Source organism: Pseudoduganella aquatica (assembly GCF_009857595.1).
Lineage (GTDB): Bacteria > Pseudomonadota > Gammaproteobacteria > Burkholderiales > Burkholderiaceae_D > Rugamonas > Rugamonas aquatica_A.
This window is the reverse complement of sequence record NZ_WWCU01000005.1, coordinates 111,920-168,254: the sequence shown is the minus strand read 5'-3', so window position 1 is coordinate 168,254 and position 56,335 is coordinate 111,920. Positions and strand designations below refer to the sequence as shown.

General features: G+C 64.0%; 53 protein-coding genes (2 of these 53 cut by a window edge). 40 read left to right on the top strand and 13 right to left on the bottom strand.

Annotation, left to right across the window (positions count from 1 at the left end):
- The 7 genes from GTP77_RS07110 to GTP77_RS07080 form a co-directional block, all read left to right on the top strand.
- Nucleotides 1–1,305 carry the 3' portion of a TldD/PmbA family protein gene (locus tag GTP77_RS07110; RefSeq protein ID WP_161071466.1) on the top strand. The gene continues 33 nt to the left of window position 1, outside the view, so only the last 1,305 of its 1,338 coding nucleotides appear in the window; its start codon lies off the left edge, out of view; it ends in the stop codon at nucleotides 1,303–1,305.
- Between the two features lie 108 nt (nucleotides 1,306–1,413).
- The gene (locus GTP77_RS07105; RefSeq protein ID WP_161071465.1) at nucleotides 1,414–2,034 is read left to right on the top strand and encodes a DUF4159 domain-containing protein; all 621 of its coding nucleotides are present in this window, start codon (nucleotides 1,414–1,416) and stop codon (nucleotides 2,032–2,034) included.
- A complete protein-coding gene (locus tag GTP77_RS07100; RefSeq protein WP_161071464.1) occupies nucleotides 2,031–3,029 on the top strand; it encodes an AAA family ATPase in 999 nt (332 codons plus the stop codon). The genes GTP77_RS07105 and GTP77_RS07100 overlap by 4 nt, the downstream gene beginning before the upstream one ends.
- Nucleotides 3,030–3,054: 25 nt before the next feature.
- A complete protein-coding gene (locus tag GTP77_RS07095) occupies nucleotides 3,055–3,975 on the top strand; it encodes a DUF58 domain-containing protein (protein ID WP_161071463.1) in 921 nt (306 codons plus the stop codon).
- Entirely contained in the window at nucleotides 3,972–5,039 is a 1,068-nt protein-coding gene (locus tag GTP77_RS07090; protein ID WP_161071462.1) for a BatA domain-containing protein, read from the top strand. Before GTP77_RS07095 ends, GTP77_RS07090 begins: the two co-directional genes overlap by 4 nt.
- The gene (locus GTP77_RS07085) at nucleotides 5,023–7,098 is read left to right on the top strand and encodes a DUF4175 domain-containing protein (RefSeq protein WP_161071461.1); all 2,076 of its coding nucleotides are present in this window, start codon (nucleotides 5,023–5,025) and stop codon (nucleotides 7,096–7,098) included. The genes GTP77_RS07090 and GTP77_RS07085 overlap by 17 nt, the downstream gene beginning before the upstream one ends.
- Nucleotides 7,095–8,786, top strand: a complete 1,692-nt coding sequence (locus GTP77_RS07080; protein WP_229202108.1) for a hypothetical protein — start codon at nucleotides 7,095–7,097, stop codon at nucleotides 8,784–8,786. Before GTP77_RS07085 ends, GTP77_RS07080 begins: the two co-directional genes overlap by 4 nt.
- A gap of 31 nt (nucleotides 8,787–8,817) precedes the next feature.
- On the opposite strand, the gene GTP77_RS07075 is transcribed toward GTP77_RS07080, so the two are convergent.
- Nucleotides 8,818–9,456 carry a pyridoxamine 5'-phosphate oxidase family protein gene (locus GTP77_RS07075; protein ID WP_161071460.1) on the bottom strand — a complete coding sequence of 213 codons (639 nt, stop codon included), beginning with the start codon at nucleotides 9,454–9,456 and terminating at the stop codon, nucleotides 8,818–8,820.
- A gap of 68 nt (nucleotides 9,457–9,524) precedes the next feature.
- On the opposite strand from GTP77_RS07075, the gene pdxR reads away from it, so the two are divergent.
- A complete protein-coding gene (pdxR, locus tag GTP77_RS07070) occupies nucleotides 9,525–11,111 on the top strand; it encodes a MocR-like pyridoxine biosynthesis transcription factor PdxR (RefSeq protein ID WP_161071459.1) in 1,587 nt (528 codons plus the stop codon).
- Between the two features lie 9 nt (nucleotides 11,112–11,120).
- Here the strand turns inward: pdxR and GTP77_RS07065 are convergent, their stop codons facing one another.
- From GTP77_RS07065 to GTP77_RS07030, 8 genes are all read right to left on the bottom strand, one after another.
- Nucleotides 11,121–13,568 carry a TonB-dependent receptor plug domain-containing protein gene (locus GTP77_RS07065; protein ID WP_161071458.1) on the bottom strand — a complete coding sequence of 816 codons (2,448 nt, stop codon included), beginning with the start codon at nucleotides 13,566–13,568 and terminating at the stop codon, nucleotides 11,121–11,123.
- Between the two features lie 220 nt (nucleotides 13,569–13,788).
- Nucleotides 13,789–14,559, bottom strand: coding sequence for a spermine/spermidine synthase domain-containing protein (locus GTP77_RS07060; protein ID WP_161071457.1), 771 nt, complete (start codon nucleotides 14,557–14,559; stop codon nucleotides 13,789–13,791).
- A 40-nt stretch (nucleotides 14,560–14,599) separates the two neighbouring features.
- Complete coding sequence (locus GTP77_RS07055) at nucleotides 14,600–15,943, bottom strand: sensor histidine kinase (protein ID WP_161071456.1); 1,344 nt, start codon at nucleotides 15,941–15,943, stop codon at nucleotides 14,600–14,602.
- Between the two features lie 19 nt (nucleotides 15,944–15,962).
- Nucleotides 15,963–17,321, bottom strand: a complete 1,359-nt coding sequence (locus GTP77_RS07050; protein WP_161071455.1) for a sigma-54-dependent transcriptional regulator — start codon at nucleotides 17,319–17,321, stop codon at nucleotides 15,963–15,965.
- Between the two features lie 33 nt (nucleotides 17,322–17,354).
- Nucleotides 17,355–18,590, bottom strand: a complete 1,236-nt coding sequence (locus GTP77_RS07045; protein WP_161071454.1) for an ABC transporter permease — start codon at nucleotides 18,588–18,590, stop codon at nucleotides 17,355–17,357.
- A 15-nt stretch (nucleotides 18,591–18,605) separates the two neighbouring features.
- Nucleotides 18,606–19,919, bottom strand: coding sequence for an ABC transporter permease (locus GTP77_RS07040; RefSeq protein WP_161071453.1), 1,314 nt, complete (start codon nucleotides 19,917–19,919; stop codon nucleotides 18,606–18,608).
- A 10-nt stretch (nucleotides 19,920–19,929) separates the two neighbouring features.
- A complete protein-coding gene (locus tag GTP77_RS07035) occupies nucleotides 19,930–20,625 on the bottom strand; it encodes an ABC transporter ATP-binding protein (protein ID WP_161071452.1) in 696 nt (231 codons plus the stop codon).
- Between the two features lie 29 nt (nucleotides 20,626–20,654).
- Nucleotides 20,655–21,923, bottom strand: a complete 1,269-nt coding sequence (locus tag GTP77_RS07030; RefSeq protein WP_161071451.1) for an efflux RND transporter periplasmic adaptor subunit — start codon at nucleotides 21,921–21,923, stop codon at nucleotides 20,655–20,657.
- A gap of 340 nt (nucleotides 21,924–22,263) precedes the next feature.
- Here GTP77_RS07030 and GTP77_RS07025 point away from each other — a divergent pair, with 340 nt between their 5' ends.
- The 5 genes from GTP77_RS07025 (at nucleotide 22,264) to GTP77_RS07005 (ending at nucleotide 29,801) form a co-directional block, all read left to right on the top strand.
- Entirely contained in the window at nucleotides 22,264–25,368 is a 3,105-nt protein-coding gene (locus GTP77_RS07025) for a TonB-dependent receptor (protein ID WP_161071450.1), read from the top strand.
- A 5-nt stretch (nucleotides 25,369–25,373) separates the two neighbouring features.
- The gene (locus GTP77_RS07020) at nucleotides 25,374–27,035 is read left to right on the top strand and encodes a GH35 family beta-galactosidase (protein ID WP_161071449.1); all 1,662 of its coding nucleotides are present in this window, start codon (nucleotides 25,374–25,376) and stop codon (nucleotides 27,033–27,035) included.
- Between the two features lie 66 nt (nucleotides 27,036–27,101).
- Nucleotides 27,102–28,667 (top strand): MutS-related protein, encoded by a 1,566-nt coding sequence (locus GTP77_RS07015; protein WP_161071448.1) that lies wholly within the window; start codon nucleotides 27,102–27,104, stop codon nucleotides 28,665–28,667.
- Between the two features lie 81 nt (nucleotides 28,668–28,748).
- Nucleotides 28,749–29,222: a helix-turn-helix domain-containing protein gene (locus tag GTP77_RS07010; protein WP_161071447.1), complete on the top strand. Its 474-nt coding sequence runs from the start codon at nucleotides 28,749–28,751 to the stop codon at nucleotides 29,220–29,222.
- Nucleotides 29,223–29,801: a PIN domain-containing protein gene (locus GTP77_RS07005; RefSeq protein WP_161071446.1), complete on the top strand. Its 579-nt coding sequence runs from the start codon at nucleotides 29,223–29,225 to the stop codon at nucleotides 29,799–29,801.
- 8 nt (nucleotides 29,802–29,809) lie between these two features.
- On the opposite strand, the gene GTP77_RS07000 is transcribed toward GTP77_RS07005, so the two are convergent.
- The 3 genes from GTP77_RS07000 to GTP77_RS06990 all read right to left on the bottom strand — a co-directional run bounded on the left by GTP77_RS07000 (nucleotide 29,810) and on the right by GTP77_RS06990 (nucleotide 34,024).
- Entirely contained in the window at nucleotides 29,810–30,988 is a 1,179-nt protein-coding gene (locus GTP77_RS07000; RefSeq protein ID WP_161071445.1) for an acetyltransferase domain-containing protein, read from the bottom strand.
- Nucleotides 30,989–31,022: 34 nt separating this feature from the next.
- A complete protein-coding gene (locus GTP77_RS06995) occupies nucleotides 31,023–32,981 on the bottom strand; it encodes a phosphoethanolamine transferase (protein WP_161071444.1) in 1,959 nt (652 codons plus the stop codon).
- Between the two features lie 62 nt (nucleotides 32,982–33,043).
- Complete coding sequence (locus tag GTP77_RS06990; RefSeq protein ID WP_161071443.1) at nucleotides 33,044–34,024, bottom strand: GlcNAc-transferase family protein; 981 nt, start codon at nucleotides 34,022–34,024, stop codon at nucleotides 33,044–33,046.
- Between the two features lie 255 nt (nucleotides 34,025–34,279).
- Between GTP77_RS06990 and rpsL the strand changes: the two genes are divergently transcribed.
- The 5 genes from rpsL (at nucleotide 34,280) to rpsJ (ending at nucleotide 39,238) form a co-directional block, all read left to right on the top strand.
- Complete coding sequence (rpsL, locus tag GTP77_RS06985; RefSeq protein ID WP_056392507.1) at nucleotides 34,280–34,663, top strand: 30S ribosomal protein S12; 384 nt, start codon at nucleotides 34,280–34,282, stop codon at nucleotides 34,661–34,663.
- Between the two features lie 137 nt (nucleotides 34,664–34,800).
- Nucleotides 34,801–35,271: a 30S ribosomal protein S7 gene (gene rpsG / locus GTP77_RS06980; protein WP_161071442.1), complete on the top strand. Its 471-nt coding sequence runs from the start codon at nucleotides 34,801–34,803 to the stop codon at nucleotides 35,269–35,271.
- A 111-nt stretch (nucleotides 35,272–35,382) separates the two neighbouring features.
- A complete protein-coding gene (gene fusA / locus GTP77_RS06975) occupies nucleotides 35,383–37,488 on the top strand; it encodes an elongation factor G (RefSeq protein ID WP_161071441.1) in 2,106 nt (701 codons plus the stop codon).
- A gap of 74 nt (nucleotides 37,489–37,562) precedes the next feature.
- Nucleotides 37,563–38,753 carry an elongation factor Tu gene (gene tuf / locus GTP77_RS06970; protein ID WP_161071440.1) on the top strand — a complete coding sequence of 397 codons (1,191 nt, stop codon included), beginning with the start codon at nucleotides 37,563–37,565 and terminating at the stop codon, nucleotides 38,751–38,753.
- A gap of 167 nt (nucleotides 38,754–38,920) precedes the next feature.
- Entirely contained in the window at nucleotides 38,921–39,238 is a 318-nt protein-coding gene (gene rpsJ / locus GTP77_RS06965; RefSeq protein WP_028101676.1) for a 30S ribosomal protein S10, read from the top strand.
- Between the two features lie 80 nt (nucleotides 39,239–39,318).
- Here the strand turns inward: rpsJ and GTP77_RS06960 are convergent, their stop codons facing one another.
- A complete protein-coding gene (locus tag GTP77_RS06960) occupies nucleotides 39,319–40,752 on the bottom strand; it encodes an aminotransferase-like domain-containing protein (RefSeq protein ID WP_161071439.1) in 1,434 nt (477 codons plus the stop codon).
- 176 nt (nucleotides 40,753–40,928) lie between these two features.
- Here GTP77_RS06960 and creB point away from each other — a divergent pair, with 176 nt between their 5' ends.
- The 22 genes from creB to rpsE form a co-directional block, all read left to right on the top strand.
- Nucleotides 40,929–41,648: a two-component system response regulator CreB gene (gene creB / locus GTP77_RS06955; RefSeq protein ID WP_161071438.1), complete on the top strand. Its 720-nt coding sequence runs from the start codon at nucleotides 40,929–40,931 to the stop codon at nucleotides 41,646–41,648.
- Nucleotides 41,645–43,096 (top strand): two-component system sensor histidine kinase CreC, encoded by a 1,452-nt coding sequence (gene creC / locus GTP77_RS06950; RefSeq protein WP_161071437.1) that lies wholly within the window; start codon nucleotides 41,645–41,647, stop codon nucleotides 43,094–43,096. Before creB ends, creC begins: the two co-directional genes overlap by 4 nt.
- Before the next feature lie 74 nt (nucleotides 43,097–43,170).
- The gene (creD, locus tag GTP77_RS06945; RefSeq protein ID WP_161071436.1) at nucleotides 43,171–44,574 is read left to right on the top strand and encodes a cell envelope integrity protein CreD; all 1,404 of its coding nucleotides are present in this window, start codon (nucleotides 43,171–43,173) and stop codon (nucleotides 44,572–44,574) included.
- Between the two features lie 468 nt (nucleotides 44,575–45,042).
- Nucleotides 45,043–47,901, top strand: a complete 2,859-nt coding sequence (locus tag GTP77_RS06940) for a TonB-dependent receptor domain-containing protein (protein WP_161071435.1) — start codon at nucleotides 45,043–45,045, stop codon at nucleotides 47,899–47,901.
- Nucleotides 47,902–48,115: 214 nt separating this feature from the next.
- Entirely contained in the window at nucleotides 48,116–48,772 is a 657-nt protein-coding gene (gene rplC, locus GTP77_RS06935; protein ID WP_056404304.1) for a 50S ribosomal protein L3, read from the top strand.
- A 3-nt stretch (nucleotides 48,773–48,775) separates the two neighbouring features.
- The gene (rplD, locus tag GTP77_RS06930) at nucleotides 48,776–49,396 is read left to right on the top strand and encodes a 50S ribosomal protein L4 (protein WP_056404301.1); all 621 of its coding nucleotides are present in this window, start codon (nucleotides 48,776–48,778) and stop codon (nucleotides 49,394–49,396) included.
- Nucleotides 49,393–49,710, top strand: coding sequence for a 50S ribosomal protein L23 (rplW, locus tag GTP77_RS06925; protein ID WP_161071434.1), 318 nt, complete (start codon nucleotides 49,393–49,395; stop codon nucleotides 49,708–49,710). Before rplD ends, rplW begins: the two co-directional genes overlap by 4 nt.
- Nucleotides 49,710–50,537: a 50S ribosomal protein L2 gene (gene rplB / locus GTP77_RS06920; RefSeq protein ID WP_056404299.1), complete on the top strand. Its 828-nt coding sequence runs from the start codon at nucleotides 49,710–49,712 to the stop codon at nucleotides 50,535–50,537. The genes rplW and rplB overlap by 1 nt, the downstream gene beginning before the upstream one ends.
- 9 nt (nucleotides 50,538–50,546) lie before the next feature.
- A complete protein-coding gene (gene rpsS / locus GTP77_RS06915; RefSeq protein WP_050409767.1) occupies nucleotides 50,547–50,822 on the top strand; it encodes a 30S ribosomal protein S19 in 276 nt (91 codons plus the stop codon).
- Nucleotides 50,819–51,151, top strand: a complete 333-nt coding sequence (gene rplV / locus GTP77_RS06910) for a 50S ribosomal protein L22 (RefSeq protein ID WP_177307311.1) — start codon at nucleotides 50,819–50,821, stop codon at nucleotides 51,149–51,151. Before rpsS ends, rplV begins: the two co-directional genes overlap by 4 nt.
- Nucleotides 51,152–51,160: 9 nt before the next feature.
- Nucleotides 51,161–51,979, top strand: a complete 819-nt coding sequence (rpsC, locus tag GTP77_RS06905) for a 30S ribosomal protein S3 (protein WP_057158346.1) — start codon at nucleotides 51,161–51,163, stop codon at nucleotides 51,977–51,979.
- 2 nt (nucleotides 51,980–51,981) lie between these two features.
- Nucleotides 51,982–52,401: a 50S ribosomal protein L16 gene (rplP, locus tag GTP77_RS06900; RefSeq protein WP_161071433.1), complete on the top strand. Its 420-nt coding sequence runs from the start codon at nucleotides 51,982–51,984 to the stop codon at nucleotides 52,399–52,401.
- A 12-nt stretch (nucleotides 52,402–52,413) separates the two neighbouring features.
- The gene (gene rpmC / locus GTP77_RS06895) at nucleotides 52,414–52,605 is read left to right on the top strand and encodes a 50S ribosomal protein L29 (RefSeq protein WP_161071432.1); all 192 of its coding nucleotides are present in this window, start codon (nucleotides 52,414–52,416) and stop codon (nucleotides 52,603–52,605) included.
- Nucleotides 52,602–52,874, top strand: a complete 273-nt coding sequence (gene rpsQ / locus GTP77_RS06890) for a 30S ribosomal protein S17 (RefSeq protein WP_056404288.1) — start codon at nucleotides 52,602–52,604, stop codon at nucleotides 52,872–52,874. The genes rpmC and rpsQ overlap by 4 nt, the downstream gene beginning before the upstream one ends.
- Nucleotides 52,875–53,125: 251 nt before the next feature.
- Nucleotides 53,126–53,494, top strand: coding sequence for a 50S ribosomal protein L14 (gene rplN / locus GTP77_RS06885; protein ID WP_050409761.1), 369 nt, complete (start codon nucleotides 53,126–53,128; stop codon nucleotides 53,492–53,494).
- A gap of 11 nt (nucleotides 53,495–53,505) precedes the next feature.
- Nucleotides 53,506–53,820 carry a 50S ribosomal protein L24 gene (rplX, locus tag GTP77_RS06880; protein ID WP_161071431.1) on the top strand — a complete coding sequence of 105 codons (315 nt, stop codon included), beginning with the start codon at nucleotides 53,506–53,508 and terminating at the stop codon, nucleotides 53,818–53,820.
- Nucleotides 53,821–53,826: 6 nt separating this feature from the next.
- The gene (rplE, locus tag GTP77_RS06875; RefSeq protein ID WP_161071430.1) at nucleotides 53,827–54,366 is read left to right on the top strand and encodes a 50S ribosomal protein L5; all 540 of its coding nucleotides are present in this window, start codon (nucleotides 53,827–53,829) and stop codon (nucleotides 54,364–54,366) included.
- Nucleotides 54,367–54,372: 6 nt separating this feature from the next.
- Complete coding sequence (gene rpsN / locus GTP77_RS06870) at nucleotides 54,373–54,678, top strand: 30S ribosomal protein S14 (protein ID WP_056404282.1); 306 nt, start codon at nucleotides 54,373–54,375, stop codon at nucleotides 54,676–54,678.
- A gap of 14 nt (nucleotides 54,679–54,692) precedes the next feature.
- A complete protein-coding gene (gene rpsH, locus GTP77_RS06865; RefSeq protein WP_161071429.1) occupies nucleotides 54,693–55,088 on the top strand; it encodes a 30S ribosomal protein S8 in 396 nt (131 codons plus the stop codon).
- A gap of 9 nt (nucleotides 55,089–55,097) precedes the next feature.
- Nucleotides 55,098–55,631: a 50S ribosomal protein L6 gene (rplF, locus tag GTP77_RS06860; RefSeq protein ID WP_161071428.1), complete on the top strand. Its 534-nt coding sequence runs from the start codon at nucleotides 55,098–55,100 to the stop codon at nucleotides 55,629–55,631.
- Nucleotides 55,632–55,644: 13 nt separating this feature from the next.
- Nucleotides 55,645–56,007, top strand: a complete 363-nt coding sequence (gene rplR, locus GTP77_RS06855; RefSeq protein ID WP_028833785.1) for a 50S ribosomal protein L18 — start codon at nucleotides 55,645–55,647, stop codon at nucleotides 56,005–56,007.
- A 10-nt stretch (nucleotides 56,008–56,017) separates the two neighbouring features.
- Nucleotides 56,018–56,335, top strand: partial view of a 30S ribosomal protein S5 gene (gene rpsE, locus GTP77_RS06850; RefSeq protein WP_049817602.1) — the 5' portion only. 201 nt of this gene lie beyond the right edge of the window; the window shows 318 of its 519 coding nt (coding positions 1–318); it begins with the start codon at nucleotides 56,018–56,020; the stop codon falls past the right edge of the window.

Here is a 56,335-nt window from a genome sequence, read left to right as displayed (position 1 = left end):
GTTTGCGACAAGACCATCGCCTACTCCAAGGCCGATGAGTGCCAGGTGAGCCTGAGCGGCAACCGCACCGGCAATATCCGCTACGCCAACAACGCCGTCTCCACCGCCGGCCTGACCGAAGACACGCAGCTCAACGTCAGCGTGGCCTTCGGCAAGCGCGTGGGCACCGTCACCATCAACGAGTTCGATGACAAGTCGCTGGAACGCGCCGTGCGCCGCGCCGAGGAAGTGGCGCGCCTGGCGCCGGAGAATCCGGAGTTCCTGTCCGCCGTGGGGCCGCAGCAGTACAAGGCCACGCCGACCTGGAACAAGCGCACCGCCGACATCGATCCGGAGTACCGCGCCGAAGTGGCGTTCCGCAGCATCGAAGCGGCGCGCAAGGCCAAGCTGCAGGCGGCCGGCTTCTTCGACGACCGCACGGCCTTCTCTGCGCACGCCAACTCCAAGGGCGTGTTCGGCTACCAGGAGCTGACCAATCTCGGCTTCACCGTCACCACCCGCACCGAAGACGGTCGCGGTTCCGGCTGGGCCAAGCGCTACGCCAACGACGCCGGCAAGTTCGACGCGCTGGAAGCGTCCAACATCGCCATCGAAAAAGCGGCGCGCTCGGTGGACGCCAAGGCGCTGGAGCCGGGCCGCTACACCGTGATCCTGGAGCCGGACGCAACCTCCGACATGCTGAGTTTCATGTTCGGCGCGCTGGACGCGCGCCAGGCGGACGAGGGCCGCAGCTACCTGTCGAAAAAGGGCGGCGGCAACCGCGTGGGCGAGAAGCTGTACGACGAACAGGTCAACGTCTGGGCCGACCCGTGGAATCCGGAAGTGCCGGTGCTGCCGTGGGACGGTTCGTCCATGCTGGCGCGCGAACGCGCGGACATCATCAAGAACGGCGTGGTGGCGGGCCTGGACTACACGCGCTTCTGGGCGCAGAAGCAGGGCAAGCGCGCCATCGGCCGCCACGGCAACATCATCATGTCCGGCGGCAGCAAGAGCACCGCGGAACTGATCGCCAGCACCAAGAAGGGGGTGCTGGTGACGCGCACCTGGTACATCCGCATGGTGGACCCACAGTCGCAGCTGCTGACGGGCCTTACCCGCGACGGCACTTTCTACATCGAGAACGGCAAGATCAAGCATCCGATCAAGAACTTCCGCTTCAACGAAAGTCCGGTCGCCATGCTCAACAACATCGAAGAACTGGGCAAGCCCACCGTGGTGGGCGGCGTCAACGCCGGGTTCCAGATGCTGCTGCCGGCCATGAAGGTGCGCGACTTCAACTTCACATCCTTGTCCGATGCTGTCTAAGCGCTTGGCGGGTTACGCTGCGCTAACCCGCCCTACGGCCCGCCGAGCATGCGTAGGGCGGGTTAGGCGTAGCCGTAACCCGCCAGGCGCCGCCAGGGACCTTTGAGCATGGCCAGCTTCGACTTCTACTTCACCCGCCTGACTTACGAGTCCGGCGACTGGGACGTGGACATCCGCATGCCGAGCAACGTGCTCAACTCGCTGGTCGAATACACGACCCTGCGGGTTGACCCCGTCGAACGCATCGTGGCGCTGTCCGACCCCCGCATGCTCGAAGCGCCGTTCTGCTACCTGGCCGGACACAAGCTGGTGCAGTTCACCCCCGCCGAGCGCAAGAACTTCGAGCGCTATGTGCGGGGTGGTGGTTTCGTCTTCGTGGACGATTGCAACCACGATATCGACGGCCTGTTCGCCAAGTCCTTCGAAGCCGAACTGGCCAGGATGTTCGGTCCGAAGGCGCTGCACAAGATCCCGAACAACCATCCGGTGTATTCGAGCTTCTTCAAATTCGACGGCCCGCCCAACACCAGCGTGGAGCTGAACGGCTGGGGCGACGACCTGGTGCACGACTACCTGAAGGCCATCGAGTTCGGCGGCCGGGTGCGGGTCTTATACAGCAACAAGGACTACGGCTGCGAGTGGGACTACGACTTCCGCAACAAGCGCTGGCTGGTGGTGGACAACACCCGCTTCGCGGTCAACATAATTCAGTACGCATTGGGAGCATGACAGTGTCTGTGCAGTGGAATGAAAATGAAATCGGCGACCTGACCGCCAAGGTGGGCGCCCTCAAGGCCAGCATGTCGAAAGTGATCATCGGCCAGCAGGACGTGATCGATTCGCTGGTGATCTGCCTGCTGGGCGGTGGCCACGCGCTGGTGGAAGGCGTGCCGGGGCTGGGCAAGACGCTGCTGGTGAAGTCGCTGTCGCAGGCCACCGACATGGAGTTCCGCCGCGTGCAGTTCACGCCGGACCTGATGCCGTCCGATATCGTCGGCACCGAGATCCTGGAGGAGGAACACGCCACCGGCAAGCGCGAGTTCCGCTTCCAGCAAGGTCCGGTGTTTACGCAGGTGCTGCTGGCCGACGAGATCAACCGCGCGCCGCCGAAGACGCAGTCCGCGCTGCTCGAAGCCATGCAGGAGCGCTCCGTCACCTTCGCCGGCCAGACCCACAAGCTGCCCAAGCCTTTCTTCGTGCTGGCCACGCAGAACCCCATCGAGCAGGCGGGTACTTATCCGCTGCCGGAAGCGCAGCTGGACCGCTTCCTGCTGCGCATCGACGTCGGCTATCCGACCGAGGCGGAGGAGGTGGCCATGGTGTCCGCCACCACGCACGCAGGCCTGGCGGACGCGCAGCCCGTGATGGACGTGGCCACGCTGCTGCGCCTGCAGCAGCTGGTGCGCGACATTGAAATCGGCGACCACCTGCTGCTGTACGCAACGCGCCTGGTGCGCGCCACGCGGCCCAGGGAAAGCACTGTGGCGGCGGTGCGCAAGCACGTGGGCTGGGGCGCGGGGCCGCGCGCGGGACAGGCGCTGGTGCTGGCCTCCAAGGCGCGCGCACTGATGCACAACCGCCTGGCCGTGACGCGCGAAGACATTGCAGCCATGCTGCTGCCCGTATTGGCGCACCGCGTGCTGCGCAACTTCGAAGCGGAAGCGGACGGCATCGCCATCGCCGACATCCTGGCTGCGCTGCGCAACGACATCCGCCCGGACTGACCCACACGCTGATGCTGGATTCCTGATGCTGGATTCTCCTGCGCTGCTGGCGCACACCAACGACCTGGACCTGGTCATCCGCCACGTGCTGGCGGGGCTGGGCCACGGCATCCACGCGGGCCGCGAGCGCGGCGCGGGCGTGGAGTTCTCCGAGTACCGGGCTTACGCGCCGGGCGACGAGTGGCGCCGCGTGGACTGGAAGCTGCTGGCGCGCGCGGACCGCTACTACGTGCGCGAAGCGGAGCGCGACAGCCACGTCGCCACCTGGCTCTGGCTGGACGCCACCGCGTCCATGTCCGAGCCGAGCCGCCAGGTGCCGAAGGTGGACAAGCTGCGCTTCGCCGCCACGGTGCTGGGCTGCATCGCCGCCGTCGCGCAGCGGCAGGGGGACGCCTTCGGGCTGGTGGTCTGCACCGACGGCCGCACCGAATTCACGCCCGCCTCGCGCGGTCCGCGCCAGTTGCAGCGCGTGCTGGCGCAGTTGTCCAAGGCCCGGCCGCAAGGCGCGCTGCCGGACGCGGCCGCGCTCAAATCCAGCCTGCATTTCGCGCGCGCGCCCAGCCTCGTTTTCGCTGCCAGCGATTGCCTGGAATGGCCGTCGCCATTGTCCGAAGCGCTGCTGCGCTTGCGCCATATGCAGCACGACGTGCGCCTGCTGGCCGTGCGCACCCAGGCCGAAGTGGACGCCAGCTTCAACCCCGGTTCCGGCTACCGCGACCTGGAAGGCGGCATGCCGCCATCGGACGCCAACGCCGCAGGCCTGCATATGCTGACGGAATCGGGCCGCGCCGCGTACCGCGCCGCGCTGGAAGCGCACTTTGCCGGTGTTGGCGCGGCATGCCGCCAGCACGACATCCCTTATTACGAAGCACGCGTTGAGCAGCCGCTGACCGCGGTGCTGCGCGGCTGGCTGCAACTGGCGTCGCCGCGAGCGAGGGCACGATGATCTCCAGCGCACTCGCCCTGTGGTGGCTCGCCTTGCCCGTGCTGCTGCTGCCCATCTGGTGGCATCGCCAGAAGCGCCAGCGCGTCAAATCCGAGCCGCTGGCAACAGCCCGCTTCCTGCCCGCCGCCCCGCCGCAGACCGCGCGCATCTGGCGCTGGGAAGACCTGATACTGCTGGCGTTGCGCTGCCTGCTGCTGGCCGCCCTGATCGCCTGGCTCGCCGCCACCACCATGCCGTGGCGCGGAGACACCGTCTTCATCTCGCCCGCGCTGGCGGCCCGTGCCGACGCCCGGGCGCCGGCGTGGATCAAGCAGCAAATCGCCACCGCCGGCCTGAGCGCCGCGCCGCAAATTCCGCTGCCGCCGGATGCCCTGCAATGGCTGCAAGCGAACGAAAGCGAATGGCGCCCCGGCGCGCGCATGCTGGTCCTGGCCGAATCCATCCCCATGCCCTCCCAGCTCCCGCCACTGGCCCACGCCGTGGACATCCGCCTACTGCCCGCCGCCACGTCCACGGCCTCCGCGCCGCGCACGCAGCGCAGCGTTGTCGTAGCCGCGCCAGTGGAGCGCCTGGCCGCCTGGCGCGCGATGTTCGCGGCCTTCGAGGCAGCCGACGGCAGCCGCTACCTGATTGAAGACAAACCCAGCTCCGAAACAGAGCTGATCGTGTGGGACTCGCAGGCCGCGCCGCCGCCCGGCTGGCACGCGCCATTGTGGTGGCTGCCGCCATCCGCCAGGCCGGCCGCACTCGGCGCCACCGATGCCGCGAGCCCGCCGCTCGCCATCAACGGCCTGCAGCTGCAGATCGCCAGCAGCCCGCAAGGCCGCTTGTGGACCTCCGCCGCCATGCCCCCGCAAACCGCCGACGCCGCCCGCGCCCTCTACGAAACCTGGCAGTCGCTTGCCCAGCCTGTCCAGCCATACCCCATGCCCGCGATGCAGCTCGCCCCGCGCCGCAATTCGCCCTTGGCCATGCCCAACACGCCGCCCGCTGCCTGGCTTGCCTACCTGCTGTTGGCCCTGTTTGCCCTTGAACGCCTGATGACCCATGTCCGCCGACGCTGACTTCCGCTCCACCGTGCTGCGCCGATTGTGGCGCGCCATCCTGCTGCGCCGCGCACCGCTGTGGGCCGCCGCGCTGCTGCCGCTGCTGGCGCTGATGCTGTTCGCACTGCTGCGGCCAGCTCCGCTTTCCGCCGTAACGAAAGCCGCCACCATCCTGCTGCCGGCCGCGTGGCTGATTTGGTTCGCTCTCGACCTGCGCGCCCTGCAGCGCCGCGTCCGCGCCGAATGGGCGCGCTGGCTGGACGCCGCCGTGCCTGCGCTGGAAGACAGCAGCACCCTGCTCGCCACCGAACCCGCCACCCCGGTGGCCCGCCTCCAGCGCAACCGCCTGCAAGCCCGCCTGCTCGAGGTGCTGCGCGAGGAAGACTACCGCGCCATCGCCCGCACCCGCATCCGCTTCACGCTCCTGCCCATCATTGCCAGCCTGCTGTGCGCCGCGTCGGCCTACGCCTGGCAGCAAACCCGGAGCGTTCCCGCAAGCACAGGCGGCAAATCCGCCAGCCAGTCCCAACCAGCCGCCCCCGGCGAAATCGTCCTGCGCGTCACCCCGCCCGCATACACCAAAGCCGCCGCCTTCGAATCCGGTGCCGCCGACATCCAGGTTCCGCAGCACAGCCAGGTGCAATGGTGCTACAAGCGCAGCGGCGAGCCGCCCGCCACCCTGGAACTGAGCGACGGCCAGACGCTTGCGTTAACGAAGGACTGCGCCAGCTGGACCGCCACCGAATCCATCTTCTGGCGCGTGCGCGGCGGAGCAGGCAGCCGCCACAATATCCGCGTCACCATAGACCAGGCGCCGCAAGTGGCGATCACCGCACCCGCCGAAGCGATCCAGATCCTGCCTGCCGGTACGCAGTCCGTGCAGTTGTCCGTCTCGGCGCGCGACGACTACGGCATCGTGCGCGCCAGCCTGCACTTGACGCTGGCGCGCGGCAGCGGCGAGAACATCCGTTTCAGCGACCGCGAAATGCCGCTGCCTCAATCGCCGGATCCGCGCACGCGCAACTGGCAGAAGAACTGGCCGCTTGCAGAACTGGGCATGGAGCCTGGCGACGAGCTGTACTTCTTCGTCCGCGCAACGGACAATGCCCCCGGCCAGCCGCACACCGTGCAGACGCCAACCTACACGCTGCGCCTGCCCGGGCCGCAAACCGAAAGCCTGGATTCCTCCGCACTGCCTACCCTGGTCAAGCCGGAGAGCTTGCGCAGCCAGCGCCAGATCATTATCGACACCGAGCAGCTGGTGGCCGACATGCCTCGCCTGAACGCCGCCACGCTGCGCGAACGCAGCGAGTCCATCGCAGGCGACCAGTCGGCCCTGCGCTTGCGCTACGGCCAGTTCCTGGGCGAGGAATCCACCCTGTTCGGCGACGAGCATGGACACGACGAAGGCCATCAGGCAGGCCACGCTGAAGGTACAGGCGGTTTCAAGGACGGCAGCATGGCCAGCATCGTCGCCGAGTTTGGCCACAAGCACGACGAAACGGACAACGCCACCATCTTCGATCCCAAGACCAAGGAAGTGCTGCGCCGCGCGCTCAAGGCCATGTGGGACTCCGAGAAGCAGCTGCGCGCCATGTTGCCCAAGGCGGCGCTGGCGCCGGAGTACAAGGCGCTGGACGCCATCAAGGAACTGCAGCAGGCCGAGCGCGTTTATCTGCACCGTACCGCCTTTGTGCCGCCCGCCATCAAGGAAGAAAAGCGCCTGACCGGCGACGTGGTCGGCGCGCAAAGCTACAAGCGCGCGCAGGGCGCGGCGGACGACAAGGTACCGCAGGATGTGCGCGAGCTGGTGCAAGCGCTGGCCGGCAACGGAGCGTTGCCCGCCTTGTGGAGCAAGAGTGCGCGCAGCATCATCGCCGAACGCATCGGAGGCGACGAACAGAAGCTGGCTGCGCAGCGCGCCGTGCAGGATGTGGCGGACGGCTGCACCAGCTGCCGCGCCGTGCTGCGTGCCTACCTGCGCGCCACGCTCACCGAAGCGGCCGTGGTGCTGCAGGCGAAACCGCAGTCCGACAGTAAATTCCGCCAGGCCTGGCGCAGCAAGGAGCAGCCATGATGGCAACCATGGAAATGTTCGGCATCGCCTTCAGCTTCGGCGCAGCCAGCGGTGGAGTGCTGCTGGCCGGGCTGTTCAGCGCTGCGCTGTATGTGCGCAGGGACCAGGCGCTCAACGCTCTTCTGGCATTGCTGGCCGCACTGGCGCTGGCCGCCATGCTGGCCTCCCCAATGCAGCCTGCCGCCCGCGCCGGCGAAATCGCCATCGCAACCGGTGCGCCTTCCGCGCCTGCGGGCGACGCCCAGGCGCGCGCGCTGCTCGCCGTGCCGCAGTCCGGATCGATCGCGCTGACCGGCCATGGCTTGCGTGCCGCACAGTGGGACGACCTGCCAGCGCGCCCACTGCGCTGGACTGCGCCGCAGGGCGATCTGCTGCGCCTCGAATTCCCCCGCACGCTGCCGCTCGGCCGCAGCTTCATCCTCTCCGCGCGCCACACCGGCGCGCAATCCGGCTGGCGCCTGCAACTGCTCGCCGAGAACGGACAAGTGCTGGCAGAGTCGTCCCAAGCCGCTAAACCGCCCAGCCAGTCCGCCGCGCTCTCGCTGACCTGGCAACCGCCGCTGGCCGAACAGATGCTGCTGCAGGCCCGCCTGCTCGACGCGGCCGGGAAGACCGTCGCACAAGGCCCCGTGCCGCTGCAAGTCACGCCGCCGGTCCCGCTGCAAATCATCGGCCGCTTCGGCGCTCCCTCGTTCGACGCGCGCGCGCTGAACCAGCTCCTGTCCGACAGCGGCGCCTTGCTGGACTGGCAGACCACTCTGGGTAAAGGCCTGAGCCGCAGCGAATCCGCGCGCGCCGACCTGGCCGAGCCCAACGGGCAAGTGGTCGATGCGGCCTGGTTTGAATCCCTGTCCGCCCCCGCGCGCACCGCGCTGCTGGCGCAAACAGGGCAGGGCGTTCCGCTGCTTATCCTGGGTGGCAACGCGTCCAGCGCCGCGATCTGGCAGCGGGACCTGGCGCTGCGCCTCGTGCCCCAAAACCCGACCACGGAAAAGGAAGATGTCCGCCAGTTCAGCGTGAACAGCGAACAGCTCGCCATGCCGCCTGCCTCCCTCAATCCTGCATCCCAGCCGGGCGAAGGCTGGAGTGCCGTAGCTGTCGATGGCAAAGGCCAGCACTGGCTGTGGCAGCGCGAATGGAAGAAAGGCAGCATTGCTTGGGTAGGCGTATCGGACTGGCACCGCTACGCCATCTCGTCGCCCGCCGCGCTCGGCCAGTGGTGGCAAGCGCTGTTCGACAAGGCCGCCGCCGGCGCCACGCAGAAGCTCGCTTGGCAGCAGCCGGACCCGATGCCCGTGGCAGGCTTGCGCACCGAGATCTGCGTCCAGGGCGCCGAGGCTGGAAGCAGCTTGCACATTGATGGACAGGCCGGCCTAGCCGTGCAGCCAGGCCTGGTGTGGCAAGCGCGTCGTGCCCAAGCCGAAATGGTGTGCGCCGCATTCCTGCCGCAGCAAGCCGGCTGGCTCACGCTGCGCAGCGGCGCGTCCGAACACCGCGTCTACATCTATGCCGCCAGCGACTGGCCGCAATGGCAGCAAGCCTTGCGCCAGGACGCCACTGCCCGCTATGCCGCGCGCTCTCCTGAAGCGGTAGCTGCAAGCAGCCCGCGCGCGCCATTCCCGTCATGGCCCTTCGCGCTGATTTGCGCGGCCGCCATGCTCGCCCTCTGGCAGCGCGAGCGCCGCTGATCGTGGGCGTGTGCCCGGCTCCGATCGCCGCCTAGGGCTTCCCCTGCCACTGCTGGATGTAGCCGGGTGTTTCGCCGGCGCCCTCGGCGGGAGCGGGAGCGGCACGCACGCGCTGCAGCGGCAGCACGCCGGTCCAGGTGTCGATGGCCATGTCCTCGGCGTCATCCTGCGGGCCGCCCGCGCGTACCTTGCACGCCGCCTCGTCCAGCGCAATGCGCATTACTGTGGTGGCGGCGTATTCCTTGTCGCTGCCGCCGCGCACCTGCGCCTGCCGGCCCGGCAGTAGCTGCTCCATGAACGCCTCCATTGCGCCGCGTTTGGCGTCTCCCTCCACGATCTCGAACTGGCCGTACACCATCGCAGAACGGTAGTTCATCGAATGGTTGAAGGCCGAACGCGCCATGACCAGGCCGTCCACATGCGTGATGGTGACGCAGGCTTCGCTTTCCGCCAGCCGCTTGAGCATGCGGCTGCCGTTCGAACCGTGGATGTACAAATGGCCGCCTTCGCGCCAGCATGCGGTGGGGATGCAATGTGGGCCACTCTCGTCGGTGAAGGCGATGTGGCATACGTAGGCGTCATCGATGATGGCGTACAGCGTGGCGCTGTCATAGGCGGCGTTGGTGGGGATGCGGCGCACCCGCGTGCGTGGGGATGGATGTGTTTTCATGTGGTGCAATATAATCAATGTCTGGCTCTGTAAAAAGATCCAGAACGTTAGAATATTTTGGAGCCACGATGGACTATGCCTTGCTTGTTTCCTCCTTCACGCAGCGCCACTCCGGGCAAGGCTGGCCGCGCCAGCGCATGCTGCACGAATGCCTGCGCGCTGCGATACGCGACGGCACGCTGGCCGCCGGCACGCGCCTGGTGGCCACGCGCACGCTGGCGGCGGAGCTAGGCATGGCGCGCAACACGGTTCTCTACGCCTACGAGCAGCTGGCATGCGAAGGCTACGCAGTAAGTGACCGGCGCGGCACGGTCGTGGCGCCGGTGGCGGCAGCCATCGCTTCCGCTGGCGCTTCCGCCGCCGCAAGCGTCGCCGCTGTCGCTGCCGCACACGCTGCCACGCGCGCACAAGCGCAGCAGCCGTTCGGGGAGCCTCACCACAGCCTGTCGCGCCGCGCGCGCAATCTGCGCGAGGTGGGCGGCCCGGCCCACCAAATGGGCGCCTTCGTGCCCGGCGTGCCGGCGCTGGACGCCTTTCCCGCCGCGCACTGGCGTCGCCTGCTGGACCGCGTGTGGCGCGGCCTCAATCCCGCCCAGCTGAACTACGGCGACCCGGCCGGCGAGGAAGCGCTGCGCAGCGCCATTGCAGACCATCTGCGCGCCTCGCGCGGCGTGCTGTGCGGCGCCAGCCAGGTTTTCATCACCGACGGCACGCAGAGCAGCCTGGACCTGTGCGCGCGCGCCTGCGCGGACGAAGGCGACACAGTCTGGATCGAGCACCCCGGCTACCTCGGCGCGCTGGCCGCCTTCCGTGGCGCGGGCCTGAAAGTGGAGGGCATCGCCGTGGATGAAGACGGCATAGCGCCCACGCCGCAGGACTGGCGCCAGCGCCCGCCGCGCCTGATCTACACCACGCCTTCGCACCAGTATCCAGTGGGCGGCGTGCTGGCTTTGGAGCGCAGGCTGGCGCTGATCGCCGGCGCGCGCGCCGCAGGCGCATTGATTATCGAGGACGACTACGACAGCGAGTTCCGCCACGACGGCCCGCCGCTGGCCGCCATGCAGGGCCTGGCGCCGGACGCGCCGGTGCTCTACCTGGGCACCTTCAGCAAGACCATGTTCCCAGCTCTGCGCATCGGCTTCCTGGTGGCGCCGCAAGGCCTGGCCGAACCACTGGCCGCCATGCGCGCGCAGTCGGCCGCGCGCGGACGCGTGGCCGAGCAGCTGGCGCTGGCGGAGTTCCTGCGCAGCGGCCAGTTCGCACTGCACCTGCGCCGCATGCGCCGCCTGTACCGCCAGCGGCGCGACGTGCTGGTGGCCTCTCTGCGCCAGCATATGGGAACGATTGCGGAAGTGCACGGCGCATCCGCCGGCATGCACCTGGCGCTGCGCTTCACGGTTCCTGCGCTGGACGACACCGCGATCAGCGCGCGGCTGGCGCAGGAAGGCATCGTCGCCCACGCGCTCAGCATGCATGCGACCTGCGAACGCACCCAGGCCTGGCATGGCCTCATGCTGGGCTATGCGCAGATTCCTGCGGACTTGATGGAGGGATTTGTGCGGCGGCTGGCGGCGGTGGTCCACCTGGCCGCCTATGAGGCGAAACTACCTGAGGCGCGCCCGCCGCGCGTGGCAACGCGCAAGCGGGCGGCTTAGTGGTGTGGCTTAGAACACCGTATCAAACTTCACGTACATCGAACGGCCGTTCACGCCGAACGGGCAGGTCTCCCAGCAGTACTTGAAGCCCAGTTTCGGGAAGTCGCCGCCGTTTTTCCATTCGGACGGATAGGTGTCGAACAGATTGTTCACGCCCACCGACACGCTGGTCTTCTTGCTGAAGTTGTAGCGGCCGCTCGCGTCCACGATCCACTTCGCGTCCCAGGTCTGCAGCGGGCTGAAACCTTCGCCCTGCACTTCGCCGTAGTAGTTGGCGCGGGTGTTCACGTTCCACTGGCCCAGCGTGTAGTCCGCTGCCACCACATGGTGCTTGCGTGGCTGGCCGCGTTCGATCAGCGTCACCTGCGCCTGGTTGAACAGCTGCGCGCCGCTCAGCAGGCTCGAAGGCGAATGGCGCTTCGTCACTTCGGTCTTGTTGAAGCCCAGCTGGCCGGACAGCACCAGGGTGGACGCGTCGAACCTGGTGGTGTGGTCGGCTACGATGTCCAGGCCCTGGGTCTTGGTGTCGACCGCGTTGGTGAAGAACTGCGCCTGGCCTACCTTCAGCGGGTTCAGCACGTTGGCGATAGGACCGCCGCCGGCTTCAGGCGATATCTCGCTCGAGAACACGATGCGGTCCTTGATCTTGATCTGGTACACGTCCGCCGTCAGCGACATGTTCTTGGCCGGGCGCAGCACCATGCCGATGGACGCGTTGCGCGAGGTTTCTTCCTTCAGCGGCTTGATGCCCAGCGCGGTGGTCACGGCGCTGCCTTCGCGCGCGGTCAGGGTCTCGGTCAGCTGGCCGGCCGAGTTCAGGTTGGTCGACACGGAGCTGTAGAACTTCTGCTGCACGCCCGGCGCGCGGAAGCCGGACGACACGCTGCCGCGCAGGCCGAATTCCTTGCTCGGATCCCAGCGCGCGCTGAACTTGCCGGTGGTGGTGCTGCCGAAGTCGGAGTACTTCTCGTAGCGCACCGCGCCGGCCAGCAGCAGCTCCTTGAATGGACGGTATTCGCTGTCCAGGAACAGGGCGATGTTGTGGCGGCCTTCATCCACGGCGGTGGCCGGGGTGTAGCCGGGGAAGCCCTGCGTGCCGGATGCCGCCACGCCGCCGGTCTGGTCCTTGATCACGATGGCCGGATTGTTGGTGCGGCCGTACTGGTAGGACACCGGATCGCCCGCGACGATCTGGTAGTTGTCCTGGCGGTACTCAAAGCCGGTGGCCACGAAGATCTCTTCGCCGCCCAGTTTGACCGGACCTTTGATGTCGGCGTTGAAGGTGGTCTGGTTGAATTTCAGCTTGCCGGTGTCGGCTTCAAACGGCGACTGCGCGTAGATGCCGCCACCCGGTTTCGGCTCGAACCAGTAGGAGATGTTGATGGTTTCCTTTTCGTGGAAATCCAGTTCGCTCATGCCGTGGTTGATGCTGACGTCGGCCTTCCAGTCGTTGGCCAGGTCGCGGCGGTAGCCGAAGGCAAAGGAGCCGTCTTTCACGGTGGTGCGGATATTCGGCAGGAACCCTTCCGGATACACGGACGGCACGTTGCGGCCGTCGCCCTTGGAGCGGTAGAAGCCGGACGAATCGCCCTTGCGCTTGGAGAAGCCGCCGAAGGCGTAGAACTCGCTCGATTTGTCGATCGGCAGGGCCGCGTTCCACCATGCGTAGGCGTCTTTGGCGTCGCTGTCGCCGATGCGCTGGGTCACGCGCGGCGGGTTCACGCGCAGCGAATCGACGCCGGCGCGGTTGGTTTCCTCGCGTTTGCGCGCTTCCACCGACAGGTTGATAAAGCCGCCGTTCTCGCCCAGCGCCCAGCCGCGGTTCACGCTGCCGGAGATCATGTCGCCGTCGCCTTCCTTGGTGGTGCCGACCTGGCCGCTCACGGCGGTCTCGTTCACGTTCGACTTCAGCACGATGTTGATCACGCCGGCGATGGCGTCCGAGCCGTATTGGGCGGCGGCGCCGTCGCGCAGCACTTCGATGTGGTGGATGGCCGACAGCGGAATGGCGTTGATGTCGGTACCGGCCGAACCGCGTCCGATGGTCTGCTGCACGTTCACCAGCGCCTGCTGGTGGCGGCGCTTGCCGTTCACCAGGACCAGCAGCTGGTCAGGGCCGAGCGAGCGCAGGGTGGCCGGACGAATAATGTCCGTACCGTCGCTGATGAAGGTGGTCGAGAAGTTGAACGACGGGTCCAGCGTCTGCAGCAGCTTGCCCAGCTCCAGCGGGCCGGCCGACTGCATGTCCTTCATGTTGATCAGGCCTACCGGCGAGGACGTGTCCAGCGCGGTCTTGGCGGTCGAGCGCGAACCCAGCACGACCACGGTCTGCTCTTCGCCCTGCGGCGCGGCGGCGGTCTGTGCGTAAGCCTGGGAGGCGGCCAGCAGGACGGCGCTGGCGAGGAGGGTGCGTTTGAAGCGGAAAGGCGAAGCCTGGCGTGCTGCAATCTTCTTCATGTAAGGTCCATTCTCTCTCGTTATAGTGGCTCGGAAAGCGGGGTAAGCTTCCGGCAGTGCGAAAATACTAACGCGCACAATTGAGCGGACCAAGAGTTAATGCACACCAGATGCATTCTTTTAGTGCATTTGTTGTAAAAACGAATAATCTTTATTAAATTGCGTGATTTCTCCAGAGTAATATCGTAAGGTAGTCCTTTGGACGCCGATTATTGCGGCCTTATTGTTGATCCAACATCCATCCCTTCAGTCCGTCCACCCACGCCTTGGCGCGCAGGTTCAGGCGGTTCTTGATCGCGCCCGCGCGTTCGTACAGCACGCTGAAGTCGATCTGCGGCGACTGCTTGAACGCAATCACGACGATATTCGCGTCATGCACCTCGGGCAGCCACACCACCGCATCGAACACCAGCTCCATGGCCTGCAGGTTCTTGTCGTAGTTGCTGAACTCGCCGAACACATTGGTGGTCATGATGCCGTTAGGGCTCAGGCAGTCGAAGCAGGCCTGGTAGAACTCCGGCGTATCGAGCACCGGGCCGCGCGCCTCCTCGTCGTACAGGTCCACCTGCAGGATATCGACGGCGCCGTGGTTGGCCGGGTCCATCACGAAATCGAGCGCGTTCATTTCCACCACGTTCAGGCGGCCGTCGTTGTCGGGCAGGCCGAACAGCGCGCGGCAGATCGCGATCACGTTGGGATTGAGCTCCACGGCGGTCACCCTGGCGTCCGGGAAGCGCTGGTAGCAGAACTTGGTCAGCGCAGCGCTGCCCAGGCCCAGCTGGACGATATGGCGCGGCTGGTCGTGGAACAGCATCCACATCATCATCATCTGCACATATTCCAGCTCGATGGCGTCCGGCTTGGCGATGCGCATGGCGCCCTGCACCCAGGAGGTGCCCAGGTGCAGCGAGCGTACGCCCTGGAATTCGGTGATGGTGGCCGGCGGATGGCCGGGCTGGTCGTAGCGGGCGGAAGTGGGAAGCGATTTCATCCTGCTAGTTTACCAGCCGCCACGGCCGCGCGCCGCAGGCTCAGGCGCAGCTCGCTTGCAGCGGCAGGATCAGCGTCACGGTAAGGCCGCCGCCGTCGCGGTTGGCGAGCGTGATGCGGCCGCCGTGCGCTTCGGCGATCTCGCGCGCCAGCGCCAGGCCCAGGCCGGTGCCGCTGCGCTTGGTGGAGTAGAAGGGCACCAGCGCGTTGGCCAGCACGGCGTCGCTCATGCCGGGGCCGCGGTCCTGTACTTCGATGCGCACCAGCCCTTGCACGCGCCGCACCGCCAGGCTCACGCCGTCCGCCGGCGAGCCGGATTCGTGCGCGTTTTTCAGCAGGTTCAAAAGCGCCTGCTCCATTTGAGCGCCGTCGAAACAGGCGCCGTCCGGCGGCGCTTCGCCCAGCAGCGTGAACTCGGCCTGGTCCTTGAGCTGGGCAATGAAGGCGGGCCACTGGTGCTCTTCCAGGCGCGGCGTGGGCAGCTTGGCGAAGCGGGCGTAGCCGAGGATAAAGCTTTCCAGGTGGCGCGTGCGCTCTTCGATGGTGGCGAGGATTTGCGGCAGGCGCTCGGTCTGGCCGCGCCGCACCAGCTCGGCGCCGGAGTGGGCCAGCGAGGTCAGCGGGGCGAGCGAGTTGTTCAGCTCGTGGCTGATGACGCGGATGACTTTTTTCCAGGTCTGCACTTCCTGCCGCCGCAGCTCCAGCGTCAGCTGGCGCAGCAGCAGCAGTTCGTGCTTGCGGCCGTTCAGGTTGAAGCTGCGCCTGGCCAGGTGGTAGACCTCTTCGTCTTCGGCCTCGCCGGTGGTGAACAGGCCGTCGCCGCCGCGCGCCATGGCGTCCACCAGGGCCGGCGCGGCCTGGGCCAGGATGGCGTCCAGGCGGTGGCCTTCCAGGCGGCGGCCCTGGTGCAGCAGCTGGCGCGCGGCCAGGTTGGCGTAGACGATGGGGCCGCCGTCGCTGACCAGCAGCATGGCCACCGGCGTGTTCTGCACCATGGTGTCGAGCAGCAGTTCGCGCTGCACCAGGCCGAGGCGCTGTTCGCGCAGCACCTGGCCCAGCGCATTGTGCGCGCCCACCAGGTCGCTCAGTTCGTCGTTCTGCGGCCAGTGCAGGCTGAAGGAGAAGTCGCCGTCCTGGTAGCTGGTGACGGTGCCCGTCAGCGCGCGGAACAGCGACAGCATGTGCTCGAGCTGGGCGCGGATGGTGATGATGGCGATGGGGATGACCGCCAGCAGGCAGATGCCGACCACCAGCGTGGGCTGGTCGGGCAGCAGCCGCGTCAGCGCCAGCGCGATCAGGATGCCGAGGGTAAGCAGCGTGCCCACCAGCGCGGACCAGCGCGTGAGCAGGGACAGGCGTATGCCCAGGTCGCGTTTTCCGCTCATTGTCCGCCCATGGCGCGCGTCATGCGCGCGCGATGCCGAGCCGCTCCATGCGGCGGTACAGCGCCTGGCGCGACAGGCCCAGCTCGGCGGCGGCCTGCGCCACCACGCCGTGCGCGCGCCGCAGCGCCTGCGAGATGGCGTCGCGGTCCGGCTCGGCGTCTGCCGTGGATGCTGCGGACAGCGCCGGGGAGGGCGCGGCGGCGGCGGGCAGGCCCAGGTCGGTGACCTTGATGACGTCGCCGCTCGCCAGCAGGCAGGCGCGCTGCATCACGTTCTTCAGCTCGCGCACATTGCCGGGCCAGCCGTGCGCCTGCAGCGCCGCCTGCGCGTGCGCGTCCAGCGTCTTGCGTCCGTCCAGGAAGTGCAGGGCCAGCGGCAGGATGTCGGCCGGGCGGGCCGCCAGCGGCGGCAGGTTCAGTTCGATCACGTTCAGGCGGTAGAACAGGTCTTCGCGGAAGGTGCCGGCCCGTATCATCGCCTGCAGGTCGGCATTGGTGGCGCTGACCACGCGCACCCGCACCTGCCGCTCGCGGTTCGATCCCAGCCGCTCGAAGCGGCCGGTTTCCAGCACACGCAGCAGCTTCATCTGCCCGGCCAGCGGCAGGTTGCCTATCTCGTCCAGGAACAGCGTGCCGCCGTCGGCCGCTTCAAATTTCCCCTCGCGCGCCTTGGAGGCGCCGGTGTAGGCGCCGGCGTCCGCGCCGAACAGCTCGGCCTCGATCAGCTCGGCCGGCAGGGCGCCGCAGTTGAGCACAACGAAGGGGCCGTCGCGCACGGCTGAATTGGCCTGGATGATTTCCGCGATGCGTTCCTTGCCGCTGCCGTTCGGTCCGCTGATCAGCACCGGCACGTCCGAGCGCGCCACCTGGCAGGCCAGGTGGATCACGCGTTCGGTGGCCGGGTCCTGCCACACCATGCCGCGCAGATCGTGCTTCTCCAGGTCGCGCCGCTGCCGCAGCTCGCTCTGCATGCGCTGCGACAGGGCGCGGTTGGCCTGGCCCAGCTCGATCAGATTGGTGACGGTGGCAATCAGGCGGTTGTCGTCCCAGGGCTTGGCCAGGTAGTCGGCGGCGCCGGCCTTGATCAGGTCGACGGCGGCGTTCAGATGGGTCCAGGCCGTGAGCAGGATGACCGGCAGGTCGGGGTGGCGCGCGCGGATGGCGCGGAACAGCGCCACGCCTTCCTCGCCGGAGGTGGTGTCGGCGGTGAAGTTCATGTCCTGGATCACCAGGTCGATGGCGGCGCTGCGCTGTTCCAGCAGGGCCAGGCCGGCCTCGGGCGAGGCCGCGCGCAGCGCGTCGATGTCGTGCAGCGAAAACAGGACTTCGAGCGCGACGGCGATGGCGGCGTTGTCGTCGATTATCAGTACGGTAGGCATGCCGCCAGCATAGCGTAAAACCGCGGTGGCGGGTTACGCGCTGCGCGTGGCCAGCGCCGGCGAGGTCGACGCCGCGCGCCACGCCGGGCCGTACACCGCCACGATGCCCAGAACCCAGAACACGCCCGCCCCCACCAGCATGTAGGCGGCCGGCAGGCGTTCCATTTCCAGCTTGCTCACCAGCAGCTGGTTCAACGCCAGGGCCAGCAGCACGCCGGCCGTCACGCCCACGCTGGTGATGAGGATGTTCTCGGTGATGAAGTAGCGCAGGATATCCACCCGCCGCGCCCCCAGCGCGCGCCGCACGCCGATCTGCTTGCGCCGCTGCGTCACCCACAGGCTGGCCATGCCGACGATGCCGCTGGCGGTGATCAGCAGCAGCAGGGCGCTGACGGTGATCAGCATCCACGCCAGGCCCACGTCGGCGCGGTAGCGGTCCTTGCGGTCGTCGTCCAGCGTCTTGGACTTCACCACCACCTGGTTGTTGCCGGCTTTACGCAGCGCTTCCTCGGCTTCCTTCATCACGCGCTCGCGCTGGCCCGGTTCGGCGCGCACGGTGTACAGCGAGAAGCTGTCGCCGGTCAGGCGCACCGGCACGATGGAGGTGGTTTCGCCGTCCACGCCCAGCTGGGCGCCGGGCGACTGCAGGCGCTCGATGACGCCGATCACGCGCGCCGGCTTGGCCTCCGGACCCACGCCCATGTACAAGGTCTTGCCGACGTAGCTGGTGGCGCCCGGCCAGGCCCGCTCGCCCAGCGTCTTGCTGATCATGATGACGCCAGGCTGTTCCTTGCTCGTGTTCTGGTCGATCTCCATCACGTCGGACGGAACGAAGTCGCGCCCTTCAATCACCTTCAGTCCCCAGGTCTTCACCAGGGAATCGGGAGATATATAGTAGGAGGTGGCGGCGGTCTGCTTGTCCTGTTTCAGGTCGGTGACGAAGCTGTTGTAGCTGCCCGAGCGCGACAGCGGCACCTGGTTGGTGTCGGCCACCGACAGCACGCCGGGCACGCCGCGCAGCGTGGCGGCCTGCGCCTTCTGCGTGGCCAGCTGCTCCTCGTGGCCGCTCTCGCGCAGCCTGCGCACGATCAGGTGGAAGATGTCGCTTTCGGCGGTCACGCCGCTGGGGCGCGCAGTCACCGCCTGGCGGATGTTTACGATGTGCAGCGCGTTGGCCAGGATGGCCAGGCTCAGCGCGACCTGCACGGCCACCAGTATGGGGCCGGTCTTGTTGCGCATCAGCGCAGAGAAAATGGGACGGATTTCCATGGTCGCGGTTCCTTCTTATTGGGACTTGAGTTGCAGCGCCGGCGTGACCTGGCAGGCGCGCCAGGTCGGCAGCAGGCCGGCCAGGATGGCGGAGGCCACGGCCATCAGGAAGGTGGCGCCCATCATCACCCAGTCCATATGCGCCACCACGGTGAGCTGCTTGGACTGCATGGCGATCAGGGCCAGCGCGCCGAAGGCCAGCAGCAGGCCGCTCACGCCGCCGGCCAGGCCCACCACGGCGGTCTCGATCAGGAACTGGCTGAAGATCTCCTTGCGCGAGGCGCCCAGGGCGCGGCGTATGCCCACTTCCGGCGCGCGCACCGAGAACTTGGCCAGCAGCAGGCCGATGGTGTTGACCAGGCACAGCACCAGGAAGCCGAACGCCAGCCAGGCCGACAGCTTGTTGTCGTTGCCCACCACTTTCAGGAACTCCAGCCACTCGCCCACGTTGTACAGATGGGTGGGCGCCTGGCGTTTCAGGCGGCCCAGCTTGAACTGTTCGGCGGAGTAGGCGTCCAGCCAGTTCTGCAGGGCGGGGCGGTCGGCCGCCGAGTGCAGCTCGATCCAGCCCTGTATCCAGGTGCATTCGGATTTCAGCAGCGCGTCGAAGCCGGGGTCGCGGTAGGCGCTGCAGCTCATGCTGCCGTTATGGCCGTATTCGTGGCGGATGGCCGAGGAGAAGGGGATGTAGAACTCGTCCTCGCTGCCGAAGGCGCCGGGGCCGCCGATGATGCGCACATAGCGCGGCACCGGGTTCCAGGTGTCGTACACGCCGGTGATCTGGTACTCGTGGCCCAGCAGCGTGACGCGCTGGCCGACCGGGTCGGCGTCGCCGTACAGCTTCTCGGACAGTTTGCGGCTCAGCACCACCACGTCCGCGCCGGCCTTGTCATGCGCCTCGCTCCAGGCCTGGCCGTGCAGGAAGGGCACCTCGAACATGGCGAAGAAGTCGCGCGTCGGCGCCAGGCCGCTCACGTTGAATACGTTCAGGTCTTTGCGCGCCGGTTCGATGGCGCCGGCCACGCCGTACATCACGGTGCGGCGGTCGCCCTGCTTGCTGGCGACCACGTTGGCCGCGTCGATATAGGACAGCTGGCGGTCGTTCGGCTTGTCGCCGGGGGTGTAGCCTTGCAGCGGGCCGTTGTCCAGCAGCGGCACGAACAGGCGGTCGCTCTTGCTGGGGATGGGGTCGCCGGACATCACGTGCAGGATGGTCAGCGTGGCGATGCTGGCGGCCACGCCCACCGCCAGCGTGAGCACCATCAGCGCGGTCAGCGCAGGATTGCGCCGCAGGCTGCGTATGCCGAGCAGGAAGTAGTAGGAAAACATGGGCCGCTCCTTATGCCGACACCAGGGTTGGCGCCTTGCGCACCAGGTCGGACACCTGGCCGTCGATGATGTGCACATTGCGCTGCGAGCGCACCGCCAGCTCAGGGTCGTGCGTCACCATCAGGATGGTGGTGCCTTGCGCGTTGATTTCCTCCAGCAGCTCCATCACGCCGCGCGCCATGGCGGTGTCCAGGTTGCCGGTCGGTTCGTCGGCCAGCAGCAGTTTGGGCGAGCCGGCCAGCGCGCGCGCGATCGCCACGCGCTGCTGCTGGCCGCCGGACAGCTCGGCGGGGTAGTGCTTCATGCGCGAGGCCAGGCCCACTTTCGCCAGCGCGTCCTCGATGCGTTCCTTGCGCTCGGCGGTGTTGAAGCCGCGGTAGCGCAGCGGCACGTCCACGTTGTCGAACAGCGACAGGTCGGGAATCAGGTTGAAGCCCTGGAAGATGAAGCCCAGCTTCTCGTTGCGCAGGCGCGAGCGGGCGTTGTCGTCCAGGCCTTTGACGTTGGTGCCGTCCAGGATGTATTCGCCGTCGGTGAACTCTTCCAGCAGGCCTGCGATGTTCAGGAAGCTGGTCTTGCCGGAGCCGGACGGCCCGGTCACGGTGACGAACTCGCCCTGCTTGACGTTGATCTCGAAGCCGCGCAGCGCGTGGGTTTCGATCATGTGGGTGCGGTAAACTTTGCTCAGGTTTTGCATGCGCAGCATGAGGGGCCTCTTTGGGTTGGCTGGTGCGATTATTGGTTGACCGAGACGCGCGCGGCGTTCTCGAAGGTTTCGGTGCCGGCGACAACCACCTTGTCGCCTTGTTTCAGTCCGCTCAGGATTTCCACCGCCGTCACGCTGGTGGCGCCCAGCTTGATGGGCGTGCGCACGGCCACGCCGTCGCGCAGCACGTAGGCGTAGCGGCCGCCCTCGGACTCCACGAAGGAGCCGCGCGGCAGCATCAGCACGTTCGGTTTTTCGTCGATCAGCAGGCGCGCGCTCACGCGCTGGCTCTGGCGCAGGCCTTCCGGCTGCTTGCCGTCGAAGCGCACCCGCGCCAGCACCTGGTTCTTCACCACCTCGGGCGACAGCGCGGACAGCTTGCCCATGGCCTTGCCGCCGCCCACCTGGATTTCGGCGCTCATGCCCAGGCCCAGGTCCGCAACGTAGGTTTCAGGCACTTCCACTTCCACTTCCAGCGCGGACAGGTCCACCAGTGTCATCAGCGGCGCGTTGGCCGGCACCACGCTGCGGTTCGGCACCGACAGCGTGCCGATAAAGCCGTCCACCGGCGCGCGCACGGTCAGCTCGTCCACCTTGCGCTGGGCGTTGGCCAGGTTCAGCTTCTGGCGCTCCAGCTGGGCCGACTTGGTCTTCAGCTCCAGCAGCACGTTGTCGCCTTCCAGCTTGGCCGCCTGGGCCGCATGGCGGGCGCGGATCTCGGCCGCCTGCAGCGCGTCCTTGGCTTTCTGGTAGTCGATCTTGGCCACCACGCCCTCGTTGGACACGCTGTCGTAGCGCTCCAGCGTGCGCTGCGCGGACAGGCGCTCGATCTCGGCGGTGTCGGCGTCGCGCCTGGCCAGCATCTTCTGCTTGCGCGCCAGGATCTGCTGGCGTGCCACTTCGGCGGTCAGCTCCTGGAAGGTGGCCTGCTCGCGTTTCAGCTCGTCTGTGAGGTCGGGCGACTCCAGGATGGCCAGCACGTCGCCCTTCTTCACGGTGTCGCCCGCATGGGTTTTCAGCGTGACGGTGGAAGGGGAGGTCGAGTACAGCGTGGGGCTCACGGCGGCCACGATGCGGCCGTTGACGGCGGCGTCGCGCACCAGTGTGCCGCGCGTGACGTCGGCGATGCGCAGGCGCGCCACGTTCACCGAATGGCTGCTGCCGCTCCAGTTGCTGTACAACACGGCGCCGCCTGCCACGACCGCCACGGCCACCGCCAGCGCGAGCAGCTTGCGCTTCAGGTGCTGGCCGGCCGGCGGCGCGATGACGGTGTCTTGATGGGATGTATCTCGGATCATGGTGGTGTGCTTGTGAAAAATGTAAGCACGTCAATGCAGAAAGCGTGCCAGGCGTTTTTCGCCGCTAAGTGCTTGATTTTATTGATCCGGACACTGGCTGTCCGCTGTCCGGCTGTCCGTGCCTGTCCGCCCGGACAGCGGCCGCAACGGAAATGATTGCGTCAAACAACATGAACTTTCTTTATTTCATGATGCGCTTGAGTAAGCTGTGTAACGCACTGTATCCAAGGAGAAAATTGCAAATGGTTGCGCATAACATTCGATGTTAGAAAATGTTGACAATGATGAGAAAAGCCTCCTACACTGATAAAAGCAGTACGACAAAAACCAGGAGACGGAAATGATCAAGCAGCATGGAAAGCACGCCTCGCAGGCGGGCAAGCAGGTGGTATTGGGTCTGACGGTAATGGCCAGCATGATTGCGCAGGCCTATGCGCAGGAGGCGGCCCCGGCGCCGGCGGCACCGGTTTCGGCATCGGCCGAGGCGGCCCAGGGCGGCGCAGCGGAACTGCAAACCGTAAAAGTGACGGGTTTCCGCAACAGCTTGATCTCTTCCGCCAAAGATAAGAAAGAATCCATCGGCTTCCAGGATTCCATCAACGCCGAGGACCTCGGCAAATTCCCGGACAAAAACATCGCCGAATCGCTGGCCCGCGTGCCGGGCGTGGGCGTGAGCCGCGACGTGACGGGCGAAGGCATGACGATCCAGATCCGTGGCCTGGGTTCCTCGTTCACCAAGATCCTGCTGAACAACTCGCCGGTCGCCGTGGCTTCGTCCGGTCCGATCGACGGCGCCAACACCAACCGCGAGGTCGACCTCGACCTGCTGCCGACCGACCTGTTCACCAAGCTGACCGTCAGCAAGAGCCCGACCGCAGGCCAGATCGAAGGCGGCGCCGCCGGCGTGGTCAATCTGCGCAGCGCGCGTCCGTTCGACAAGGAAGGCCGCCAGACCTCCATCAGCCTGACCGGCACCAAGCAGCAGATCGCCGACAAGGCCGGCGCGCGCGGCACGGCCATCTGGTCGAATACCTGGGAAGGCAAATACGGCATCCTGGGCGGCATCTCCTTCTCGCGCCAGGAAGCCCGCACCACCGGTTTTGAAACCGTCGGCTGGACCAACCCCAACCTGACCGCAGCACAAAGCAGCTCGCCGACCCGCAACAACACCGGCGGCGGCAACTGGACCATCCCTGCCACCGTACCGGCTGGCGCAGGCAACGGCCTGGTGGCGGGCACCGTGATCGACCAGGCATTCCTGCTGGCGCACAATCCCGGCCTGACCATCCAGCAGATCGACAATGCCATCATCCCGCGCCTGGGCCGCACGATGGAATACTACGGCACCAAGGACAAGATTTCCGCCGTGCTGTCGGGCGAATACCGTCCGACCGAAAACCTGCACTTCTACGTCGACACGATGTACAGCAAGAAGGATGACGACATGCAGCGCAATGCCTACACCTGGGCAGTGCGCAACAACGCCGGCATTCCTCTGAACATGCAGGTTGATAAAACCGATTGCGCCAACGGCTGCACGGTCACCTCCGGCACCTTCGCCAACGCGCTGAACTTCATCGAGTTCGGCCCGCGCCACGACAAGGTCGACCTGCTGGGCATCAACCCCGGCGCGGAATGGAAGATCACGCCGACGCTGGCGCTGGACGTCGCCGGTAACTACAACCGCAGCCGCTTCACCCACGAAGCGCCGACGGTCATGCCGATCACCGCGCCGAACAGCGGCAACACCATTACCTACGCCAACAACGGCGGCGTGCCATCGATCACCTCGAACCTGGACCTGACCAGCCCTGCCAACTACCAGTGGAACGGCGGCCGCGTCAATATCCAGAACGAACTGCGCGAAACCGAAACCAAGGGCTTCCACACCAACCTGGTTTGGGGCGACAAGAAGCTGACCGTCAAGGGCGGCTTCGCCTGGGATGACATCGACCGCCAGATCCGCGCGCAGGACAACTCCGCCGCATGGCAGGCTGCCGTCTGCGGCAACAACCCGACCGTGTTCCTGCAAGGCCCTAACGGCGCGCCTCCATGCAACGGCGCCAGCACCCCGGGCGCCAGCGCTGCGGCCCTGTATCCAGGCTACGGCACCGGCTACACCGCAGGCCAGAGCGCACCGCTGACCTATCAGGGTTCGCTGATCACCAACGCCGCGCTGCCTAGCTACCTGGTGCCCGGTCCGTACGGCAACCTGGCGCTGGACTGGGACCGCTTCCGCAAGGATTCGAACTACGACTACTACAACAGCACCGCGCCTGATTCGGGCGCATCGTCCACCGGCGCAAGCGCTGGCTACATCCGCGAGAAGTCCAAGGCTGTGTACATGGAAGCGAGCGGCGAGCTGGCTCCGGCAGGCTTCGCCACGCGCTGGAACGTGGGCGTGCGCTACGTCCGCACCAACCAGCAAGTGGGCGCGCTCAATTCGCAGTCCGATCCGCGCAATGCCAACCTGACGCTGAACGGCAGCAAGTACCCGAACATCAGCGAGTGGGTGTACCAGAACACGGATTACAACAACACGCTGCCATCGGGCACCATCGCGGTTGACCTGCGCAAGGACATCGTGTTCCGCGCCGCCGCATCGCGCAGCATGACCCGCGTCGATCCGAACGCACTGCGTCCAGGCATCAACTTCTCCGGCGTGTCGGCAGATACCGGCACCATGGGCAACCCGACCCTGAAGCCTTACCTGTCGGATAACATCGACCTGGGCCTGGACTGGTACACCGGCCGTGAAGGCTACGTTTCGGTCACCGGCTTCCAGAAGCGCGTGAACGGCTTCACCGTGCAGGAGAACATCAGCATGCCGTTCACCGCGCTGGCGCAGTACGGCATCAACTACGGCACGCTGATTCCGGCGCAGCAGCAGGCGATCGACTCGCGCGGCGGTCCGAACGCGGCGCAGGTCGTGATGACCCGCCCACGCAACGCCGACGGCATCCTGCGCATCCGTGGCCTGGAACTGGGCTGGGTGCAGCCGCTCGACAAGGTCCTGCCTATCAAGGGCTTCGGCTTTAACGAGACGCTGACGCTGATCAACCAGCAAGCCAGCGGCGAAGGCTCGAACGGCTTTATCGCACTGGGCGTACCGAAGAAGACCAACAACTTCAGCGTGTACTACGAGAACCACGGCTACATGGCGCGCTTCATGCACACCTACTCGCAGGGCAGCCAGGTCGCCACGGCGAACCAGAGCGGCATCACGCAAGCGGCGCTGTTCGGCGACACCTACAAGCAGTGGGACTTCTCGTCGGCCATCGAGCTGGACCAGGTATTCGACCGCGAAGGCCTGCCATCGCTGACCTTCGACATCGTGAACCTGAACAAAGCCAAGCGCCGCGGCTACTTCCAGTTCCCGAACGCCACCATGTCCCAGTATGATCCAGGCCGCACCTTTGCAGTTGGCCTGCGCATGAAGTTCTAAACCGCATGATCCCTCGCTTCCCCAAGCGATGGCGGCCTGCGGCAACCCTGGCGGCGATGCTGTGCGCATCGTCCGCCGTGGTTGCCGCCGCCGATGCACCCGTGCCGCAGTTGCGCAAGCAGGGCACAGCAGTGCAACTCATCGTCGACAACCATCCCTTCCTGGTGCTCGGCGGAGAGTTGCACAACTCCTCCGCTTCCCATCTCCCTTTTCTTGAAAAACTGTGGGCGCCGCTGAAAGCAGCCGGCGTGAATACGGTACTGGCTCCGGTTGAGTGGGACCAGATCGAACCGCAGGAAGGCCGCTTCGATTTCACCGTGCTGGACGGCATGCTGAAGCAGGCGCGCGCCAGCAACAGCCGCTTGATCCTGCTGTGGTTCGGCGCATGGAAGAACTCCATGTCCACTTATATGCCGCCCTTCGTCAAGCGCGACCAGCAGCGCTTCCCGCGCGCGCGCAACCGCGCCGGCGACGTGCAGGATATCCTGACGCCATTCAGCGCCGCCACGCTGAAGGCCGATTCGGCGGCCTTTGCCGCCATGATGAAGCACTTGGCGCAAACGGATACGCAGCGCACCGTGCTGATGGTGCAGGTCGAGAACGAGATCGGCATGCTGCCGGACGTGCGCGACTACAGCGCGCCGGCCAACGCCGCTTTCGCCGGCCCGGTCCCTGCGCAGCTCACCGCCTACCTGGCCGCCAACCGCGCGACGCTGCACCCCATGGTGCGCAAGCTGTGGGAAAGCCACGGCGGCCGCAGCGCTGGCAGCTGGGGTGAGGTGTTCGGCGACTCCATCGAAGCGCAGGAAGTGTTCCAGGCCTGGTACTACGCCGCCTTCACCAATGAGCTGACGGCAGCGGGCAAGGCCGCCTACGCCTTGCCCATGTTCGTGAACGTGGCGCTGAACCGCCCCGGCAAGAAGCCCGGCGAATATCCGAGCGCGGGGCCGCTGCCGCACCTGTTCGACATCTGGAAAGCCGCCGCGCCTGCGGTCGACATACTCGCCATCGACACCTACTTCGCCAACTTCGCGGAATGGGCGCGGCAGTTCAAGCGGCCGGACAATCCGTTGTTTGTCCCGGAGGGCAACCGCATCGGCCGTCCCGAGCTGGGCGCCAATGCCTTCTTCTCGATAGGCGAACTGGATGCGATAGGCTATTCGCCCTTCGGCATCGAGGACATCGAGCGCGCGCCCAACGATCCGCTGCGCGGCGCCTACGCGCTGCTCAAGCAAATGACGCCGCTCATCATGCAGTCGCAGGGCAAGGGCGTGATGCGCGGCTTCAAGGCCAACGTCTCGTATGACGGCGTGGTCGATCCCGCGCCGGCCAAGGTGGCGCTGGGCGGCTACCAGCTCGAAGTGAGTCTGGCCAACCAGTGGGGCAAGACCGAGAGCCTGGAGTTCGAGGGCCGTGGCGGGCTGGTGATCCAGACCGGCGAGGACGAATTCGTCGTCGCGGGCAAAGGCATCACCGTCACCTTCCGCGACCCGGCCGGCCCGGCCACGCTGGTGGGCATCGAGAAAGCCACCGAAGGCAGCTTCAAGGACGGCGTGTGGCAGGACGGGCGCTGGATGAACGGCGACCAGACCCACCAGGGCCGCCACATCCGCCTCGACGGCGACCGCTGGTCCGCGCAGAAGGTCAAGCTCTACAAAATCCGCTGAGCATGCGTATTGAATTCCTGGCAATCGTCTCAACTTGCCGGGAATTCAATCACGACTCGTGCGGACATGTTCAAACTGCTGGCCGGCTTCAACGCTCCCCTTATCGACTATCCCTTTGCGCGCAGCGACGTGGCGCTGTACACCCGCGCACTGTCTGCCTCCGGAGAAGCCCCGCCCGCGCTGCTGGACCAGCAGACCTGGGACGACATGCTGCTCGACCAGTATTCGGACCGCCTGGCGCGCGAAACCAGCATCTTCGGCCAGCAGGAGCTGCACCGCCGCCTGCATGGCGGCGTAGCCGGCGTGGACGCCGTTGCCCGCTTGCGTGCGCTCGCGGAGGACGAAGCAGGCCGCAGCGCCCTGCAGGCCGCCTGCAGCGGCCTGCGTTCCTCGGAAGCTGAAATCGCCGGCATGCTGTTCGGCGCCGGACCCGCCCCCGCGCCGCGCTGGACCCGCTGGCTCAAGTTTCTTGGCCCCGCCATGCTGGTCACTGCGGCCGCGACGCTGCTCTGGTGGCCCGCCAGCCTGCTGGCGCTGGGGCTGTGGGCGCTGCTGATGGGCGTGCAGGTGAAGTTTTACGATCAATCGCAGCAATGGGAGCGGCTGGTGCAGACCATGCAGCTCCAGTTGCGCGCACATAGCCTGCTCGGCACACTGGACGCCTTCGCTATCGCCGCGCCGTTCAGCGCCGGCGCCGCGCAGGCGGGCAAGATCAGCCGCCAGCTGGGCCGCTCGCCGCTGGAGAGCTTTGTTCCCGGCCTGAAGGAGTATGGCGAATGGATAGGTTTGACCAACATCCGACGCTACTTCGCCGGCCGCGACCTGGTGCTCGCCCAACGCGACTTCCTGCGCGAAAGCTTCCGCATGGTGGCCGGCCTGGAGGCCGACCTCGCCCTGGCCCGCGAACTGCGCGCCGCGCCAGTAGTTTGCTGGGCCGCCGCCCCCGATGGATTGGCAAGCGGCGAGCTGGCGCTGGACGGCGTCGTGCACCCGCTGCTTGAGCAAGCCATGCCGCTCACGTTCGCGCTGGCGGGCGACGGCGGCGGCGCCTTCATCTCCGGCCAGAACGGCATCGGCAAAAGCACCTTGCTGCGCACGCTGGGCCTGAACCTGATCACCGCGCGCGCCTTCGGCTTCTGCTACGCGCGCAGCGCCAGCGTGCCGCTGCTGCCGGTCTATTCAAGCATGCAAAGCGAAGACTCGCTCTCGGGCGGCGAAAGCCTCTACATCGCCGAGCTGCGCCGTGCGCACGAACTGCTGGCGCTGGCCCGCACCGGCCGCGCCTTCTTCATCATCGACGAAATTTTCCGTGGCACCAACCACCTCGAATCCGTCTCCGGCGCCGCCGCCGTGCTGGACACGCTGGCGCAGCACGGCACGGTGGTGGTTTCCTCGCACAACCTCGTGCTTGCGCCCCTGCTGGCGCACCGCCTCGCGCCCATGTGCGTCGGCGCCGAAGACGGCCAGCTGCGCGTGCGCGCCGGCGTGCTGGCGCAGACCAACGGCCTGACCCTGCTCGTCACGCACGGCTTCGGCCCCGCCATCGAATCGAAAGCCGCCCAGGTCCACGCCTGGCTCAGCGACTACCTCGCCCACCCCGACGACTGCGGCCATGTCCTGCAAGCGGCTTGACGCGATGCCCTTTTACTTATTTCGATTATTACGATTAATTCGCCTACAATGAATTGAGTGTCTATTCTTGTGGAGTCGGAAATGGCAGAGGATGCTGGCAACAAAATCCTATTGAATGGGAGGGAAGAAATTGAACTGGTGCAAGCTGCGCAGCGACGCTTGGCCAGTTCGCTGGACCATTCACACCCGGTCAGTATCGCGCTCATCGACAACAGGGCGGAAAGCCAGGATGGGCAGGCCATTTTGCGGCTGCCGCCCCAAGTGCTGAGAATGTTCGCGGACATGCTGGACGCGTTGGCCCAAGGAAAAACGGTCTCTATCGTGCCGAAGGAGCTCGACTTGACCACGCAAGAGGCTGCCATATTCCTGAATGTATCCCGTCCGCATTTGGTGAAACTGCTGGAGCGAGGAGAGATAGCCTTTCATAAGGTTGGAAGCCACCGGCGAATCACGCTGGATGAAGCCATGCGCTACAAGGACGAACGCTATCGGGCTTCGCAGGCCGCTTTGCAGGCCTTGGCGGATCAGGCACAGGAACTGGACATGGGCTATTAGGTGGCCGGATATCATCGCTACACAGCGGTGCTTGATGCGTGCGTTCTCTACCCGGCGGCGTTAAGGGATTTGCTGTTAAGCCTGGCTGCTGACGGTGTGTTTCGCGCCAGATGGAGCGATCGCATTCACGAAGAATGGACGCACAGCTTGCTGGCCAAGCGTCCTGATCTGCAATACGCCAAATTACGCCGGACCATAGAGCTCATGAATGAGGCTGTGGAAGATGCCACTATTTCCGGTTTCGAGCCTCTTATTCCTGCTTTGGCGCTCCCGGACGAGGGCGATCGACATGTGCTTGCTGCCGCCATCGTCGGGCATGCGGATGCGATTGTGACGTTTAATCTCAAGGATTTTCCAGAGTCTGCGGTCGCTCAGCATGGCGTGGAAGTCCTCCATCCAGATGATTTCCTGGTTGTGCAACATAGCCTTGCTCCGGGCGTTGTGCTCGGGATTGTAAAGGCAATGCGGAAACGGCTGGGCAAGCCTCCCAGAACCGCGGCGGAATTTATTTCCGCGCTCGAAGCATCAGGGTTGCCGCAGTTTTGCGCATTGCTGCGGCAGGCGCAGAACTTGATTTAGGCCGTGCCCTAATTTCCATTTGCCGGAGCTGCGGGCTTGCGCCAGCGCAGCCACAGGCGGGTGAGGGCGTACATGATGAGCAGCATGCAGACCCAGGCCAGGTAGACGGCGGGCAGCGAGGGCTCGTAGCCGGCGGGCATGCGGGGCGTGGGGCCGTGGAAGTCGGGCGTGCCGCCGAAGCGCAGCTGGAAGTAGAGGTTGCCCAGCAGGTGGATCAGCGCGATGTGCACGGTGTAGAAGAACATGGGCGTGCGGCCGAACAGCTGCAGCCAGGCCAGCGGCCGCACCTGCTCGCCCGCCGGCGCGTCCGCGCGGTCGAATATGCGCTCGAACATGGCCAGCAGCGCCAGGCCTATGCTGCCGGTCACCAGCAGATACTGCAGCGACGGCGGATATTTGTGCACGCGTGCGAAGGACATCAGGTCGAACATCCAGCCGCGTCCTTGCGCGCTCCACGGGCCGGGGTCGCCGTACAGGTTCACGGAGCGCAGCAGCACGAAGGCCAGCATCAGCGCGGCGGCTGCGAGCCATAGCTGCCGCTGGCGCCGGGCTGCGGGCACGCCGGGGCCGAATAGCGGACCGGTGGCGTAGCCTGCCGCCATCAGGCCCAGCCAGGGCAGCAGCGGGTAGGCGAAGACGATGCCGAAGCTGTCGCTCACAGGGTGGTAGCCGCGTTCGTGCAGGGCCTGCCAGAGCAGGCCGCCCGGGTGCCAGCCGTCCAGCGCGTTGTGGCAGCAGATCAGCAGCGCGGCGATAAGCGCAATGGCCCAGCGCGGCAGCCACACCAGCGCCGCCAGTACCACCATGCCCATGCCGATGGCCCAGATCACTTGCAGGATGATGACGTTGTAGCCGAACTGCCAGCTGAAGCTGATCCAGGTCGCTTCCAGCATCAGCAGCAGTAAGCCGCGCGTGGCGAGGTAGCGTGACAGGGCGGGGCGGGCGTCGCCGGCCTGGCCCGCTTTGGCGCCGCGCAGCCAGGCGGAGGCGCCGACCAGGAAGACGAACACGGTGGCGCACAGGTGGGTGATCCAGCGCGTCCAGTACCAGGCGAGCGTGGTGGCGGCCAGGTCTTCCGGGTCGAACAGGGCCGGGCCGAAGAAGTCGCGCGTGTGGTCGAGCGCCATCAGGACGATGACCAGGCCGCGCAGCATGTCGATGGAGGTGAGGCGCAAGCTGGCGGTCATGGCGTTTTCCTTTGCCGGGCGGCGGTTGGGCGGACTACTCTTGTTTCAGCGGTTTGCTTTTATCGATGACTTCGCGGCAGTCGCCTTTGATGATGGCGTTGTCGTAGTTGGTCCAGCCATAGCTGTCGACGTAGCGCTTGTGCTGCTTGAATTTCGGGCTCAGGAAACTCCACTCCAGGCGCTCGCCTTCGTAGCGGATGTCGCCCATGTCGAGCAGGGTGTGGAACATGTTTTCCGTGGCCAGCCGCGCTTTCTTGTGCTTGAGCAACTGCTGCACCTTGCCGGGATAGCGCTCCTCGTACTGCTCGGAATACCAGACGAAGGCGGGGACGTGGAATTCGTATTGCGTATTGTGGCCGTGGAAGGCCAGGCGGCAGCTGCCGTCGTACAGGGTCTGGCCGTGGTCGGCCACGTACAGCATGGACGCGTTGATGCGCTTGTCCTTGAGCGTGCCGATGACTTGCGACAGGAACCAGTCGGTATACAAGATGGAGTTGTCGTAGCTGTTGTTGAGCTGCGGCTTGAGCTTGAGGTCGGTGTAGGCGGGATTGCTCACGCCGTACAGCGAGGGGCGCCATTTGTCGAACTCCTTGGGATGCCGCTGGCTGTAGTTCCAGTGGCTGCCCAGCGAGTGCAGCACGATCAGCTTTTTGGGCGCCGGGTCGGCCAGGGCGTGCTTGAGCGGATCGAACAGCACCTGGTCGAAATTGGAGTTGTTGGTGAAGCCGCCCAGGTTGAGGAACTGGATCACGTCCGCTTCCTTGGCGAACACGGACACCGGCGTGTCGTACTGCCCGAAGGAGATCTGGTTCGACAGCCAGTAGGTCTTGAAGCCCGCCTCCTTGTAGGCGGTGATGAAGGATTTCTCGGCAAAGCCGTCCTTCAGGCTTTGCGTGGCGGGCTTGCGCGAGATGATGACCGGCACCGACAGGCGCGTGGCCGACACCGGCGTGATGACGTCGCGCAGCGTGACCAGCTTGTCCTCCTTGGCCAGCAGCGGGTTGGTTTCGCGCTCGTAGCCATTCAGGCTCCAGCGGTCGTAGCGCGACGATTCGCCCAGCACCATGACCACCACCTGCGGCTCGGCCGGGGCGGCGCTGGCGTCGCCGCCGTCCTGGTGCGCCTTGAAGGTAAAGGTGCTGCTGCGCTGGCCCAGCTCGGCCAGGTGCTGGCGCTCGTGGTAGAAGTCCAGTCCGCGCCACATCAGGCCGAAAGGCCAGGTGTTGGTGAAGGCCGAGAAGTCGACCGGCACCCTGGCCCACCATGCCAGCGGCGCCAGCTTCCAGCCGGTGCGGGCGGCCGCCGGGCTGGCGCCGCTGCTCGCCGCGCTGTCCGCTTCGTCCTCTTCCTCCGCGTCTTCCACCTCGGCCGAGGCGCCGTCGCCAAAGCCGGATGCCTGCACGCGGGCCGACGCCGATGCGGACGCCGAGGCCGACGCGTGTGCAGCCTTGGCGGCGGGCCGGCCCGCCACGCCGAATTCCCAGCCGTAGCCGGCCACGGCCGCCAGCACCGCCACCATGGCCAGTCCCACCCAGCGCGGGGCGCCCCGCCAGGCCAGTGCCTGCGTCCTGATCGCCGCGTACCAGCTGGCGAAGAACCAGGCGATCACGCCCGCCAGCACCGCCGCCATCAGGTAGACGGTGCGGCCCAGGAACTCCATCGCCTCCTTGGGGCTGGTTTCGGCAATGATGCCCAGGTGGTGCGTCGAAATGCCCTGGCCGTAATAAATGATCAGGTAGACCTCGGTGGGCAGCGCCAGGAAGGCCGGCAGCAGCAGCCAGTGGAACCAGGCCGGGCGCTGGAACACGGCCCACACGGCGGCCCAGGTCACCACCTCCATGCCCAGCGTCTGCCAGGGCGCCTCCACCGGCTTGCCCAGCAGCAGGGGCACAAAGGGCACGGCCGACAAGGCCAGGTAACTTAGCAGCAGGAAGAGCCGGGCGGCCTGAGGCGTGGCGGAGGGGACGGCGGAGGGACGAAACAGATGACGCATGACACCAGACACGAAAAAAAAGTTTCCCATTATCCGGCCCTTTGGCCCGCGCGGCGAGCTTTTCAGCAGAGCTGGCCGTTGAAGGTGTCGCGCACGGCGCCGGCGCGGTAGTCGATGCCGCTGAAGGCGCTGTATTGCTCCATGGTCCGCGCGCTGCCCAGGCCGTAGGCGCCCGGCAGGCCGTCGCCGCACAGCAGGCGCTTGAGGCGCTCGGCCGCGCGCGCCGTCAGGTAGGCCCCGCTGAAGGCGCGCAGCCGGTCCACCTCGCCGTGCCAGTGGTGGCTTTCGTGCGGCGTGTTGGGCGCCTTATATAAGTGGTAGAGCGGCACGTGCAGCGGGTGGTAGATGTCCCAGCCCCGGGTCCAGGCGCGCACCGCCAGGCTCTGCTCCTCGCCGTGGAAGTACAGGAAGGGGTCGTAAGGCACTTCGTCGATAAAGCTGCCTTCGCAGAACACGAAGCCGCCGGCGATGTGGCAGGCCGGCACCGGGCGGTCGGTGAACAGGTGCTTGGCGATAAAGCGCAGCACCACGTCGCCGCCGGGCGCCAGCGGCGTGTCCGGATGCGGCCGCAGCACCAGCACGGTCTTGCCCTCGGGCGCGGCGTACTGCGGCTGGCCGTCCACCATGTCGAAGCGGTAGGGATAGGTGCTCAGCACCGGCTTGGCCGACAGCTCGCGCAGCTGCGCGTGCTGGCGCCGCAGCGATTCGTCCCAGCCGGGCTCGAAGCAGGTGTGGGAGTCGATCTGCAGCAGGTACTGCTCGCCGTCGTACAGCGAGAAGGCCTGGTTGCGCGCCCAGCTCACGCCCAGCGTGTCCTGCACCTGCACGTGCACATAGCGTATCAGCCCGGCGAAGGGCAGCGCGGCGATGGCGGCGCGCTGGCTGGCGTAATGCTGGTCCACCACGGCGATGCGCAGGCGCTCCGGGCGGGCGGCCTTGGCCACCGCTTCATTGAGCGTGAAGAACAGCATCGGGTCCAGGTAGGACGCCAGGCTGATGAAGATATTCTGGTTCGACATGGCGGAAATGGTAACAGTTTCCATATGGCAGGTATGCTGCCGAAATGCCGCAGCGGCGGGCCTTCCGGCGGCGAAAGGGTTTGACTCGACTTGTTTACCAGTCTATACTCGCGAGTTCTCGATTTATTCTGCGCATCGTATACGCTTTTTGCAGGCCGCTCCTGGTGAGTGGCTGCTCGCGCCTTCGATGCCGCATCTAGTAGTGAGTCGGGACTAGGTTTTAGCCCCCGGGCGCTTGTCCGGGTTGTCAACGGTAGTAATTTTGTTGGATTAACAACGATGCCAACCATCAATCAATTGATTCGCAACCCACGCGTTTCGCTGCGCGTGAAGAGCAAATCGCCGGCGCTGGAAAACAGCCCGCAAAAACGTGGCGTTTGCACCCGTGTGTACACCACCACTCCTAAGAAGCCTAACTCGGCACTGCGTAAAGTTGCCAAAGTGCGTCTGACCAACGGTTTCGAAGTGATTTCGTACATCGGCGGTGAAGGCCACAACCTGCAAGAGCACAGCGTTGTTCTGCTGCGCGGCGGTCGTGTAAAAGACTTGCCGGGTGTGCGTTACCACATGGTTCGCGGTGCACTGGATACCCAGGGCGTTAAAGACCGTAAGCAAGCTCGCTCGAAGTACGGTACCAAGCGCGCCAAGGCTGGTAAGAAGTAATACAAGTTTCGCCTGGTCGAAACTGACTAAGTGAATGTATCGGTCGAACTGACCGAGTAAGTGGACCACTATGATGGTGATCCGCGAGCTGCGGAACATATCGCCGCGAGCTCAACTGAAGATTGAAAGGAATTGATATGCCACGTCGTCGTGAAGTACCCAAGCGCGAGATTCTGCCGGATCCAAAATTCGGCAACACTGATGTCGCCAAATTCGTTAACGTGCTGATGCTGTCGGGCAAAAAGTCCGTCGCAGAAAACATCATCTACGGTGCTTTCGAGCACATCGCTGCCAAGTCCGGCAAAGACCCGCTGGAAGTGTTCGCCACCGCGATCAACAACGCCAAGCCGCTGGTTGAAGTGAAATCCCGTCGCGTTGGTGGTGCAAACTACCAGGTGCCGGTTGAAGTCCGCCCAGTGCGCCGCATGGCTCTGTCGATGCGCTGGCTGCGTGAAGCCGCGAACAAGCGCAGCGAAAAATCCATGCCACAACGCCTCGGCGGTGAGTTGCTGGAAGCGGCCGAAGGCCGTGGCGGTGCGATGAAAAAGCGTGACGAAGTGCACCGTATGGCTGAAGCGAACAAGGCGTTCTCGCACTTCCGCTTCTAATAAAACTGGCTGGAGCCTGGTGCTCCGGCCGTTTAATCATTTGTTCGAAGCCGGGCTCATTTTGGAAGAAATGGCGTCCGGTTTTGTACATTAAAAGATTTAGGATCTATTATGGCCCGCAAGACCCCCATTGAGCGCTACCGCAACATCGGTATCTCCGCTCACATCGACGCTGGTAAAACCACCACCACCGAGCGCGTGCTGTTCTACACCGGCGTGAACCACAAAATCGGTGAAGTGCACGACGGCGCAGCCACCATGGACTGGATGGAGCAGGAACAAGAGCGCGGCATCACCATTACTTCCGCAGCGACCACCTGCTTCTGGAAGGGCATGGCGAACAACTTCCCTGAGCACCACATCAACATCATCGACACCCCGGGCCACGTTGACTTCACCATTGAAGTTGAACGCTCGATGCGCGTGCTGGATGGCGCTTGCATGGTTTACTGCGCAGTGGGCGGTGTACAGCCACAGTCGGAAACCGTATGGCGTCAGGCTAACAAGTACAAAGTGCCACGTCTGGCCTTCGTCAACAAGATGGACCGTACCGGCGCCAACTTCTTCAAGGTCTACGAGCAGATGCGCGCTCGCCTGAAGGCAAACCCGGTCCTGATCCAGATCCCTATCGGCGCTGAAGACAACTTCAAAGGCGTGATCGACCTGGTCAAGATGAAAGCCATCATCTGGGACGACGCGTCCCAGGGCATGAAGTTCGACTACGTCGATATCCCTGCAGAGCTGGCCGCATCGGCCGCCGAGTGGCGCGAGAAGATGGTTGAAGCCGCTGCTGAAGCGACCGAAGACCTGATGAACAAATACCTGGAAGAAGGCGACCTGTCGGAAGCCGAGATCAAGAAAGCGCTGCGCGACCGCACCATCGCTTCCGAGATCGTTCCTATGCTGTGCGGCACCGCCTTCAAGAACAAGGGCGTGCAGGCCATGCTGGACGCCGTGATCGAATACCTGCCATCGCCAGTCGACATCGACGACGTGACCGGTACCGACGAGAACGAAGAGCCAGCATCGCGTAAAGCAGCTGACGACGAGAAATTCTCGGCACTGGCCTTCAAGATCATGACCGACCCGTTCGTCGGCCAGCTGGCCTTCTTCCGCGTGTACTCGGGCGCCATCAATTCGGGCGACACCGTGTACAACTCGGTAAAAGGCCGTAAAGAGCGTCTGGGCCGTATTCTGCAGATGCACGCCAACCAGCGTGAAGAGATCAAAGAAGTGCGCGCCGGCGACATCGCCGCTGCGGTTGGTCTGAAAGACGTGACCACCGGCGAAACCCTGTGCGATCCAGCGTCGATCATCGTGCTGGAACGCATGGTGTTCCCGGAGCCGGTGATTCAGCAGGCTGTTGAGCCAAAAACCAAGGCCGACCAGGAAAAAATGGGTCTGGCACTGAACCGCCTGGCACAGGAAGATCCGTCGTTCCGCGTGAAGACCGACGAAGAGTCGGGCCAGACCATCATTGGTGGTATGGGCGAGCTGCACCTGGAAATTATCGTTGACCGCATGAAGCGCGAATTCGGCGTGGAAGCGACCGTCGGCAAGCCACAAGTGGCTTACCGCGAAACGATCCGCAAGGTGTGCGAAGAGATCGAAGGCAAATTCGTCAAGCAATCCGGTGGCCGCGGCCAATACGGCCACGTGGTTCTGAAGATCGAGCCGCAAGAGCCAGGCAAGGGCTTCGAATTCGTCGACGCGATCAAGGGCGGTACCGTGCCTCGCGAATACATCCCTGCAGTAGAAAAAGGCGTGCGCGAAACGCTGCCTTCCGGCGTACTGGCCGGCTACCCAGTGGTGGACGTGAAGGTAACGCTGTTCTTCGGTTCGTACCACGACGTGGACTCGAACGAAAACGCGTTCCGCATGGCTGCTTCGATGGCCTTCAAGGACGGCTGCCGTAAAGCGGCTCCAGTCATCCTGGAACCAATGATGGCAGTGGAAGTGGAAACGCCGGAAGACTACGCCGGTTCCGTGATGGGCGACCTGTCGTCCCGCCGCGGTATGGTGCAGGGCATGGACGAAATCCCAGGCGGCGGCGGCAAGATCATCAAAGCCGAAGTGCCTCTGTCGGAAATGTTCGGTTACTCGACCACCCTGCGTTCCGCAACGCAAGGCCGTGCAACCTACACGATGGAATTCAAGCACTACTCGGAAGCGCCTAAGCACGTAACCGATGCAATCGTGACTGCTAAAGCGAAGTAAAATAATGAATTGACCGGCCGGGGGACGATCCCCCTGGCCGGACAACTTTAAATCTTGTTCTAAGGAAGAATAAAATGGCAAAAGGTAAATTCGAGCGGACTAAACCGCACGTCAACGTCGGCACTATCGGTCACGTTGACCACGGTAAAACCACCCTGACCGCAGCAATCGCTACCGTTCTGTCGAAGAAATTCGGCGGCGAAGCTAAAGCTTACGACCAGATCGACGCAGCACCAGAAGAAAAAGCACGCGGCATTACCATCAACACCGCTCACGTTGAGTACGAGACCGCATCGCGTCACTACGCTCACGTTGACTGCCCAGGCCACGCCGACTACATCAAAAACATGATTACCGGTGCAGCGCAGATGGACGGCGCGATCCTGGTTTGCTCCGCAGCTGACGGCCCAATGCCACAGACCCGCGAGCACATCCTGCTGGCCCGCCAAGTTGGCGTTCCATACATCGTTGTGTTCCTGAACAAGTGCGACCTGGTCGACGACGAAGAGCTGCTGGAACTGGTTGAGATGGAAGTGCGCGAGCTGCTGTCGAAATACGAGTTCCCAGGCGACGACCTGCCGATCATCAAAGGTTCGGCACGTAAAGCACTGGACGGCGACACCGGTCCTCTGGGCGAAGTGGCCATCATGGCCCTGGCCGACGCACTGGACAGCTACATCCCTACGCCAGAGCGCGCAGTGGACGGCGCCTTCCTGATGCCAGTGGAAGACGTGTTCTCGATCTCGGGCCGCGGCACCGTGGTGACCGGTCGCGTTGAGCGCGGTATCATCAAGGTCGGCGAAGAGATCGAAATCGTTGGTATCACCGACACCGTGAAAACCACCTGCACCGGCGTGGAAATGTTCCGCAAGCTGCTGGACCAGGGTCAGGCCGGCGACAACGTTGGTCTGCTGCTGCGCGGCACCAAGCGTGAAGACGTACAGCGTGGTCAGGTTCTGGCGAAGCCAGGCTCGATCAAGCCGCACAACCACTTCACCGGCGAGATCTATGTTCTGTCGAAAGACGAAGGCGGCCGTCACACCCCGTTCTTCAACAACTATCGTCCACAGTTCTACTTCCGTACCACCGACGTGACCGGTTCGATCGAACTGCCAGCGGACAAAGAAATGGTTATGCCAGGCGACAACGTGTCGATCACCGTTAAGCTGATCAACCCGATCGCTATGGAAGAAGGTCTGCGCTTCGCAATCCGCGAAGGCGGCCGTACCGTCGGCGCCGGCGTGGTAGCAAAAATCCTGGCCTAATAGCCTCGGTTAGACAAGAAGGCAGTGCCGTTCGCGGCGCTGCCTTTTTTTGTCGCAGAGACGGGCATGGCTGGCATTTTGGTGCTATCATCTCGCCTCTTAGCTGTACTGAGTTTGTTACTTATTGCCGCCGCTCCCGCGCCGGCTCGTTCTTTTAAGGAATAATCATGTCCGCACCAAACCAAAAAATCCGTATCCGCCTGAAAGCTTTCGACTACAAGCTGATCGACCAGTCCGCTCTGGAAATCGTTGACACCGCGAAGCGCACCGGCGCCGTGGTAAAAGGTCCAGTACCTCTGCCAACCCGCATCCAGCGTTACGACGTGCTGCGTTCCCCGCACGTGAACAAGACTTCGCGCGACCAGTTCGAAATCCGCACCCACCAGCGCCTGATGGACATCGTCGACCCAACCGACAAGACCGTTGACGCGCTGATGAAGCTGGACCTGCCAGCTGGCGTGGACGTAGAAATCAAACTGCAATAATTCGCAGTGTGAGTTAAGGCTGGCGGCTCTGCCGCTGCCAAGGAAAGGCCGGTCCCTCGCGGGGCTGGCCTTTTTGCTTTTCAGACCACGGCGGCGCGCGGCGCGGGCGGCTGGCGGCCGAGCAGATGGGATAGTTTGCGCAGGGCGCCGGCCAGGCGCGCGCGTTCGCGGATGCTGCCCAGCGAGATGCGGATGGCGTTCGGCGGCCGCGCGCTGTCGTCGAAGGCGTCCGAGGCGGTGACGGCCAGCCCTTCGGCGTGCGCGGCCTGGACCAGCTGGCCGGCGCTCCAGTAGTCCGGCAAGGTGAGCCAGATGTGGATGCCGTCGGGGCCGCCCGGCGCGAACGCCAGGCCGGCCAGGATTTGCGCGGCCAGCTGCTGGCGCGCCCGGGCTTCCTCCCGTACTCCCTCCAGCAGGCGCTGCGCCGTGCCGTCGTGTATCCATTGCGTCACCAGCGCGCTGGCCAGCGGCGAGGGCATCAGCACCAGCGAACGCAGCGCCTGCAGGAAGCGCTCGCGCACCTGCGCGTCCGGCAGCAGCACGAAGGCAGTGCGCAGCCCGGGCGCCAGGCATTTCGACAGCGTGGAAATGTAGTAGACGTTGCGCGGCGCCAGCCGGGCCAGCGGCGGCGGGGCTGAAGCCGGTGCCAGGGCCGATCCTGTCGCCGCCGCCGCTCCCGCCAGCAGCCAATAGGGATCATCCTCGATAATGGCCGCGCCGCAGCGGATGGCGGTCTGCGCGATCTCGCGGCGGCGCTGCTCCGGCATGGTGTGCGCGGTGGGGTTCTGCAAGGTCGGGTTCAGGTAGACCAGCCGCGCGCGGTGCTTCCTGCAGGCCTTCTCCAGCGCGTCCGGCCGCATGCCGTCCTCGTCCACACCCACCGCCACCACGCGCCGCCCCAGCTGCTCCGCCGCCGAGCGCAGGCCGGGGTAGATGGTGGACTCGGCCAGGATGGCGTCGCCCGGCCGCGTCAGCGCCAGGATCAGCGCCGCCAGCGCGCACTGCGCGCCGGGACAAGCCACCACGTGTTCCTTGTCCACCTGGCCGAACATGGGCGCCAGCCAGAGCGCGCCCGCCGCGCGGTCGGCCTGGCTGCCGCCGCCCAGCTGGTAGCTCATCAGCAAATCGCTGTCGGTGCGCATCAGTACCTGGGACAGGCCCAGTTTCAGCATGTCGTCGAAATCCACCCCGGCCGGCGGGGGAGGGATGTTCATGCCCAGGTCCAGCATCGGCGCCAGTTCCACTTTCGGCGCCGCCGCGTAGGTGCCGGCCGCGCCCCGACCTTCCAGCAGGTGGCGGCGCCTGGCCTCGTCGTAGGCGCGCGTCACCGTGGTCAGGTCCACCTTCAGCTGCGCCGCCAGGCTGCGCTGCGGCGGCAGGCGGTCGCCCGGCTGCAGGCGCCCGTCAGACAGCGCGCGCTCGATGAAATCGGCGATCTGCAGATAGCGCGGCCCGCCATCCGCTCTGAATTCGCCCAGCCAGGAGGGGATTTGTATGGGTGGAGTCCGGGTCATTTTGTCTGGATGTATGGATTTTTGTCGCGGATTAAACAACTATAAAGGAAAACAATCCATACAAGGTCCGCGATGTGCAACGACCTTATTCCTCTTGCAGCACACGGCGCACTCTCCGCTGGACAGCATGCCCGCTGCGCAGTACATTCGGCGGATGTTAAGTTCCTGGAAATGTTATGGCTAAGACGATCCTGATCGTTGAGGATGAGCAGGCGATTGCGGACGGCATTGCCTATGCACTGCGCACCGAGGGCTTCGCGCCGCTGCACGTGATGCTGGGCGAGCAGGCGCTGTCGGCCATGCGCGGGGAGGGCGGCCAGCCGCCGCCGGACCTGGTGGTGCTCGACATCGGCCTGCCCGATATGAGCGGCCTGGAGGTGTGCCGCCGCCTGCGCCAGTTCTCGGACGCGCCCGTCATCTTCCTCACCGCCCGCAGCGATGAAATCGACCGCGTGGTGGGCCTGGAGATCGGCGCCGACGATTATGTGACCAAGCCGTTCTCGCCGCGCGAGCTGGTGGCGCGCATCCGCGTCATCCTGCGCCGCCTGGGGCCGCAGGCCGCGCAGACGGCGGCGCAGGCGGTGCAAGCTTCCCAGGCGCGCCGCGTGGCCGGGCTGGAACTGCGGGCGCTGGAGGCGCGCGTGCTGTATCTCGGCCACGCGCTGGACCTGACGCGCTATGAATACCTGCTGCTCAAGACGCTGATCGAACATCCCGGCCACGTGCTGTCGCGCGCGCAGCTGATGGACCGCGTGTGGACCGGCGCCGCCGACACCCTGGACCGCACCGTGGACGCCCATGTGAAGTCGCTGCGCGCCAAGCTGCGCGCGGTTTCCCCCGAGAACGAGCCGATCCAGACCCACCGCGGCCTGGGCTACAGCCTGGCCGCCACATGAGGATAGGCCTGCGCATTCTGCTGGGCTATTTCCTGATCGTCGGCCTGGCCGGCTGGTTCCTGCTGAATGTGTTCATGGCCGAGGTCAAGCCGGGCGTGCGCGCCACGCTGGAGGACACCCTGGTCGACACCGCCAACCTGCTGGCCGTGATGGTGGCGGACGACGTGCGCGCCGGCGCCTACGACGCCGCGCCCATGCTGGCGCGCATGCGCGACTACGCCGGGCGCGGCGTCAGCGCGCAGATCAGCGGTCTGCCCAAGAACAAGCTGGACTACCGCATCTACATTACCGACGCGCAGGGCATCGTGCGTTTCGATTCCGAGAACAAGGCGGTGGGCAAGGACTACTCGCGCTGGAACGACGTCTACCTGACCCTGCGCGGCAAGTACGGCGCGCGCAGCACGCGCGACCGCGAGGACGACGAGAACAGCACCGTGATGCACGTGGCGGCCCCCATCCGCGACGGCGAGCGCCTGATCGGCGTGCTCACGGTGGCCAAGCCCAACGCCAGCGTGCAGGGCTTTGTCGAGCGCAGCCAGCAGCACATCCTGCGCCGCGGCGCGCTGCTGCTGGCGCTGTCGCTGCTGATCGGCCTGGCGTCCACCTATTGGCTGGCGCGCGCGCTGCGCAAGCTGATGCATTATGTGGAGGAGGTGCAGGCCGGCCGCAAGGTGGCGCTGCCGGTGCTGGGCAATACCGAGATCGGCACGCTGGGCCACGCGCTGGAGGCCATGCGCGTCAAGCTGGAGGGCAAGGAGTATGTGGAAACGCTGATGCACACGCTTACGCACGAGCTGAAAAGCCCCATCGCCGCCATCCAGGCCTCGGCCGAGCTGCTGCAGGAGGACATGCCGCCCGAGCAGCGCCGCCAGTTCCTGTCCAGCATACTGAGCCAGAACGCGCGCCAGCGGCAGCTGATCGACAAGCTGCTGGCGCTGGTGCGGGTGGAGAAGCAGCAGCGCCTGGATGCGCTCGAGCGCATCGATAGCGGCGCGCTGCTGCAGGAGGTGGCGCGCGACTTCGCCGCGCCGCTGGCCGCGCGCGGGCTGCGCCTGGACCTGGAGCTGCCGCGGGACGGCGCCCCGGTGCTGCACGGCGACGCGCTGCTGCTGCGCCAGGCCATCGGCAATCTGCTGGACAACGCCATCGCCTTCGCGCCGGCCGGCGGCGTGGTGGCGCTGGGCGCGCGCGTGCCCGGCGAGGGCGTGGAAATCTACGTGGCCGACGGCGGCCCCGGCATTCCCGACTACGCGGCCGGGCGCGTGTTCGAGCGCTTCTACTCGTTGCCGCGCCCCGGCGGCGGCGCCAAGAGCACCGGCCTGGGCCTGCCCTTTGTGCGCGAAGTGGCGGCCCTGCACGGCGGCACCGTCAGCGTGGCCAACATCGCCGGGCCGGGGCAGGGCGGCTGCCGCGCCGCGCTCTACCTGCCGCTGCCGCTGGCGCTGTAGCACTTCACACGGAACGCATCGTCACCGCATACGCGTTTTCTAGACTGGCGCCACTCCAACCAGAAGGAAGCGCCATGCAAAAGAAACTGTTGTTCAAAATACTGGCCGTGATCGCGGTGATGCTGCTGATCGGCATTCCGCTGCTGATGATAGAGTCCACCATCCGCGAGCGCAGCGCCTACCGCCAGGACGCGGCGCGCAGCATCGCAGAGGATTCGGTGGGCGAGCAGACAGTGTACGGGCCGGTGCTGGTCATGCCCTACAGCGAAACTTATGAGGTGATGGAGCCGGTGGCGGGCGACGAGAAACGCAAGGAAGCCAAGCGCTACCGCAAGCAGCTGCGCCACCTGGTCTTCCCGGACCAGCTGGAGGTGAAATCGACCTTCGGCACCGAGCGCCGCTACCGGGGCATCCACCAGGTGCTGATGTTCCAGGGCGAACACGCGGTGGCGGGTGCGTTCACGGTGCCGCCGGTGTCCGCGCTGCCGCGCACCGTGGAACGCTCCGATATCGCGCCGGAGCCGCCCTTCGTGGCGCTGGGCATTTCCGACGTGCGCGGCGTGCGCGACATTCCCAAGCTGCGCTGGGGCGCGCGCAGCTTCGAGTTCGAGCAGGGTTCGGGCCTGGCCGCCGCCCGCCAGGGCCTGCACGTGCCGCTGGCCATGGCCGACGCCACCGCCGGCCCGGTGCAGTTCAGCTTTGGCCTGAGCCTGTCCGGCATGGACCGCCAGCAGTTCGTGCCGCTGGCGCGCAACAACCGCTTTGCGATGGCCTCGTCCTGGCCCCATCCGCAGTTCAGCGGGCGTTTCCTGCCCGAGCAGCGCAAAGTGGGCGAGCAGGGCTTCGAGGCGCTGTGGCGCATCTCGGCGCTGTCGACCGAGGCGCAGCAGCAGCTGCGCCAGCGCGAGCTGGCCGCCGGGTCTGGCGATGAAGCTGCCCGCAACGCCGCGCGCAACGCCGTGCCGGACAGCTTCGCGGTCGGCTTTATCGAGCCGGTCAACATCTATTCCATGGCCGACCGCGCCACCAAGTATGGCCTGCTGTTCGTGGCGCTGACCTTCGCCGCCTTCTTCCTGTTCGAGGTGCTCAAGCGCCTGCCCATCCACCCGGTGCAGTACGCGCTGGTGGGGCTGGCGCTGGTGCTGTTCTTCCTGCTGCTGGTCAGCCTGTCCGAGCACATCGCCTTCCTGGGCGCCTACCTGCTGGCCAGCGCCGCCTGCATATTGCTGACCGGCTACTACCTGGCCCACGTGCTGCGCGACCGCCGCCGCGGCCTGGCCTTCGGCGCGGCGCTGACGGCCTTGTACGGCGTGCTGTACGGCTTGCTCAGCTCGGAAAACAACGCCCTGGTGATGGGCGCCATCCTGCTGTTCGCCGTGCTGGCCGCCATCATGGTTGCCACCCGCAAAGTCGATTGGTACCAGCTGGGCGGCGCGGACGCGGCTCAGATTTTGACTGATCGTCAAAAAGCGATATAAGACTCCGTGTTAGCAATTGGGAGGGCGTCTTTTTTGTTCTGAAGCGGCGCCGCTGGCTGCGTTGCCGTTCAGTGATTTCAGCTACCATCACGGTGTTGTTTTTTTGCATATTTGTAACTAAAAAGCTGTTGTAATCCAGCATCATTGCAATGCGCGCAAAACGCATATGTTTCTGAGAACTTTAAGCTGCAATTGGGAATATTTTTACAATTTCGATGTTTTCGAAATTAAATTCAGTATTTCGTTTGAATCTCATATTCTTATATTGCAAGTGGTGCTGTAATGTTGTTTTTTGTGAAAAAAGGCCGTTGCAAATATATTGCCCATTCATTGACTTTCATTAACTCAGATGTTCAGATTCTTTCTTCGGAATAGCACAGCCTCTTCTGAAACAAGCCGTCGGCACAGATGGCAGCCGGCGCGCATGCACCGGTATAGTCCCTTGCAACCCTTACAGCGGAGAAACTTTTGAACAATAAACTAGTCCTCAAACGGGGCGTCCTCGCCGTTGCCGTAGCACTGGGTACCACCCAGTTTGCAATCGCACAACAAGCAGCAGAAGCGCCGGTTACCAAGGTCTTCGTTACCGGTTCCAACATCAAGCGTTCGGACAAGGAAGGCTCGTCGCCAGTCCAGACCGTGAGCGCCAAGCAGATCGCAGCCAGCGGCGCCAACACCGTGGCCGAACTGCTGCACTCGATCCCGGCCTTCGGCTCCGGCGCGTCGGTCGACATCGTCGACGGCGGCTTCTCGCGCGGCGCGGCAACCGCCTCCCTGCGCGGCCTGGGTTCGTCTTCGACCCTGGTGCTGCTGAACGGCCGCCGTATCGCCTCGTCCGCGTATGCCGACCCGAACCAGGGCAAATCGGCCGTGTACGACCTGAACTCCATTCCTATCTCCGCCATCGAGCGCGTCGAGATCTTCAAGGATGGCGCTTCGGCGGTGTACGGCTCCGACGCTATCGCCGGCGTGATCAACTTCATCACCAAGACCGACTACACCGGCTTCGACATGGCGGCCAGCATTACCGCCAACGATGACGGCGAATTCGCCCGCAAGAATGTCAGCGGCGTGATCGGTTTCGGCGACCTGGACAAGGACCGCTTCAACGGCTTTATCTCGTTCGACGTTTCCAAGCGCGACAGCACCACCATCGCGAACGCGACCGACGTCGACCAGGCCGCCTACAGCTACATCAACGCCCGCCTGAACCCGTACTCGAGCAGCCTGACGGACCAGCCGTTCTTCTACCGCGAACGCACTCCGGGCGGCAAGAACTTCGCCACCACCTACGCGCTGCGCGCCGACGTGATCAACCGCACCAATTGCGATCCGTCGCAGCGCCTGGTGGGCAATATCGCCGCCCACAATCTGTCCGCGACCAGCGTGCTGATCGACCGTACTTTCTGTAACTTCAACCTGAACGACTACAGCGAAGTGCAGAGCGCCGGCAAGGACGCCAACATCCTGGCGCGCGGCACCTTCAAGGTCAATGAAGCGATGACCGCGTTCTCGGAAGTGTCGTATGCGCGCACCGAGCGCACTTATCTGGGCGCGCCACGCACGATCTCGAGCACCTCGTCGAGCACCGTGTTCGCCGCCGACGGCAAGCCGTCGTCGCAATTCCAGCTGATCCTGCCAGTGGGCCATCCGGACAATCCGTTCCCGACCTCGCGCACTGCGGTGGGCTTCCGCTTCATGGGCCACACCGGCGGCAGCGACAACCTGAACGAATCCTACCGCGTGCTGGCCGGCCTGAAAGGCACCACCGGCGCGTTTGACTGGGAAACCGGCGTGCTGTGGAACCGCACCGAGCGTACCGAGCACTACCTGGGCATGCTGTACCGCCCGGTGGTCGAGCGCATCATGACGGAAAACCGTACCATCGCGTCGACCATTGCTGATCCGAACTCGACCCGCGACCTGGAAAACAAAGGCTTCTCGCAAGTGATGCAGATCGATGCCAAAGCATCGACCACGCTGGGCAAGCTGTCCGGCGGCGACATCGGCCTGGCCTTCGGCGCCGAGGCGCGCCAGGAGAAAATCGGCCTGACCCCGGACGCGGCCACCCGCGCGGGCGAAATCATCGGCCTGGCCAACTCCGTTGCGGACGGCCAGCGCAATGTGAAGTCGGCCTTCATCGAGCTGCGTACGCCGTTCTTCAAGAACTTCGAGATGGACTTCGCCGGCCGCTACGATAAATATCCGACCGAATCGAGCTTCGTGCCTAAAGCAGGCAGCAAGTGGACCGTGACCGAGCAAGTGGCAGTGCGCGCGACCTATGCCCGCGGCTTCCGCGCCCCGGCCCTGACCCAGGTTTCGCCAGGCGGCGTGCAGTCGTTCCAGACCGTGACCGACTCGATCCGCTGCCCGGATGGCGTCAATCCGATCGGCACCGCCGACCGTACCGACTGCTCGAAGAGCGTTTCCAGCCTGTCCAAGGCCAATCCTGAGCTGAAGCCGGAGAAATCCAAGTCCGCATCGCTGGGCCTGATCCTGCAGCCGACCAAGAACCTGGACATCCTGATCGATTACTACAACATCAAGCTGCGTGACGAAACCGCGCTGCTGGGTGGACAGACCGTGATCGACCACCCGAACCAGTACCCAGGCGCGGAAGTGCTGCGCGACACCAATCCGGCCAACTTGCTGGTGGTAAACGGCGTAGTGGTGCCGAACTCGGGTCCGCTGCTGCAGGTCAACCGCTCCTACATCAACCAGGGTTCGACCCAGGTTGCCGGCGTGGACCTGGAAGTGACCCTGCGTAACTCGCTGGGCGACTACGGCCGCCTGAGCAGCACGGTGAACTGGAGCTACCTGGGCACCTACAAGCGCGCCATGCAGCCTGGCGATGCGATCCACAACACCGCCGGTTCGAACGGCGGCCTGTCCGACTGGTCGCTGTCGGCTGGCGACAATCCGCGCAACCGCGCGTCGCTGTCGACCAACTGGACCTACGGCGTGCACAGCACCACGCTGTCGGCGGACTTCGTCGACCACGTGTCCCTGCTGCGCCGCTACGACAACGCCGTGGTGTACCCAACGCCGTACTGCCACTATGGTACCGGCCAGCCTTCCAGCGCCTACCAGCTGGGCGGCCTGCCTAAGTACACCAGCTCGAACTGCGAAGTGGCAAGCTGGACCACCTTCGGCCTGAACTACGCGTACACCGGCGTCAAGAACCTGACCCTGGCCCTGAATATCAAGAATATTCTGGACAAGGCGGCGCCATACGATCCGCGCTATCCAACCGAAGGCTTCAACACCCAGCTGCACAACGGCATGGGCCGCACCTTCCGCGCGACCGCGAAGTACGCCTTCAAGTAATCTGACTGCGTGAAGCGGCACAAGGCCAGGCAGCAATGCCTGGCCTTTTTTCATGTCCGCAAATAGTTCACATACCCCGTACTAAGTTGTTGCGTCAAGAGTCTTTTCGCGCTACACTAGCCGGCTTCGGTATGGAATCCATCTTTTTACGGGCCGTACTAATTTTTGTAGTTAAACAAAGCCCCGCCCAATCGTAGGTGGGAATGGAGAAAAAATGAGCCTAGGCCTCCTCGGTCGCAAGGTTGGCATGATGCGCATCTTCACGGATGATGGGGACTCGATCCCAGTCACCGTGCTGGACGTGTCGAACAACCGCGTTGCGCAAATCAAAACCCCTGAAACGGATGGTTACTCCGCTGTTCAGGTCGTCTTCGGTCAACGTCGCGCTTCCCGCGTGACCAAAGCCGCAGCCGGTCACTACGCTAAAGCTGGTGTTGAAGCCGGTACTCTGCTGAAAGAGTTCCGCGTCGACGCTGCTAAAGCTGCAGAATTGAAAGCTGGTGAAGTTATCGCCGCTTCGCTGTTCGAAGTTGGTCAGAAGATCGACGTTCAGGGCACGAGCATCGGTAAGGGCTACGCCGGTACCATCAAGCGTCACAACTTTGCCTCCGGTCGTCAGACCCACGGTAACTCGCGTTCGCACAACGTACCAGGTTCGATCGGTATGGCGCAGGATCCGGGCCGTGTATTCCCAGGCAAGCGCATGACCGGCCACATGGGTGACGTTACTGTTACCACCCAGAATCTGGAAATCGCTCGTATCGACGCCGACCGTCAGCTGCTGCTGGTCAAAGGCGCGGTACCAGGCGCGAAAAACGGCCAAGTGGTCGTCTCGCCTGCTGTCAAAGTCAAAGCAAAGAAAGGGGCTTAATCGATGGAACTCAAGCTCCTGAATGCTCAAGGTCAAGCATCTTCCAACGTTGCCGCCGCTGACACCGTCTTCGGCCGTGATTACAACGAAGCCCTGATCCACCAGATCGTGGTCGCCTACCAAGCCAATGCGCGCAGCGGCAACCGTAAGCAGAAAGACCGTGAAGAAGTCCACCACACGACCAAGAAGCCATGGCGCCAAAAAGGTACCGGCCGCGCTCGTGCCGGTATGTCGTCGTCGCCACTGTGGCGCGGCGGTGGTCGCATCTTCCCGAACTCGCCTGACGAGAACTTCACCCACAAAGTGAACAAGAAGATGTACCGCGCTGGTATCTGCTCGATCCTGTCCCAACTGGCTCGCGAAGAGCGCCTGGTTGTTGTTGAAGACTTCGCTATCGAAGCTCCAAAAACCAAGCTGCTGTCGCAAAAGCTGAACGCCATGGGTCTGGAATCGGTGCTGATCATCGCTGACAACATCGAAGAAAACCTGGAACTGGCTTCCCGTAACCTGCCTAACGTGCTGGTAGTTGAGCCACGCCACGCAGATCCAATGTCGCTGGTCTTCTACAAGAAGATCCTGGTCACCAAAGCGGCACTGGCCAAGATTGAGGAGATGCTGGCATGAGCGCAGTCATCAAACACAGCGAAGAGCGCCTGATGAAGGTGCTGCAGGCTCCGGTCATTTCCGAGAAGGCCACCATGGTCGCGGAAAAGAACGAGCAAATCGTATTCCGCGTACTGCCGGATGCGACCAAGCCTGAGATCAAGGCAGCCGTTGAACTGCTGTTCAAGGTTGAAGTCCTGTCGGTGCAAACCGTCAATCGCGAAGGTAAAGTCAAGCGTTCGGGTCGTTTCACCGGCCGCCGCAACCATACCAAGCGTGCTTTCGTGTGCCTGAAGCCTGGCCAGGAAATCAATTTCTCCGAGGAGGCTAAATAATGGCACTCGTAAAGATGAAGCCAACCTCCCCAGGCCGTCGCGGCATGGTGAAGGTGGTGAACCCGGACCTGTACAAAGGTCGTCCGTTCGCTGCCCTGGTTGAAAAGAAATCCAAAACTGCCGGCCGCAACAACAACGGCCACATCACCACCCGCCACATCGGCGGTGGTCATAAGCAGCACTATCGCCTGATCGACTTCAAGCGTCAGAAGGATGGCATTCCTGCGAAAGTGGAACGTATCGAATACGATCCAAACCGCACCGCGAATATCGCCCTGCTGTGCTACGCCGACGGCGAGCGCCAGTACATCATCGCGACCAAGGGCATGTCCGTTGGCGACAGCGTGATGAACGGTTCGGAAGCGCCTATCAAGTCGGGCAACTGCCTGCCTATCCGCAACATCCCGGTCGGTACCGTGATGCACTGCGTCGAAATGCTGCCAGGTAAGGGTGCCCAGATGGCCCGTACCGCCGGCGCCGGCGTTGTGCTGATGGCCCGCGAAGGCACCTACGCTCAAGTGCGCCTGCGCTCGGGCGAAGTGCGCCGCGTGCACATCGAGTGCCGCGCGACCGTGGGCGAAGTCGGCAATGCCGAACACAGCCTGCGCAAGATCGGCAAGGCTGGCGCGATGCGCTGGCGCGGTGTTCGTCCTACCGTTCGCGGTGTGGTCATGAACCCGGTCGATCACCCGCACGGTGGTGGTGAAGGTAAAACGGCAGCAGGTCGTCATCCAGTGTCCCCATGGGGCCAGCAGACCAAGGGCAAGAAGACGCGCAGCAACAAGCGTACTTCTTCGATGATCGTCTCGCGCCGCGGCAAGAAATAAGGATAAACCATGACTCGTTCATTGAAAAAAGGGCCGTTCTGTGACGCCCACCTGGTGAAAAAAGTCGAAGCCGCGCAAGCGACCAAAGACAAAAAGCCAATCAAAACCTGGTCGCGCCGCTCGACGATCATGCCTGACTTCATCGGTCTGACGATCGCTGTGCACAACGGCAAGCTGCACGTGCCAGTGTATGTTTCCGAGAACATGGTTGGTCACAAGCTCGGCGAATTCGCGCTGACCCGCACGTTCAAGGGCCACGCTGCTGACAAAAAGGCTAAGAAATAATGGAAACCAAAGCTATCCTCAAAGGCGTGCGCCTGTCGGATCAAAAAGGCCGCCTGGTGGCTGATCTGATCCGCGGCAAGAAGGTTGACGCTGCGCTGAACATTCTGCAGTTCAGCCCGAAAAAAGGCGCGGCCATCATCAAGAAAGTGCTGGAGTCCGCAATCGCGAACGCCGAGCACAACGATGGTGCCGATATCGACGAACTGTTCGTGAAAACGATCTACGTCGAAAAGGGCCCGATCCTGAAGCGCTTCACCGCGCGTGCAAAGGGCCGTGGCGACCGCATTTCGAAACAATCCTGTCACGTGTACGTGACTGTCGGTAACTAAGGAGCCACGATGGGTCAGAAAATTCATCCAACCGGTTTCCGTCTGGCGGTCACCCGTAACTGGGCTTCGCGCTGGTACGCAGGCAACGGCAATTTCGCTGCCATGCTGAACGAAGACCTGAAAGCTCGCGCTTTCCTGAAAAAGAAACTGAAGAACGCCTCCGTTGGCCGCATCGTCATCGAGCGCCCAGCCAAGAACGCGCGCTTCACGATCTACAGCTCGCGTCCAGGCGTGGTCATTGGTAAAAAAGGCGAAGACATCGAAGTACTGAAGTCGGCGCTGACCAAGATCATGGGCGTGCCGGTGCACGTGAACATCGAAGAAATCCGCAAGCCGGAAATCGACTCGCAGCTGATCGCCGATTCGATCTCGCAGCAGCTGGAAAAGCGTATCATGTTCCGCCGCGCCATGAAGCGCGCGATGCAAAACGCCATGCGTCTGGGTGCCCTGGGCATCAAGATCATGTCGTCGGGCCGTCTGAACGGCATCGAGATCGCGCGTAAAGAATGGTACCGCGAAGGCCGCGTGCCTCTGCATACCCTGCGCGCCGACATCGACTACGGCACCAGCGAAGCATCGACCACCTACGGCATCATCGGCGTCAAGGTGTGGGTCTACAAGGGTGACCGCTCGCCTACCGGCGAAGCGCCAGTCATCGAGACCCCGGCTGACGAGAAGAAAAGCCGCGGTCCACGCCGTGACGATGGCAAGCCTTCCGGCCGCCCACGTCCAGGTCCGGCCGGTGCTAAACCATCCCCGGCAGGTGCTGCCCGCGTGCGTTCCGCTAAACCGGCCGCCGCTGCACCAGCTGAGAAAGCAGGAGAATAACCATGCTGCAACCAGCACGCAGGAAGTATCGTAAAGAGCAGAAAGGCCGCAACACCGGCATTTCGCACACCGCCGGCACTTCGGTGTCGTTCGGCGAGTTCGGTCTGAAAGCAGTGGCCCGCGGTCGTATCACCGCGCGCCAGATCGAAGCAGCACGTCGCGCCATGACCCGTCACATCAAACGTGGCGGCCGTATCTGGATCCGCGTTTTCCCGGACAAGCCGATTTCGAACAAGCCGGCCGAAGTTCGTATGGGTAACGGTAAAGGTAACCCGGAATACTACGTCGCTGAAATCCGTCCGGGCAAAGTCCTGTACGAAATGGACGGCGTCGGTGAAGAACTGGCACGCGAAGCGTTCCGCCTGGCTGCTGCCAAACTGCCTCTGGCTACCACCTTCGTGGTGCGCCAGGTTGGCCAATAATAGGAGTGAAATATGAAAGCATCTGAACTCCGCGGCAAAGACCAGGCAGCTCTGCAACAAGAGCTGAACGATCTGCTGAAGGCCCAGTTTGGTCTGCGTATGCAAACCGCTACGCAGCAACTGAGCAACACTTCGCAGCTCAAGAAGGTACGCCGCGACATCGCGCGTGTAAAAACGGTAATGAATCTGAAGGAAGCCAAATGAACCAACCAGTGAAACAGTCGCTCAAGCGCACGCTGATCGGTAAAGTGGTGTCCGACAAGATGGACAAGACCGTTACCGTTCTGATCGAACGTCACGTGAAGCACCCTCTGTACGGCAAGATCATTGTGCGTTCGGCTAAATACCACGCACACGACGAAACCAACCAAGTCAAAGCCGGTGATACGGTCGAGATCCAGGAAGGCCGTCCGATCTCCAAAACGAAGGCGTGGACGGTGACTCGTGTAGTGCAAGCTGCACAAATCGTTTAATTGACCAAGCGTCGCCGGCCTAGCCGGTGGCGCTTTTCAATTAGTTCTTGCAAGCCCGCAGGTTTCGTGTAATACTTGCGGGCTTCGTTCATGTAACGCCGCAAAGTGTCTCTCCGCAGACATGGACCGCGGTCAGTACTTGTATGAAGGTCAAGCACCCAAACAATGGTGAAAGCCATTGGCGGGACCAAGACTGACCGAGAGGTCCACATTGTGTGGATTCTTCGGCTTAAGTTGGGAAAGAGAATACTATGATTCAAACTGAAAGCCGGCTCGAAGTGGCCGACAATACCGGTGCCAAAGAAGTCATGTGCATCAAGGTATTGGGCGGCTCCAAGCGCCGTTATGCTGGCATTGGCGACGTGATCAAGGTAACCGTCAAGGTTGCCCAGCCACGCGGCCGTGTCAAAAAAGGTGAAATTTACAACGCTGTGGTTGTGCGTACCGCTAAAGGTGTGCGCCGCCAAGACGGCTCCCTGGTGAAGTTCGACGGCAACGCCGCCGTGCTGCTGAACGCCAAGCTGGAGCCGATCGGTACCCGCATCTTCGGACCTGTCACGCGCGAACTGCGCACTGAGAAGTTCATGAAGATCGTGTCCCTGGCACCGGAAGTCCTGTAAGGAGTCAGTAAATGGATAAGATTCGTAAAAACGACGAAGTCATCGTTTTGACCGGTAAAGACAAGGGCAAGCGCGGCACCGTGCAACAGCGTGTAGACGCTGAGCATGTCGTGGTTGAGGGCGTCAACGTTGCTAAAAAAGCGACCAAGCCGAACCCGATGACTGGCGTAACTGGTGGCATCGTTGACAAGACCATGCCTATTCACGTGTCCAACGTTGCTCTGTTCAACGCTGCGACCGGTAAGGCAGATCGCGTAGGCTTCAAAGATGTGGACGGCAAAAAAGTCCGCGTCTTCAAGTCGAACGGCGAAGTAGTGAAAGGGTAATAAGAAATGGCCCGTCTGCAAGCAGTCTATAAAGACAAAATCGTTGCCGAGCTGACCGAGAAATTCGGTTACAAAACGGTAATGGAAGTGCCGCGCCTGACCAAGATCACCCTGAACATGGGTGTGGGCGAAGCAATCGCCGACAAGAAGGTGCTGGAACACGCCGTTGGCGACCTGACCAAGATCGCCGGCCAGAAGCCAGTGACCACCAAGTCGCGCAAAGCTATCGCCGGTTTCAAAATCCGCGAAGGCTATCCGATCGGTACCATGGTGACCCTGCGCGGCGCCCGTATGTTCGAGTTCCTGGATCGTTTCATCACCGTGGCCCTGCCGCGCGTGCGTGACTTCCGTGGCGTGTCCGGTCGTTCGTTCGACGGCCGCGGCAACTACAACATCGGTGTCAAAGAACAGATCATCTTCCCAGAGATCGAGTACGACAAGATCGATGCGCTGCGTGGTATGAACATTTCGATCACCACCACCGCGAAGACCGACGACGAAGCGAAAGCTCTGCTCGCCGCCTTTAAATTCCCGTTCAGGAACTAATAGATCATGGCAAAACTCGCACTGATTAACCGTGAACAGAAGCGTGTCGACCTGGCAAACAAATTCGCTGCCAAGCGCGCCTCGCTGAAGGCCATCATCGACGACCAGTCGAAGACGGAAGAAGAGCGTTACGAAGCCCGCCTGAAACTGCAGGCGCTGCCACGCAACTCCGCTCCGACCCGTCAGCGCAACCGTTGCGCCGTCACCGGTCGTCCACGCGGCACCTTCCGTAAATTCGGTCTGGGCCGTATCAAGCTCCGTGAATTCGCCATGCGTGGTGAGATTCCGGGTATGACTAAAGCCAGCTGGTAATAGGAGAACAAGCAATGAGTATGAGCGATCCTATCGCCGATATGCTGACCCGCATTCGCAACGCCCAAGGCGTTCAAAAAACGACCGTGGCCATGCCATCGTCGAAAGTCAAAGTAGCGATTGCCAACGTCCTGAAGGACGAGGGTTACATTGAGGACTACGCTGTCGCCGAAGCTGGCGGCAAGTCGGAACTCAAAATCGGTTTGAAGTATTATGTAGGCCGTCCTGTTATCGAGCGCCTTGAGCGCGTGTCCCGTCCGGGTCTGCGCGTCTACAAGGGCAAGGATGAAATCCCAACCGTGATGAACGGCCTGGGCGTTGCCATCGTGTCGACCCCGCAAGGCGTCATGACCGACCGCAAAGCACGCGCTACCGGCGTCGGCGGCGAAGTCATCTGCTACGTCGCGTAAGGAGCAATAATGTCTCGTGTAGCTAAAATGCCTATCGCTGTGCCAGCTGGCGCTGAAGTCGCCATCTCCGCAGCAGCGATTACCGTAAAAGGCCCGCTGGGCGTACTGACCCAGGCCCTGACCGGCCAGGTGAAAGTCGAAAACAACGCCGGCACCCTGTCCTTCAACGTGGCCGACGACAGCCGCGAAGCCAATGCCATGTCCGGCACGCTGCGCGCCCTGGTGAACAATATGGTCACCGGCGTCACCAAGGGTTTCGAAAAGAAACTGAACCTGGTTGGCGTGGGTTACAAGGCGCAAGCCGCTGGCGACAAGCTGAACCTGTCGCTCGGCTTCTCGCACCCGGTCGCCCATGCGATGCCGGAAGGCGTCACCTGCGCAACCCCGACCCCGACCGAGATCCTGATCAAGGGTATCGATCGTCAAAAGGTCGGCCAGGTCGCCGCCGAAGTTCGCGCTTACCGCCCACCTGAGCCTTACAAGGGCAAGGGCGTCCGTTATTCGGACGAAGTGGTTAAGATCAAAGAAACCAAGAAGAAGTAATTAGGGGCTGACGATGGATAAAAAAGAATCTCGTCTGCGTCGCGGACGTCAAACCCGGATCAAGATTGCGCAGCTGAAAGTGAACCGCCTGTCGGTCCACCGCACCAACCTGCACATCTATGCAAACTTGACCAGCCCGGATGCCAAAGTACTGGTTTCGGCCTCGACCGCGGAAGCGGAAGTGCGCGCTGAACTGGCTGGCAAATCCGGCAAGGGTGGCAACGCCGCCGCCGCCGCACTGGTGGGCAAACGCGTAGCAGAAAAAGCACTGAAAGCAGGAATCACCGAAGTTGCGTTCGACCGCTCCGGTTTCCGTTACCACGGCCGTGTCAAAGCGCTGGCAGAAGCTGCCCGCGAAGCCGGTCTGAAGTTCTAAGGGTACGATCATGGCAAAAATGCAAGCTAAAATGCAAAGCGACAAGCCGGACGACGGCATGCGCGAAAAAATGATCGCGATCAACCGCGTGACCAAAGTGGTCAAGGGTGGTCGTATCATGGGCTTCGCGGCGCTGACCGTGGTTGGTGACGGCGATGGCCGCATCGGCATGGGTAAAGGCAAATCGAAAGAAGTGCCAGTGGGTGTGCAAAAGGCAATGGAAGAAGCCCGCCGCAACCTGATCAAAGTGCCGCTGAAAAACGGCACGCTGCATCACACCGTCATCGGCCGCCACGGCGCGTCGAAAGTGATGATGATGCCAGCCAAG

Excerpts from the sequence above, each read along its gene's own strand:
- GTP77_RS07100 (WP_161071464.1), top strand. The coding sequence starts at position 2,031 with ATGACAGTGTCTGTGCAGTGGAATGAAAATGAAATCGGCGACCTGACC.
- creC (WP_161071437.1), top strand. The coding sequence starts at position 41,645 with ATGAGGATAGGCCTGCGCATTCTGCTGGGCTATTTCCTGATCGTCGGC.
- rplF (WP_161071428.1), top strand. The coding sequence starts at position 55,098 with ATGTCTCGTGTAGCTAAAATGCCTATCGCTGTGCCAGCTGGCGCTGAA.
- GTP77_RS07065 (WP_161071458.1), bottom strand. The coding sequence starts at position 13,568 with ATGAAGAAGATTGCAGCACGCCAGGCTTCGCCTTTCCGCTTCAAACGC.
- rplN (WP_050409761.1), top strand. The coding sequence starts at position 53,126 with ATGATTCAAACTGAAAGCCGGCTCGAAGTGGCCGACAATACCGGTGCC.
- GTP77_RS07085 (WP_161071461.1), top strand. The coding sequence starts at position 5,023 with ATGTCCGCCGACGCTGACTTCCGCTCCACCGTGCTGCGCCGATTGTGG.
- rplP (WP_161071433.1), top strand. The coding sequence starts at position 51,982 with ATGCTGCAACCAGCACGCAGGAAGTATCGTAAAGAGCAGAAAGGCCGC.
- GTP77_RS07050 (WP_161071455.1), bottom strand. The coding sequence starts at position 17,321 with ATGCCTACCGTACTGATAATCGACGACAACGCCGCCATCGCCGTCGCG.
- rpsH (WP_161071429.1), top strand. The coding sequence starts at position 54,693 with ATGAGTATGAGCGATCCTATCGCCGATATGCTGACCCGCATTCGCAAC.
- GTP77_RS07040 (WP_161071453.1), bottom strand. The coding sequence starts at position 19,919 with ATGTTTTCCTACTACTTCCTGCTCGGCATACGCAGCCTGCGGCGCAAT.
- rplB (WP_056404299.1), top strand. The coding sequence starts at position 49,710 with ATGGCACTCGTAAAGATGAAGCCAACCTCCCCAGGCCGTCGCGGCATG.
- rpsQ (WP_056404288.1), top strand. The coding sequence starts at position 52,602 with ATGAACCAACCAGTGAAACAGTCGCTCAAGCGCACGCTGATCGGTAAA.
- GTP77_RS07030 (WP_161071451.1), bottom strand. The coding sequence starts at position 21,923 with ATGATCCGAGATACATCCCATCAAGACACCGTCATCGCGCCGCCGGCC.
- GTP77_RS07080 (WP_229202108.1), top strand. The coding sequence starts at position 7,095 with ATGATGGCAACCATGGAAATGTTCGGCATCGCCTTCAGCTTCGGCGCA.
- GTP77_RS07035 (WP_161071452.1), bottom strand. The coding sequence starts at position 20,625 with ATGCTGCGCATGCAAAACCTGAGCAAAGTTTACCGCACCCACATGATC.
- GTP77_RS07045 (WP_161071454.1), bottom strand. The coding sequence starts at position 18,590 with ATGGAAATCCGTCCCATTTTCTCTGCGCTGATGCGCAACAAGACCGGC.
- GTP77_RS07010 (WP_161071447.1), top strand. The coding sequence starts at position 28,749 with ATGGCAGAGGATGCTGGCAACAAAATCCTATTGAATGGGAGGGAAGAA.
- pdxR (WP_161071459.1), top strand. The coding sequence starts at position 9,525 with ATGGACTATGCCTTGCTTGTTTCCTCCTTCACGCAGCGCCACTCCGGG.
- rplC (WP_056404304.1), top strand. The coding sequence starts at position 48,116 with ATGAGCCTAGGCCTCCTCGGTCGCAAGGTTGGCATGATGCGCATCTTC.
- creD (WP_161071436.1), top strand. The coding sequence starts at position 43,171 with ATGCAAAAGAAACTGTTGTTCAAAATACTGGCCGTGATCGCGGTGATG.
- GTP77_RS06990 (WP_161071443.1), bottom strand. The coding sequence starts at position 34,024 with ATGGAAACTGTTACCATTTCCGCCATGTCGAACCAGAATATCTTCATC.
- fusA (WP_161071441.1), top strand. The coding sequence starts at position 35,383 with ATGGCCCGCAAGACCCCCATTGAGCGCTACCGCAACATCGGTATCTCC.
- rpsJ (WP_028101676.1), top strand. The coding sequence starts at position 38,921 with ATGTCCGCACCAAACCAAAAAATCCGTATCCGCCTGAAAGCTTTCGAC.
- GTP77_RS07020 (WP_161071449.1), top strand. The coding sequence starts at position 25,374 with ATGATCCCTCGCTTCCCCAAGCGATGGCGGCCTGCGGCAACCCTGGCG.
- rplR (WP_028833785.1), top strand. The coding sequence starts at position 55,645 with ATGGATAAAAAAGAATCTCGTCTGCGTCGCGGACGTCAAACCCGGATC.
- rpsC (WP_057158346.1), top strand. The coding sequence starts at position 51,161 with ATGGGTCAGAAAATTCATCCAACCGGTTTCCGTCTGGCGGTCACCCGT.
- rpsS (WP_050409767.1), top strand. The coding sequence starts at position 50,547 with ATGACTCGTTCATTGAAAAAAGGGCCGTTCTGTGACGCCCACCTGGTG.
- GTP77_RS07055 (WP_161071456.1), bottom strand. The coding sequence starts at position 15,943 with ATGAGCGGAAAACGCGACCTGGGCATACGCCTGTCCCTGCTCACGCGC.
- GTP77_RS07025 (WP_161071450.1), top strand. The coding sequence starts at position 22,264 with ATGATCAAGCAGCATGGAAAGCACGCCTCGCAGGCGGGCAAGCAGGTG.
- rplX (WP_161071431.1), top strand. The coding sequence starts at position 53,506 with ATGGATAAGATTCGTAAAAACGACGAAGTCATCGTTTTGACCGGTAAA.
- GTP77_RS07095 (WP_161071463.1), top strand. The coding sequence starts at position 3,055 with ATGCTGGATTCTCCTGCGCTGCTGGCGCACACCAACGACCTGGACCTG.
- GTP77_RS07090 (WP_161071462.1), top strand. The coding sequence starts at position 3,972 with ATGATCTCCAGCGCACTCGCCCTGTGGTGGCTCGCCTTGCCCGTGCTG.
- rpsL (WP_056392507.1), top strand. The coding sequence starts at position 34,280 with ATGCCAACCATCAATCAATTGATTCGCAACCCACGCGTTTCGCTGCGC.
- rplD (WP_056404301.1), top strand. The coding sequence starts at position 48,776 with ATGGAACTCAAGCTCCTGAATGCTCAAGGTCAAGCATCTTCCAACGTT.
- tuf (WP_161071440.1), top strand. The coding sequence starts at position 37,563 with ATGGCAAAAGGTAAATTCGAGCGGACTAAACCGCACGTCAACGTCGGC.
- GTP77_RS06995 (WP_161071444.1), bottom strand. The coding sequence starts at position 32,981 with ATGCGTCATCTGTTTCGTCCCTCCGCCGTCCCCTCCGCCACGCCTCAG.
- GTP77_RS07000 (WP_161071445.1), bottom strand. The coding sequence starts at position 30,988 with ATGACCGCCAGCTTGCGCCTCACCTCCATCGACATGCTGCGCGGCCTG.
- GTP77_RS06960 (WP_161071439.1), bottom strand. The coding sequence starts at position 40,752 with ATGACCCGGACTCCACCCATACAAATCCCCTCCTGGCTGGGCGAATTC.
- GTP77_RS07060 (WP_161071457.1), bottom strand. The coding sequence starts at position 14,559 with ATGAAATCGCTTCCCACTTCCGCCCGCTACGACCAGCCCGGCCATCCG.
- creB (WP_161071438.1), top strand. The coding sequence starts at position 40,929 with ATGGCTAAGACGATCCTGATCGTTGAGGATGAGCAGGCGATTGCGGAC.
- GTP77_RS07015 (WP_161071448.1), top strand. The coding sequence starts at position 27,102 with ATGTTCAAACTGCTGGCCGGCTTCAACGCTCCCCTTATCGACTATCCC.
- GTP77_RS07075 (WP_161071460.1), bottom strand. The coding sequence starts at position 9,456 with ATGAAAACACATCCATCCCCACGCACGCGGGTGCGCCGCATCCCCACC.
- rpmC (WP_161071432.1), top strand. The coding sequence starts at position 52,414 with ATGAAAGCATCTGAACTCCGCGGCAAAGACCAGGCAGCTCTGCAACAA.
- rpsG (WP_161071442.1), top strand. The coding sequence starts at position 34,801 with ATGCCACGTCGTCGTGAAGTACCCAAGCGCGAGATTCTGCCGGATCCA.
- GTP77_RS07105 (WP_161071465.1), top strand. The coding sequence starts at position 1,414 with ATGGCCAGCTTCGACTTCTACTTCACCCGCCTGACTTACGAGTCCGGC.
- rpsN (WP_056404282.1), top strand. The coding sequence starts at position 54,373 with ATGGCAAAACTCGCACTGATTAACCGTGAACAGAAGCGTGTCGACCTG.
- rplW (WP_161071434.1), top strand. The coding sequence starts at position 49,393 with ATGAGCGCAGTCATCAAACACAGCGAAGAGCGCCTGATGAAGGTGCTG.
- rplE (WP_161071430.1), top strand. The coding sequence starts at position 53,827 with ATGGCCCGTCTGCAAGCAGTCTATAAAGACAAAATCGTTGCCGAGCTG.